Raw genomic sequence first — 57,031 nt, 5'->3', positions numbered from 1 at the left:
CGCGATGTCCGCCATCGTGGTGTCCGCCCAGCTCCGCTCGCGCAGCAGATCGCTCGCCGCGTCCAGCAGCGTGTCGCGCAGCAGCGCGCGGGCGGCTTCGGCGTAGGGCACGACTGTCCGTGCGGGTGACAGTGAGGTCATGTCCACATGGTTGTCACGCGCCCCTGCCCGCGTCAACGAGGTAGACACCGCAGCCGTCGCGCCCCGGCCCGTCACGCGATCGCCTCCGACGAGGTGCGCGCGGCGATCTCCTTGCGCAGCAAGCGAATCTGGGCCGCACGGTTCACTCCGACCGCCCCGACGAGCTTGCCATCGCGGCGGAACTCAGCGGCGAAGTTCATCCCATCGAGGTCACCGTCAAGGCGCACCTCGTCGCCGGCGTCCGGCCAGCCGGTGATGTGCACGGTCACGCCGTGCTGGTCCGACCAGCACCACGGCACGACGTCGAACGGCGTGCCCTGGCCGAGCATCGCGCGGGCGGTCGCGGCGCCGTGGTCCTGCGCGTGCATCCAGTGCTCGACGCGCTGCCGTCCGCCGAGCACGCGGTTCGGCAGGTTCGCCACATCGCCGGCCGCGTACACGTCGGGCGCGGAGGTGGCACCCTGCGAGTCGACCGTGATCCCGCCGACCGGGCCGCGGTCGATCTCGATGCCGGCGGTCTCGGCCAGCGCGGTGTTGGGCACCATGCCGACCGCCACCACGACCACGTCGGCGTGCGACTCCGCGCCGTCGGTGTCGATCGCGACCAGCTCGGAACCGTTGTGCGCCAACGACTTCAGGCCGGTCCCGGTGCGCAGGTCCACGCCGGCCGCGCGGTGCAACCCGGCGTACCGCACACCGATCACCGGCGGCAGCACACGGGCCAGCGGCGTGCGCTCCACCTCCAGCACGGTCACCGCGCAGTCCATCGCCCGCGCGCTCGCCGCCACCTCGGCACCCACCAGGCCAGCGCCGACGACGAGCACCCGGGTACCGGCGGTCAGCGCGTCACGCAGTGCCGGCACGTCACCGAGGGTGCGCAGGGTGAACACCCCGGGCACGCCGTCGGTGACCGGCAGGGTGCGCGGCCGGCCGCCGGTGGCCAGCAACAGCCGGTCGTAACCCAGCGTCTCGCCGCAGAGCAGCACGATCTCGTGCGCGTCGGCGGCGATGCCGGTCACCCGCGCGCCGGTGCGCAGTTCGACGCCCTTGGTCGCCCAGTGCTCGGCCGGCCGCAGGCGGGTGCGCTCGTCGGGCATCGAGCCACGCAACACGTCCTTGGACAGCGGCGGGCGGCGGTACGGCGCGTGCGGCTCCTCGCCGATCAGCAGCACCCGGCCGTCGAACCCGGCGTCGCGCAGGGTCAGCGCGGCGGTGGCACCGGCCACCCCCGTGCCGACGATCGCGATCGTGTCCACACTCATGCTCGCGTGACCTCGACCATCACGAAGTCGGCCTTCGCGGCGCCGCAGTCCGGGCAGGACCAGTCGTCCGGGATGTCCTCCCAGCGGGTGCCCGGCTCGATGCCCTCGTCGGGCCAGCCCTGCGCCTCGTCGTACTCGAATCCGCAGACCTCGCAGCGGTACACCTTCATCGGGACACCTCCATCGGTTCGAAATCGATCTTTTCGCGGACCCCGCAGTCGGGACAGCACCAGTCGTCGGGAACATCGGCCCACGCGGTGCCGGCGGGGAACCCCTCACGCGGGTCGCCCTCGCGCTCGTCGAACACGTACTCGCACACCGGACACCGGTAGCCGCTCATCACGCCACCGCCGCGTGCCGGCCGCGCTCACCGCTCGGCCCGTACTTGACGAGCAGCTTGTCCTTGTTGCGCGGGTTGAGGTTCGCCAGCGTCGCGTCGCCGTCGTAGTGCGCCAGCAGCCGCTTGTCCATCACCGCGCGCCACACCGGCGGGAAGTACGCCATCACGATCATCGACGCGTACCCGGCCGGCAGCTGCGGCGCCTGCTCGAAGTGCCGCAGCGCCTGGTAGCGGCGGGTCGGGTTGGCGTGGTGATCACTGTGCCGCTGCAGGTGGTACAGGAACACGTTGGTGCACACGTTGTTGGAGTTCCAGCTGTGCCTCGGCGCCGCGCGCTCGTACCGGCCGGACGCGGTCTTCTGGCGCAGCAACCCGTAGTGCTCCAGGTAGTTCACGACCTCCAGCAGCGCGAAGCCGAACACCGCCTGGATCGCCAGCAACGGCAACACCTGCCAGCCGAACACCGCGGCCAGCGCGCCGAACAGCACGATCGTCATCGCCCACGCGTTGAGCACGTCGTTGCGCAACGTCCACGGGCTCGTGCCGGACCGGGCGAGGCGCTGCTTCTCCAGGTGCCAGCCGGACTTGAGGCTGCCGATCACGCTGCGCGGCAGGAAGCCCCAGAACGTCTCGCCGAAGCGCGCGCTCGCCGGGTCCTCCGGCGTCGCGACCCGCACGTGGTGGCCGCGGTTGTGCTCGATGAAGAAGTGGCCGTACGCGGCCTGCGCCAGCGCGATCTTGGACAGCCAGCGCTCCAGGCTCTCCTTCTTGTGGCCGAGCTCGTGCGCGGTGTTGATGCCGATGCCGGCGACCACGCCCATGGTCACCGCGAGGCCGATCTTGTCCACGGTGGACATCGAGTGCGACGTCCACAGCCAGCAGGCGAACACCAGGCCGAGGTACTGGATCGGCAGGTACAGGTAGGTCACCCAGCGGTAGTAGCGGTCGTTCTCCAGCCATTCGATGAGATCGTCCGGCGGGTTCTCCTGATCGGTCCCGACGATCACGTCGATCAGCGGGATCAGAACGAAGATGATCATCGGTCCGGCCCACCAGAAGACCGGTGATCCGGTCAGCTCGACCAGTCCGAGCGCGATGAACGGGGCGCACGGCACGACCAGTCCGAGCAGCCACGCGTATCGCTTGCCGTCCCGCCAGGTGACCCCAGTGTCAGCGGCGGTGTCGGCCGCCCGTTCGTTCGCCGCCGCGGTCATGGCGACACCTCCTCGTGCTTGACATCACAACTTCGCGATGTTTCAGAGGTTTACACGACAGCAAGATCGTGTCAATCAATCGCACTCAGTTAGGCGAACACGTCCACGTGATGCGCGGCGGTTAAGGTAGCCTTACCAAACTGCCGAGCCGAGGTGACCCGTGGCCGACTCCGTGCGCCTGCACGCCGAAGACCTGACGCTGGCCTACGACCGCCGCGTCGTCGCGACCGACCTCGACGTCGCGGTCCCCGACGGCTCGCTGACCGTGATCATCGGCCCGAACGCCTGCGGCAAGTCGACCCTGCTGCGCGCACTGGCCAGGATGCTGCGTCCCAAGGAGGGCACGGTTTTCCTGGACGGCAAGCGCCTCGGCGAGTACCCGACCAAGGAGCTGGCCCGCACGCTGGGCCTGCTCCCCCAGTCGCCCACCGCGCCGGACGGCATCACGGTCGCCGACCTGGTCGCCCGCGGCCGCTACCCGCACCAGCGGCTGTGGCGGCAGTGGTCACGCGACGACGAGCGTGCCGTGCGCGAGGCCATGACCGCCACCGGTGTCGACGATCTGGCCGACCGCCGGGTCGAGGAGCTGTCCGGCGGACAACGCCAGCGGGTGTGGCTGGCGCTCGCGCTCGCCCAGGACACCGATCTGATGCTGCTCGACGAGCCGACCACCTACCTGGACATCGCGCACCAGATCGAGGTGCTCGACCTGTGCGCCGACCTGCGCGAGGCCGGCCGCACGCTGGTCGCCGTGCTGCACGACGTGAACCAGGCGTGCCGCTACGCCACACACCTGATCGCCATGCGGGACGGCCAGATCGTGGCGCACGGCGACCCGGCCGAGATCGTGAACGTGGACCTGGTCCGCGAGGTGTTCGGCATCGAGTGCGAGGTGATCAGCGACCCGCAGACCGGCGGGCCGATGGTCGTGCCGGCGGCTCGCCGCCGCGCGACGACACCGGCGTGACCCGATCGCGCTGGGTCGGACTCGCCGCCAGAATCGCGGTCCTCGCCGCGCTCGTGGTGCTCAGCGTCGCGGTCGGCGCGCGGGCCATCCCGGCCGGTGAGGTGTGGCGGCTGCCGTGGCACCCGGACGGCTCGGAGCTGTCCACGACCGTGCACGACGTCTGACTGCCGCGCACGCTGCTCGGGCTCGTCGCCGGGGTCGGACTGGGCCTGGCCGGCGTGCTGATGCAGGCACTCACCCGCAATCCGCTGGCCGACCCCGGCCTGTTCGGCGTGAACTCCGGCGCCACGCTCGCAGTGGTGTCCGCCGTGGTGTTCCTCGGTATGACCCGCCCGTCGGAGTACGTGATCTTCGCGCTGCTCGGGGCCGGCGTGACGGCCGCCGCGGTGTACGCGCTCGGCGTCGGCGGGCGCGCGTCGTCGCACACCAGGCTGGCACTGTCCGGGATCGCGGTCACCGCCACGCAACAGGCGATCATGTCGGTGGTGGCCGTGGTGGCACCGCTGGTGGCGGCGGGCGCGTTGATGGCAGCGACACTGGCCGGGGCGCTGAACACGCTCGCGCTCGGCGAGGACACCGGGCGTGCGCTCGGCGCACACCCCGGCCGAACACGTGCGCTGGGCATACTCGCCGTGCTGTTGCTGTGCGGCGCGGCGACAGCCGGGTCGGGCCGATCAGCTTCCTTGGACTCGCGGTGCCGCACATGGCCCGCGTGATCACCGGACCGGACCACCGGTGGGTGCTCGCGTACACGGCCGTGTGGTCGCCCGCGCTGCTGCTGCTCGCCGACATCCTCGGCCGGGTGATCGCGCCCGCCGAGGTGCCGGTCGCGGTGGTGATGGCCTTCCTCGGCGCGCCGGTGTTCATCGCGCTGATGCGCCGGGCCAAGGCGGTGGCGCAGTGACCGTGTTGCGCACTCCCGCCGACCTGATGTCCGTCCGCGTGCACCACCGTCCACTGTGGACATGCGTGACACTGCTGGCGGTCGCGCTGGTGCTCGCCGTCTGGTCGCTGAGCCTGGACAGCACGCTCACCCTCGGCGAGACACTGTCCACTGTGGTCGGTCAGGGCGGGCTGCTGGTCGGCCTGTGCCTGGGTGCCGCCGGCGCGCAGTTCCAGACGGTGACCCGCAATCCGCTCGGCAGCCCGGACCTCGTCGGCGTCACCAACGGCGCGGCGGCCGGCGGCGTGCTGATGATGCTCGCCGTTGGCGCACAAGGGTTTTCGGTCTCCGCGGGCGCGATCGTGTTCGGACTGCTCACCGCCGTGACGATGTACCTGCTGGCCTGGCGGCGCGGGGTGCACGGCGTGCGGCTGGTGCTGATCGGCGTCGCGGTGGCCGCGATGCTGGAGTCGATCACCGCGTACCTGTTGATCAGCGCGGACCTGTACGACGCGCAGGCGGCGCACGTGTGGCTGGTCGGCAGCCTGGCCGGGGTGACCTGGCCGCAGGTGTGGCTGCTGCTCGGCGTGGCCGCCGTGCTGCTGCCACTGGCCGCGCTGCTGATCCGCCCGCTGGACCAACTCGCGCTCGGCGACGAGACCGCGCGGCCTCGGGCTCGGCGTGCAACGCACCCGACTCGCGGTGCTGGCCACGTCGGTGGCGCTCACCGGCATCTCGGTCGCCGCGGTCGGGCCGATCGTGTTCGTCGCGCTGGCCGCCCCACAGTTGGCCACGCGGGTGGCCGGCAGCCAGGGCGCGGCCGTGGTGCCCGCCGCGCTGATGGGTGCGGTGCTGCTGATCGCGGCCGACATCGTGGCACGCCTGCTGCCACCGCCGAGCCAGCTCCCGGTCGGCGTGGTCACCGGCGGGCTTGGCGGGATCTACCTGGTCTGACTGCTCTGGCGGGGGCACCGCACCGGGCGTGCCTGAGCCCGCCTCCGGTCGATCACCCACGCCACGCCGGCGTACCCGACGAGCACGGCCAGCAGCACACCCGTGATCATCCGACGACCTCGATCTCGGGCAGACCGGCGGCGGACGGCAGCCGCACGTCGAGCATGCCGGTCTGGTACCCGCGGGCCACGGCGTGCGCACGGTCGCGGGCGCGCATCCGCTTGAGGATCTCCTTGACGTGGCTGCGCACGGTCTCCACGGAGATGAACAGCATGCCGCCGATCTCCGCGTTCTCGTAGCCCTCGGCGATCAGCGTGAGCACCTCGTGCTGCCGTCCGGACAGCGGGCCGGTGGAGCGTCCGCCGCCCTTCGTGCCGGACATCAGGTCGGGATCGACGAACTGGCGCTGCGCGTGGGCCATGCGCATGCCGGTGAGCAGCACGGCCGGCGCGGTGCCCGGCGCGAGGATGCCGTGCACGCCGGCGGACCGCAGCGCGCGCACGTACCAGTCGGCGCGGTGCCGGTCGTCGACCAGCACGACCAGCGTCAGCCACGGAAACGAGGTGGTGAGCTGCCTCGCGAGGGCGGCGTTCGGGTCGAGCGTGCTGTGCACGACCACGACGTCCGGGCGGAGTCTGCCGATCATCGGCACGGCGGCGCGGACGGTGGCGGCCGAGCCGAGCCAGCTCAGGTCTGCGGCCGCGTCGACCAGCGTGCGCATGCCGAACCTGGAGAGCGGGAGCGCGTCGAAGGCGAGCACCCGGAGCCGCTGCGTCGGTTGGCGGGTCTCGGATGTCGGGCGGGCGAGAACGGGTGCGGCCATGTCGGGGGGACCTTCCTTCGGCGGGGACGAAGTCAACACAGAAACTTCGGTCCCGCGTACGTATGACGCGGGGTAACAGTGACAGTCATCACGGAAGGGCACCCTTGCCTCCGCGATCGAACAGAACCGCACGTTCGGTTGTGTAGAATTGTGATGGGCTCCGTGGGCGAAAGGTGGGCGGCATGCTTGCCAGACAGCGCCAGGACGCGATCCTCGAGGAAGTCAGGCGCGCCGGCGCGGTGCGTGTGCACGAGCTGGCCACCCGGCTGCGGGTGTCCGATATGACCGTCCGGCGGGATCTCGACGCGCTGGCCAGGCGCGGCCTGGTGGACAAGGTGTACGGCGGCGCGACCTCGGTGACCGGGCCGAAGGTCGACGAGCCGGGCTTCGAGGCGAAGTCCGTGCGCGCGCTGGCGCAGAAGCTGGCGATCGCCCAGCGCGCGGCCGACCTGGTGCTGCCGGGCACCGCGATCGGGCTCGGCGCCGGCACCACCACCTGGACGCTGGCCCGCTGCCTGGACTCGGTGCCCGACCTGACCGTGGTGACCAACTCGGTGAAGGTGTCCGACGTGCTGCAGCGCGCCGGTCGCAGCGACCGCACGGTCATGCTCACCGGCGGGCTGCGCACGCCGTCGGACGCGCTGGTCGGGCCGGTCGCCGTGCGCACGCTGCGCGGGCTGCACCTGGACCAGGTGTTCCTCGGCGCGCACGGCGTGGAGATGGACGCCGGTTTCACCACACCGAACATGGAGGAGAGCGAGGTCAACCGCGCGCTGGTGGGCGCGGGCGGCAGCCTCGTCGTGCTCGCCGACCACTCCAAGTGGGGCACGGTCGGCATCTCCACGTTCGCCGAGCTGGACGAGGCCGAGGCGCTGGTCACCGATGACGGGTTGGACGAGGAGGCGAGCGAGTTGCTCAATGAGACCGTCGGCGAGTTGATCGTCGCGCGGGTGCCCGAGGAGGCCGCCGGGTGAGAAGGACCGTCCGCCGGCTCGCCGACCAGCGCGAGATCATCTACTTCGACGACTCGCCCGACCCGCCCGAGCGCACCGCGACCGACGAGCGGGATCTGCCCGAGCAGGCCGGCGGTTCGGAGATCCGCCGCGATCCGCTGACCGGCGAGTGGGTGGCACTGGCCGCGCACCGCCAGACCCGCACGTACAAGCCGCCGGCCGACCTGTGCCCACTGTGCCCGTCCACGCCGGGCCGGCCGACCGAGGTGCCCGAGTCGAGCTACGACGTCGTGGTGTTCGAGAACCGCTTCCCGTCGTTCTCCCAGGTGAACGGTCTCGGCCGGTGCGAGGTCGTGTGCTTCACCTCCGAGCACACCACCTCGTTCGGCGAGCTGCCGGCATCGCGGGTGTGCACGATCGTGGACGCCTGGGCGGACCGGACGGCGGCGCTGGCCGAACTGCCGGGCGTGGAGCAGGTGTTCCCGTTCGAGAACCGCGGCGAGGAGATCGGGGTGACGCTGGCGCACCCGCACGGCCAGATCTACGGCTACCCGTTCGTCACGCCGAAGACCGAGCGCATGCTGACCGTCGCCCGCGAGCACGGCCGGTCGCCGATGGGCGATGTTCTGGCCATGGAGCGGGCCGACGGCTCACGGGTGCTGGCGACCTCCGAGCACTGGACGGCGTTCGTGCCGGCCGCCGCGCGCTGGCCGGTCGAGGTGCACCTGGTGCCACACCGTCAGGTGCCCGATCTGCCCGCGCTCACCGACGCCGAGCGGGACGACTTCGCGCGGGTCTACCTGCGGGTTCTGCACATGCTGGACGGCCTGTACGACCGTCCGCTGCCCTACATCGCGGCGTGGCACCAGGCGCCGGTGCGCACCGGGCGCGATCTGTCCTGGCTGCACCTGGAGGTGTTCTCCGTGCTGCGCACCGCCGACAAGCTGAAGTACCTGGCCGGCTCCGAGTCCGGCATGGCCGTCTGGATCAACGACGTGCTCCCCGAGGACCTCGCCACCCGCCTGCGCGCCCTCGATCGCGGACTTTTGCTGGGTTAAGTGCGCACGCATACCGCGCGGTCTACGTCAAATCCGTTGTCCACAGGCTCCTGACCTGCGGAGTTGCCGTGCGTGGTCGCCCGACACCACCTGGAGGCGCGTACTTTAGCGGGCTAAAGTCCCCCATATGCAACTAGTTGCACTGCATCTAGTTGCGCATTACCGTGTCACAGCATGGCGCTGGAGCACGCGATCCTCGTGTCGCTGCGAGAACGGTCGGGGACCGGCTACGAGCTGGCCCGCCGGTTCGACAAGTCGATCGGGTTCTTCTGGAGCGCCAGCCACCAGCAGATCTACCGCACCCTCAAGCGGATGGTGGACCTCGGCTGGGTGACGGTCACCGAGGTGACACAGCACGGCCGCCCTGACAAGAAGGTGTACGAGGTCGGCGACGGCGGTCTGGATGAGCTACGCCGGTGGCTGACCCAGCCCGGCGAACCCGCCGCCGTGCGGATGGAACTCGGGCTCAAGCTGCGCGGCGCGTCGTTCGGCGACACCGACGCCGTGCTGGCCGAGATCGTCAGCCACCGGGACCAGCACGCCGAGCGGCTGGACGTCTACCGGGTGTTCGAGAAACGAGATTTCCCTGATCCCGCAACGCTTTCCGGGCAGCGACTGCACCAGTACCTGGTACTGCGCGGCGGCATCAGGGCCGAGCAGGCACTGCTCGATTGGTGCGACGAGGTAATCCACGCGATGAAACGAGACAGGCGATGACTGAGTACCCGAACCTGTTGCGCCCGTTGAATCTCGGGTTCACCACCCTGCGCAACCGGGTCCTGATGGGCTCGATGCACACCGGCCTGGAGGACCGCTCCGGCGACTTCGGCAAGCTCGCCGAGTACTTCGCCGAGCGGGCCCGCGGCGGCGTGGCGCTCATGGTCACCGGCGGTTTCTCGCCGAACCGCAGCGGCTGGTTCTACCCGTTCTCCTCGAAGATGAGCACGTCCCGCGAGGCACGCGAGCACCGGGTGATCACCGACGCCGTACACGACGCGGGCGGCAAGATCGCGCTGCAGTTGCTGCACGCTGGCCGGTATTCCTACCACCCGCTGAAGGTGGCCCCGTCCGCGATCAAGTCGCCGATCACGCCGTTCACGCCGAGGGCACTGTCCGACCGGGGTGTACGCGGCACGATCACCGACTTCGGGCGCGCGGCGGCACTGGCCCGCGAGGCCGGCTACGACGGCGTGGAGATCATGGGCTCGGAGGGCTATCTGATCAACCAGTTCCTCGCGCCGCGCACCAACAAGCGCAAGGACCGTTGGGGCGGCTCGTCGGAGAACCGGCGGCGCTTCGCGGTCGAAATCGTCCGCGCGGCACGGAAAGCCGCCGGCGAGGACTTCATCATCGTGTACCGGCTGTCCATGCTGGATCTGGTGCCGGACGGGCAGACCTGGGACGAGATCGTCGCACTGGCCAAGGAGATCGAGGCGGCCGGCGCGACGATCATCAACACCGGCATCGGCTGGCACGAGGCGCGCGTGCCCACGATCGTCACCTCGGTGCCGCGCGCCGCGTTCACCGGTGTCACGGCGAAGCTCCGCCCGCACGTGAGCCTCCCGCTGATCACCTCCAACCGGATCAACATGCCGCAGGTGGCCGAGGAGGTGCTGGAGCGCGGCGACGCCGACATGGTATCGATGGCGCGCCCGTTCCTGGCCGACTCGGAGTGGGTGATCAAGGCGGAGTCCGGACGCGCCGACGAGATCAACACCTGCATCGCGTGCAACCAGGCGTGCCTGGACCACACGTTCAAGATGAAGAAGGCCACCTGCATGGTGAACCCGCGCGCGGGCAACGAGACCACGCTGAACCTGTTGCCCAGCAAGCGATCCAAGCGCGTCGCGGTGGTCGGCGCGGGGCCGGCCGGGCTCGCCGCGGCGACCAGCCTGGCACAGCGCGGGCACGCCGTGGACCTGTTCGAGGCGGACGGCGACATCGGCGGCCAGTTCGACATCGCGCGGCGCATCCCCGGCAAGGAGGAGTTCTCCGAGACCGTGCGCTACTACCGGCGGCGGATCGAGACCACCGGCGTGAAGCTGCACCTCAACCGCCGGGTCACCGCGAGCGAGCTGGTCGAGCAGGCCTTCGACGAGGTGGTGATCGCGACCGGCGTGGTGCCCAGGGTGCCGTCGATCCCGGGCATCGACCACCCGACCGTACTGTCCTATGTGGACGTCGTGCGGCACGGCAAGCCGGTCGGCGAGCGGGTGGCGATCATCGGCGCCGGCGGGATCGGCGTGGACGTCTCCGAGTTCCTCACGCATGCCTCCTCCCCCAGCCTGGACGCCGACGCGTGGCGCGCGGAGTGGGGCGTGACCGATCCGGAGTCGGCACGCGGCGGGCTCGTCGAGCCGCGCCCGGAACCCTCGCCGAGGCAGGTGTTCCTGTTGCAGCGCAAGACATCCCGCATCGGCAAGGGGCTGGGCAAGACGACCGGCTGGGTGCACAGGGCGGCGTTGAAGGCCAAGGACGTCGAGCAGGTGGCCGGCGTCAACTACGAGAAGATCGACGACGCCGGGCTGCACATCTCCTTCGGCAGCAAGCGTGAGCGGCCTCGGGTGCTCGACGTGGACACGGTGGTCGTGTGCGCCGGGCAGGAGTCGCGGCGCGACCTGGTCGACGAGCTCACCGAGGCCGGCGTGGTCACGCACGTGATCGGCGGTGCGGACGTCGCCGCCGAACTGGACGCCAAGCGCGCGATCGACCAGGGCACGCGCCTGGCCGCGACGATCTGAGGAGCGCATCGTGAACACAGCGGAGAGGTTTCGCGCGGCGGTGGAGGCCGGCGACCTGGTCGCGGGTACCGATCTGTTCGCCGAGGACATCGGATTCTACAGCCCGGTGAAGTACAAGCCGTTCGAGGGCATCGAGGTGGTGCGCGCGCTTTTCCGTGTGCTGCAACGGACTTTCGTGGACTTCCGGTACGTCGGCGAGTACGCCGGGTCCGAAGTGGACGGTCACGTACTGCGCTTCCGGACCGTGGTGGACGGCAAACAGGTGGACGGGATCGACCTGATCCAGGCCGACGACAGCGGGCGGATCGCCACCTTCACCGTGATGATCCGGCCGCTGTCGTCACTGCTGGTGGTCAGCGAGGCGATCCAGCGCGGGCTGGTCGAGGACGGCGTGCTCAGAAGTTGATGTACCGCTCCAGCCGCAGCGGCTCGACCCGGTCGGCAAGGTGGACCTCCGCGGTCAGGTTGAACATGCCCCACCCGGCGGTCCGCAGCTCGAAGTTGGTCTCCCGGTCGACGACGGTGCGGTCCGGCTCGTAGAACGTCGGATGCAGGTGGTAGACGACCTTGTTGACGCGATCGAGGTCGTTCTCGTTGTCGGATTCCAGGAAGACCCGAATGCTGTAGTAGCGGTAGGCGCCCCGGTCCAGCGACTTCTCCCGGCGGGCCGTGTGCGCGAGATGGATCGAGGCCGCGAGTTCCACGGGCTCGTGCCGCGTCTGCGCCGCGATCGTGCTCGGCGGTGCGTCGAGCACGGGCTGAGCACCCGGTTCCGGCTCCTTGCCGGACGACTCGTGCGGTGACGACGCGCCGAGTCTGATTCCCGACGTGCCCGCCTCGAACGAGTCACCCCGCTCCACCCGGCTGTTGACGGCGTCGAAGAACCGGCGGACACGGCGGCGGAACGTCAACACCAGCAGCCCGACGAAGACCGGCCAGATCAACGTCTGGAAAAACGGTATCCAATCCTTCACAGCGCCCCCGGGGAGTGTTTCGTGTCAGTTGATCTGGATGTCCACGCAGGCGTAGAAGGCGTTCGCCGTGTCGTAGACGTTCCAGATCGCGAGTAGCCGCTGCCGGCCGGAGAACCCGCCGACATCGACGTTGTGCGTCAGCCCGTTCGGCGGCTGTTGCGCGTTTCCGTTGAAGTCGCCGACCTTCGTGCCACCGATCCAGTACTCGAAGTTCGACGTCCGGTGCGCGGCGGTGAACGTCCAGGTGAAGTCGACCGCCTTGCCGACCGAGGCGGCCTGCCACGGCTTGCTGTCGTCGCTCAGTTCGGCGAACTGGGCGTTGCCGCCGTGACAGTCACGCAGGCCCTTCGGGCCTTCGACACTCTGTGGTTCCCACTTGATCGGCCCGCATTCGACGGTGCCCTTGGCACATTGCGCCTGCCGGCTCGGTGGTGCGGAGACATAGCCGTGGGCACTGGCCACACCAGGTGTGACAGCCACGATGACGAGTGCCATACCCAACGTGGCGAAAATGGTGGAAATCCTGCGCCTCGCGTTTTTCATTTGTTCTCCCTCTCGGTTCGTACACACCGCAGAAAGGAGGCAGGGAATAGCCGGAGAGCACCAAATGGCGCAGCAGAGAAAAACGTCGTCCCGCCGTGCGGGACAGCGCCACCGTCTTCCCCGACTGGTGCCACCTACGTGGTCTAGACCATACTCGGAAGCGACATCGGGTCAAGGGTCGGTAACGAGCCGTCAGCGGATTGGCCTAGTCCATTCGTAGGGTCGGCCGCCCGGACGGAGCAGCCGCGAAACCAACTCGCCCGTGCTCGGCTCGTCCGGTACGGTCGCGGGGTTGTTTTCGCTGCTGAGAGTAGGTTTCGTCAATGGCATGCCGTATCAGTGAGCTCGTGCTCGGTTGCCGCGAGCCTGAGGTGCTTGCGCGGTTCTGGTGCGAGGTCCTGGACTTCGTCGTGCTCGACCGCGAGGACGACGGCACGCTGGAGATCGGGCCGCGCGAAGGGTTCGGCGGTCCGCAGCCGACGATCATCCTCAGTCGCCAGGACGAGCCGGAGAAGGGGAAATCCCGGCTGCACATCGACGTCAACGCCACCGACCGCGATCAGGACGCCGAGCTCGAACGCCTTCTCGAACTCGGCGCTCGCCCGGCCGACATCGGCCAGACCGGGGAAGAGCCGTGGCATGTTCTGATCGACCCGGAAGGCAACGAGTTCTGTCTGCTCAAGGCCCGTATCGCCGCACTCTGATGCCCTAGTCGACCCCCTCGGGAGTGGCACCCTCCACGGAGACGCCGTCCGCCACGATCCGCTCGATCTCGACCAACTCGTCGGCGGTCAGGTCCACCTCGGCCGCGCCGATGCTGTCTGAGATGTTTGCGCTCGCTGCGCGCGCCCACGATCGCCACGTGTACACCGGGCCGCGCCAGTGTCCAGGCGATGGACAGCCTGCTCACCGAGATCCCCTTGCCGGCCGCCAGCTCCGCGAGCCGGTCGACCACGGACACGTTGCGGCGCAAGGTTTCCCCGCGAAACGCCGACGAGTGCGCACGACCGGACCGGAGCGCAGGATCAGTCGTCGTCGTCATCCCCGTCGTCGTTGTCGTTGTCGTCGTCGCTGTTGTCGTCATCGTCGTCGTCATCGTCGTCGTCGTGATCGCCGTTCTTGTTGTCGTCCTTGTCATCGTCGTCGCTGTGCGACCGCTTCTTGGACTCCTCCCGCTCCTTGCGAGCCTGCTCGGCGCGGTACTTCTCGGCCGCCGCGTCGATGCTCGCCCGGACCAGGTCGTCCGTCGTGGTCATCAGCTCGTCGTAGGACTCCTGCTTCTTCGGCTGCGCGGGCGCCGGCGTCGGCCGTGCGGGAGCCGGCCGCTGCTGCTGGACCGGCTGCTGCACGGGCCGCTGCTGCTGCACGGGCCGCTGCTGCGGCGCGGGCTGCTGCCGCACGGGCTGCGGCTCCGGCTGAGCCTGCCTCGGCTGCTGCTGGGCCGGTGCCCGGTCACGCTGCTGCTGAGGCTGGGCGACCGGTCGCAGCAACTTCTCCGGCGTGCGGGCGATCCGGTCGACCGGCCCACCTTCACGCTCGCGGCCGTCGCGCTCCTCGTTCCCGCGCCGCCCCGTCTCGGCGGGCGGGCGGCCGGCGAACTGGTCCCTCGGCTGCTGTCCCTGCTGCGGGTGCGGGTGCCGGTCCTGCTCCCGGCCCTGCCCCTCCAGCACCGGTGGCAGCATCGGATGAGTCGGGAACACCGTCGGGGTGGGACTGCCCGACGGTGCGACTCGGGGTGCCTGAGGCTGGAACTCGCGGTCCTCGGGGTGGGACTCGCGGTCCGACGTGGAGCTGGTCGTCGGGCGCGTCGGCCCGATGATCCGCTTCGGCGTGGCCGTCACCACCGGAGCCGGGACGGGCACCTGGGCCACCGCCGGCGGTGCTGCCTGCAGTGGCTTGCCGAGCACCTGCTCGGCCACCGGACCGAAGAAGTCCGCACTCGTGCCCGCACCGATCACGGCGGGTGCCGCGGCCGCGGTGGCGACCACCGCCGCGGCCGCGGCGACCGATCCGCTCGGCGCGATGTGCGTCCGCTTGCGCCGCCGACCACCCGGCGGACGCGGCCCGACCGCCTCGTCCTCGGCCTGCGCGGGTGCGACCGGTGCCAGCTCCTCGATCAGCGCGGCGAGCCGGCGCTCCTGCTGCGGCCAACCCTGCTCCTCCGCCCACCGCCGCGCGGCGACGAGCTGCGCGTACTCCGCGTCCAGCCACTCGCGCGCCTCGGTGCGCCGGTGCAACGGCGGCAGCCCCTCGTCCAGCTTCGGACGCGCGTGCCTGGCCCGCTTACTCGCGTCCCGATTCATATGCGGCACAACGGCTTTCCCCGCCCGCACGTAGTAGTCGATCATGCGACCGGCGGCCGTCTTCCGCTTGCGCGCCGGGTCCTCCGCCTCGGCGACCGAGCGTGCGTAGCAGTCGATCGGCACGGGCAACTCGTAGTGCCCGCTCGTCGTGGTGACCGCGAGGTGCGCGCTCACCAACACCTCGAGCAGCCGCTCAACCTCCGCCAGCGGCAGGTCGGCGAGTGCTGCCGCGGCGTGCGGGCGCACCGCGCGCACCGGCGCCGAGCCGAGCGTGCGCAGCATCCGCCGGACGTCCTCGTCCAGTCGCAGGTAGGACGGCACCAACGCGTCGGTGACCGACACGTCGTCGGACAGCTCGTCCAGCCGGCCGACCGGGTCACGCAACCGCTCGGCGAAGTCGGCGACCGTCCACCTGGCACGGTGGCGCAGCCGGGCGCCGGCCACCCGCAGCGCGAGCGGCAGCCCGCCGCAGGCCCGCGCGACCTCGGTGAGCGCCCCGGTGTCCGCCGTACGCCTCGGGTCGCCGATCGCGCCGCGCAGCACGGCCAGCGCGTCCGACTCGGCGAGCGGGTCGAGCGTGATCGTGTGCATGTCCTCGACGCCGCCGAGCCGCTGCCGGCTGGTCACCAGCACCAGGCAGCCCTCCGACGCCGGCAGCAGCGTCCGGACCTGCGCGGCGTCCGCGACGTCGTCGAGCACCAGCACGGCACGCGCACCGGTCATCCGGGCGCGGAACCGCGCGGCGCGCGCGTCCACGTCACCCGGCGCGTTGTCCTCCCCCAGCGCGCCGAGCAGCGTGCCGAGCGCCTCCCAGGTGGCGCGCCCGGCGTCCGGGTGCCCGCGGTGGGTGCGCAGATCGACGTGCAGCGCGGCGTCCGGGTAGCTGTCGGCGAGCTGACGCGCCGCGTGCACCGCGAACGCCGACTTGCCCACTCCCGGCATGCCGTCGATCGCCACCACCAGCGGAACGCCGGCCTCGCCGCCGTGGGTCGCCGACAGCAGCCGCAGCCCGCGCAACTGGTCCGCGCGGCCGAGCAGATCGCCGATGCTGGACGGCAGGAAGTTCGCCCGCTTCGGTGCCGCTTTCTCCTGCGGCACAACGGGAGTAGGAGTGTCCTCAGTGGACGGTGACTCGTCGGCCAGGATGCGCTGGTGCACCCGGCGCAGGTCCGCGCCGGGCTCCATACCCAGCTCGTCCACGAGCAGCCGGCGGGCCTGCTGATACGCGCCGAGCGCCTCGGCACGCCGGTCGGCCCGGTGCAGCGCGTCCAGCAGCCGGCACCACAGCGGCTCGCGCAGCGGGCTCTCGGTGATCATCGCGCGCAGCCGGCCGATCGCCTCGCTGACCCGGCCGAGCGCGAGCAGCGAGTCCACCAGCGCCTGCAGGCCGTCCCAGCGCAGCTCGCCGAGCCGTGCGCCCTCTGCGGCGGCGAACCCGTTGTCCCCCAACGCTTCGAACGGCTCGCCGCGCCACAGTGCCAGTGTCTCGGGCAGCGTGTCGGCCGCCGCGGCCGGGTCACCACCGGCGAACGCGGCACGGCCGGCGGCGATCCCCTCGGCGAACACGGTCAGGTCCACTTCGTCCGGCTCGACCGCCAGCCGGTACCCACCCGGGCGGGAGTCCATGGCCGGTCCGCCGGCCTCGCCGTAGCCGGCCGCGGTGAGCAACTGGCGGATGTGCCACACGTGCGTCTTCAACGTGCGGCGCGCGTTCTCGCTGGCCCGGTCACCCCAGACCGCGTCTATCAACACGTCCGACTCGACCCAGGAGTTCGCCCTCGCGAGCAGCGCGGACAGCAGCGTGCGCACCCGGTCGCTGGTCACCGGGACCACGTCACCGTCACGGCCACCGATCTCCAGCGGACCGAGCACCCGAAACACGATCATCGTTCGCTCCTCACTCGAGTCTTCGCCATACGGGTGCGTACGTTCGTTCACGGCCCACCGCCCGGTTCCGGTCCCTGGTAGCCCTCACGCGACGAGTCGTCGATGCCGACCTCGTACTCGATATCCGGGCTGACCTTGTTGTCCGCGACGGTGGCGTTGGTGGATTTGATCGCGAGCCCGATCGCCTTCGTCGGCGCCGCCGCGAACTCGTTTCCGGTGATCGTCGCGTGTTGAATGTCCTCGAACATCAGCGTCTGCGCGGCTTTGCGCGTCTCGCAGAAGTTGTTCCTGATCGTGAAATGGTGAGAATGGCCTTCGCCGTTGCCCTCGCCCTCGTTCGGCCCTTCCGCCATCAGGCACATGTTGTCGATGCGCTCGCAGCGATTGCCCTCGATCAGGACGTCCTCGCTGGCCGGGGTGTTGGTGGCGTAGATCTGCATGCAGTCGGCGTGCCCGTGGTCATTGCTGGTCTCGCGCACGATGTTCTGCTGAATCCTGATGCCCTTGCCGAAGAAGCGGATTCCGTCGCCGTCTCCGTCGACCGGTTTGTCGATCGTGTTCTTGCGCAGCGTGATGTTGTTTCCCTCGGCGCGAATTCCGGGTGCTTTCGGCTCGGCGAGCGTGAAGTTCTCCACGATCACGTTGTCCGCGTCGATCGTGATTCCGTCGACATCCTTGCCGGTTCCGTCGTACACCTTCGGATTGTCCGGAGTACCGCCTTCGGTGATGTGCAACCGCTCGCGCTTGGGCCGCTCGTCAGGGGAGGCGATGGCCAGTGTCGGCACCGCGACCCCCGCGGTGAGCACGAGCAGCGCGCTGAGGACCTTCAGCCGTGTGACACGCATAGCCCCTGTGTTCCCGTCGTCGTCTGCCGAGGACGCGGGCACAGTAACCAGACCGCTACGGGACCGGTCCCGGATCAGCGGTGAGGTTCGCGGACTTTTGCGGGGTTAAGTACGCATGCACACTGCGAGTCGCATGTCAAGTACGCGATCCACAGGGCGCTGACCTGCATCATTGGTTTTTCCATCGCACGGAATCATGAAAAACCGGGGGACTTTAGCCCGCTAAAGTCCGCCGCGGCGGTCAGGTCGGGTCGAGTCGGGCGGCGAGCAGGGCGAGATCGCGCGGCACGATCGAGGTGGAGTCGACCAGCACGCTGATCAGGCGATCGTTGAGCGCGTTGCCCACCGGTTCGCCGTGTTCCTCCCGGGTGAGGCCCTCGACCCCGGCGGCGGACAGGCGCTCGCGGACCTTGGTGACCAGGCGCTCGACCTTGCGAGCGTCCCACTTGTCCTGCGGGTGGATCTCGGCGAGCAGGTCGGCGGTGCCCTGCCAGGTCAGCGGCTGCGGGTACTTCTCGTGCATCAGGTACCGCCGGCCGAGCAGGACCAGGACAAGGCGCTCGGTGTCGCTGAGCGTCCAGGTGCGCCCGGACACCGTGGTCACGTCCGGGCGGGCGGCCGGCTGACGGTCCCGCTCACCGCAGACGTACACCTCCAGCAGGTGTTCCCGGCGCGAGCCCTGCACGTAGACCGGCGTGTACCCCGGCTCCAGCGGCACCGGGTCCTCGTCCGGGGTGAGCCGGCGCGAGTCGCGCACCCGGATCGGGCGCTTTCCGTTGTTGGACAACCACCACAGGCCACGCCGGTAGGTGAGCTCGCCGTGCTGCCGGCTGACCCGCTCGTCGTCGACGCCGACCGGCACGTGCACGTCGTCGCGCTTGCGCCCGAACAGCACCGTGCGTCCCTCGCGAGCGCGCACGGTGTAGCCGCCGAGCAGGCTCAGCACGAAGATCGTGCCCTCCTCGCCACCTTCCTGGGGCGCACCGAACGCGAGGCTGTCGTGCCACGGCGGCAGCTCGGTCACGATGGCTCCTCGTGTCACAGTGGCGGCAACTTGGTGACGGCGTTGCGGGCCAGTTCGACGGCCGGGCCGCACAGCCGTTGGGGATCACCGCCGCCTTCGACCTCGATCATGATCAGCTCCACCGCCGGCGAGCCGCCCGAACCACGATAATGCCGGTACGGAAGGTTCACCACGCAGTCGCCGTCCTCGTTGACCTCGATGCGTCCCTCTCGCCCGCCGACGTCGATCGCGCGCCCGTCATCGGCGATCGACGGGTCACGGTCGAAGATCACCTTCACGGATATACCCGACGCCTGCTTCAGCCACCGGCACCGCCAGTCGCCGAACTCCGACAACGGCCTGCGGGTGTCCACGCCGGCGACCCGCGACAGCACCGGCGCGTCCACCAGGTCACACGCCTTGCGCTGGCCAAGCGAGCCGGATGGCAACGCCCGGGTCGGGATCGGGCCGCCGCGCAGCACGCCGACGATGTGCGCCACGGTCTGCTCGGCCACGGCGCACAGGTCGACCGGGTTGTCGCCGCCCACCTCGCGCACGGTGACGTTCACCCGATTGCTGTCGGTGAGCACGATGTCGATGACGCATTCCTTCGGTTCCGGCAGCGACCGAAGCAGCGTCAGGTCGCCGAGCCGCTCGGCGCGCGCCCGCTCCTGGCTGGGCAACTCGAACTCGACCTTGACGTCCACGTCCTCCTTCTCGTTGCCGTCGGCGAGCCGGATCAGGATGTCGCAGCGATCGAAGCCGCCGTAGTCGTCGTCCAACTCGGTGCGGCCGAACCGGTCCAACCGCAGCGACTCGACCAACGCGCACGCGTCGGCCGCGCGCGGATCCCGGATCGCGGCGCCGGTCATCTGCTGATTCACTTGCGGCGCAGCACTTTCCGCGTTCGGTGTGCTGCCTCCGCCGAGCGCCACGACGAGCGCCGTCGTGGCCACCAGCACCAGCACGACAGCCACCGCGACCACCGCGATGTGGCCGGGGCGGCGCCCACCGCGTACCCGTCCGACCGCCGGTGCGCGACCGTCGGCCACCTCGCGCAGCATCGCCGCCGCGCCGGCCGCGTCCGGACGCCGGCCCGGGTCGGGGTGCATCAGCGCGGCCAGCACGCCACCGAGTTCGCCGGCGCGGCTGGTCGGCGTGATCGCCGCGTCGCCGGCCCTGCGCAGCAGCAGCACCTGGCCGCCGGTGCCGTACGGCGAACCACCCTCGACGGCGGCGTACAGCGTCGCCCCCAGCGAGAACACGTCGGACGCGGCGCTCGCCCGGTCGCCGCGCGCCACCTCGGGCGCCATGTACCCGGGGTTGCCGACCACGTCGCCGGTCGCGGTCACCGTGACGTCGCCGGCCACCGAGCGGGAGATGCCGAAGTCGGTGAGCTTGGCCGTGCCGCCGGAGCCGACGAGCACGTTGCCGGGGCTGACGTCGCGGTGCACCACACCCTTGGCGTGCACGGCGCTCAGCGCGTCGGCCACCTGCGCGCCGATCGCGGCGGCCCGCTTCGGGGAGAGCCTGCGCTTGCCGGCCAGCCCCTTGGCCAGGCTCTCGGAGGCGAAGTGCTCCATCACCAACCAGAACTGGCCGCGGTGCTCCACGACCTCGTGGAAGCTGACGATGTTGTCGTGGTGCAGCGACGCGGCGATCCTGGCCTCTTCACCGAGCCGGCGCTGGCCGCGCTCGGTGTGCGTCTCGGTGTCGGCGGCGCGCGCCTGTTTGAGCGCGACGACTCGGTTGCTCTGCTCGTCGGTGGCGCGCCAGACGACGCCCATGCCACCCTCGCCAATCGGTTCGACCAGTCGATACCGACCCGCGATCAATTCCCCTGCGTCCACGAACACCCCGCGCTGTGACTTCGCAGCATCAAGCCAACACCCAGCGCGACGACCGTACTACCAACGGACTAGTACGCCTAGGGGCAGACGGTTAGGGTTGGCGTGATGAACGTGCTTGTTCTCGGTGGTTACGGCGCGGTCGGTGCGGAGATCGTCGCCGAACTGCGCGACAGCGGCGACACGGTGCTGGCCGCCGGGCGCGATCCGGCACGGGCCGATCGCGTGGTGGACGTGACCGACCTGGCCGGCTACCGGGACGCACTGTCCACTGTGGACGTCGTAGTGAACGCCTGCGGCGCGGAGGATCTGGCGCTCGCCGAGATCGCCGGCGAGCAGGGCGCCGCGTTCGTGGACATCACCGCGACATCGAGCTATGTCGAGGAGTTGGAGCGGCTCGAGCCGCGCGCACCGGTGCTGCTGAGCGTGGGCCTGGCACCCGGGCTGACCAACCTGCTCGCGGCCGAGGTGCACGCCAGCGCACCCGGCCCGGTCGACATCGTGATCCTGCTCGGCGCGGGCGAGGCACACGGCGATGCCGCCGTCCGGTGGGCCTACGGTCTGCTCGGCAAGCCGCTGACCGACCCGGAAGGCGGCCGGATTCGCAACTACACCAAGGGAAAGCGGTTCGAGCTGCCCGGCTTCGGGCGGCGCACGGTGTATCGCGCGGACTACTCCGACCAGCACGCGCTGACCCGCGATCTGGGCGTGCCGGTGCGCTCCTACTTCGGCACCGACAGCCGGCTCGCCACCGCCGGGCTCGCCGCGCTCACCTGGCTGCCCGCACTCGGCGGGATCGCCAGCAAGGTGCACCCGCCGGGGAGCGACCGGTGGCTGATCCTGGCGCGCGGGCAAGACGGCACGACCCGGCACGCGCACGGCCGCGGCCAGTCGCACGGCACCGCGGTGATCACGGCCGCCGCGGTGCGCGCCGTGCGGGATCTCGAGCCGGGCACGCACCACCTGCACCGCGTGCTCTCCCTGGCCGACCTGCCGGCCGGCCGGGGTGTGGACCTCAGCGATTGATCATGCTCGGATGCGCTTGGCGAGGCGCCCGCTGACCAGACGCGCCGCCTGCTGAACGGGTGTGGCCAGGACCCGTGACCTCCCATTCTCCGCCGCGTTCAACCTGGGGTCACACGCCGCTCGGTTCCACAGTGGACCGAACCGCGCGCGGCAGGCAGAGCGCCACCGCGACCCCGATCCCGGCGAACACGACACACGCGATCAGGCCCGCGTTGAACCCGTCCACCAGGTCGGCCCGGGACACCACGACCGTGGTCACCACCGCCGCGCCGAGCGCGCCGCCGATCTGAAACGCCGCGGTGTTCGTGCCGGAGGCGACACCCGCCTCCCGCTCACCGACGCCGGCCAGCGCCGCCACCGACGCGGCCACCGTGCCACCGCCGAGCGCGATGCCGAACACCAGCAGCCCGGCGAACAGGTGCGTGAAGTAGCCGCCGTCGACCGACAGGCCGTACAGCGCCAGACAGCCGACGCCGGCCAGTGCGATCGCCGCCGCGGCGACCGGCCGGAACCCGATCCGGGTGACCAGCGCCTGCGCGCCGAACGAGCCGACCAGCGTCATCAGGGTCATCACCACCGTGCCGAGGCCGAACTCCAGCGGCGTGTAGCCGAGCACGGTCTGCGCGTACCGCGACACCACGGTCGACATGCCCCACGCCGCCATACCGAACAGCAGCATCACGAGATTGCCGCAGACCAGCGAGCGCGAGCGGAACACGCGCAGCGGCACCAGCGGCGCGGCCGACCGCGACTCGGTCAGCCAGAAGATCACGCCGAGCACCACCGCCCCGAGCAGCAGACCGATCGTGCGCACGCTGAGCCAGCCGGCCACCGGCGCCTCCACCACGGCGTAGGTGAGCAACACCAGCGCACCGGTCAGAGTCACCGCGCCAACGGGATCGAAGCGCCGCACCGTCTCCCGCACGCCACTCTCCGGCAGCAGCCGCACGCCGAGCGCCAGCAGCACGGCGGCCACCGGCACGTTCAGCAGGAAGATCGACTCCCAGCCGAGCACCTTGGTGAACACACCGCCGATCACCAGCGCGGCGGTGGCGCCCAGCCCGCCGGAGCCGCCCCACGCGGCGAGCGCCTTGTTCCGCTCCGCGCCCTCGTCGAACGTGGTCATCACGATGGCCAGCGCGGTCGGTGCCATCATCGCCGCGGACACCCCGTGCGCCACCCGTGCGAGGACCAGGATCTCCGGTGTCCAGGCCAGCCCGCACAGCAGCGACGCGATGCCGAAAAGCGTTGTGCCCCACAGGAAAACGCGTCTGCGGCCGAGTAGGTCACCGGCCCGTCCACCGAGCAGCAGCAGCCCGCCGAAGCTGAGCAGGTAGGCGCTCATGACCCACTGCGCGCCGCTGGCCGTGAAGCCGAGTCCGTGCTCGATCGTGGGCAGCGCGACGATCACGATCTGCGCGTCCAGGATCACCATGAAGTTCACGACGCACAGCAGCGCGAGTGCGCGCCAGCGGCGTGGGTCGTTCTCGCTCATTGGTTGGCCCTCCGTTTCGGTCTCACCGTTGAGACCTCACGAAGGCCGCCGAGTCATCGCTCGCCCGGGAATTCCTTTGGTAGGTCGAACCGCGGGAACAACTCGGTGTCGATGAACGCGGTGATCGAGGCGATCTCGGTGCCGCGCACCGTGAGCACGTCGATCACCTGCCCGACGAACGCCTGCCGCTCCTCGTCCCACATGTAGCAGCCGACCGCGAGCTGCCCGTTCGCGGACGTCGGAATGTGCCGCCAGCCCTCGGTGAGCGGGCCGCGCAGCAGGAACGCCGTGATCGCCTCGTGCCCGCGGTACCACTGCGGCAGCGGCGGCATCGACCAGGTGGCGTCCTCGGCCAGCATCGACACGATCGCGTCGATGTCGTGCCGCTCCAGCGCACGGGTGTAGTCGGCCACGATCGCGCGCAGCTTCTCGTCGTCCAGCGCGCGCAGGGTGGCCTGCTGACTGCGGTCGGGCACCCGCTCGGCGACGGCCTTGCGCGCGTGTTGCAGGGCGCTGTTCACCGCGGCGGTGGTGGCGCCGAGCGCGTCGGCGACCTCCTTGGCGGAGAACCCGAGCACCTCGCGCAGGATCAGCGCGGCGCGCTGGTTGGCCGGCAGGTGTTGCAGCGCGGCGACGAACGCCAGCTCAACGCCCTCGCGCTGCTCGTAACTCGCGTCCGGGAGGAGCTGGTCCGGGTACGGCTCCAGCCACACCGACTCGGTGACCGGGCCGGCGTCCTCGGGCGGCGCGGCGAAGTCGGTCGGCAGCGCGCGCTTCGACCGGCTGGACACCGCGGTGAGGCAGGCGTTGGTGGCGATCCGGTAGAGCCAGGCGCGAAACGAGCTGCGGCCCTCGAACTTGGTGAGGCTGCGCCAGGCACGCAGCAGCACCTCCTGCAGCACGTCGTCGGCGTCGTGCACCGACCCGGTCATGCGGTAGCAGTGCACGTGCAGCTCACGCTGGTGCGGCTCGAGCAGATCGCGGAACGCGTGCTCGTCCCCGCCACGCGCCGCGTCGAGCAACACGGTCTGGTCCTCCATGCCCCCATCACACCGCACCCCACCGACACTCCGCACCCGCGCGCCCCGCGCCCCGCACCCGCGAAGCTCGACCGCCTCCCCGGCAGTTCCCAGTAATGGGTACCTTCCAGCGCATAGTGCCGTGCCATCGTCACCGGGGCTGAGTTGCGTCCCGTTCCCCCAAGGTGCGACTGCTCGGCACCGCGAGTCCCGCGCTGTGCACCGGTGAGTCCCGCGCCCTGCACCCGCGAGTCGCACCTTCCGCACGGCGAGTCGCACCTTCACGCGGAGGTTTCGGCGTGGTTTCGAGTTCTCAGCCGAGCAGCTTGTCGGCGGTGATCGGCAGTTCGCGGACCCGGATGCCGGTGGCGTGGGCCACCGCGTTGACGATCGCCGGCGCGGCGCCGATGGTGCACAGTTCGCCGAGCCCTTTCACGCCCTGCGGTACGTGCGGGTCGTCCACCTCGACGAACTGCGCGTCGATCGCCGGCACGTCGGCGTTCACCGGAACGTGGTAGCCCCAGAAGCTGGCGTTGGCGATCCGCGCGTGCTGCGTGTCCATCTCGCTGACCTCGGTGAGCGCCTGGCCGATGCCGAACGTCACGCCGCCGATCACCTGGCTGCGTGTCGTCCTGGGGTTGATGATCTTGCCGGCTTCGATCACCTTCACGTAGCGCGTCACCCGAACGGTGCCCAGCGACGGGTCCACCCGCACCTCGGCGAAGTCCACGCCGAACGCGTACCGACCGTGCGTGCCCTCGCCGATGCCGGGCGGGTTGTGCTGCCCGATCGCGTCGACGGCGGGCAACCCGTTGCGGCGCAACAGCTCCGCGTACGTCTCGCCGCGCGCCGGATCGTCCCGCAGCCGCATCCGTCCATTGTGGACGATGACCTGCTCGGGCGCGGCGCCGTACAGCGGCGATTGTTCGTCGGCCACCGCGACGTTGATCACCTTGTCCCGCAAGGCGTTCCCGGCGTTGGTCACCGTGCCGGAGACGGTCTGCGCGGTGAACGAGCCGATCGACGGCGGGGCCGGCGGCAGATCAGTGTCGGCGATCTCGGCGGTCACCCGGTCCACGGTGACACCGACGGCGTCGGCGGCGACCTGGCCGATGATCGTGTACGTACCGGTGCCGATGTCCTGTGTGCCCATCTGCACCAGCACGGTGCCGTCGGCGTGCAGCACCGCCCGCGCGCTGGCCGGTCTGCTCTCGGCGAGCCGGAACGCGGTCGACATTCCCCAGCCGATCAGCAGCCCGCCCTGCCGCATGGACCTCGGCTTCGGGTCGCGTCGGGACCAGCCGAACCGGCGCGCGCCCAGGTCGTAACACTCCAGCAAACCGTTGCTGGACCACGGTTTCCCGGTCCACGGCTCGCGATCGGCGTAGTTGCGGCGGCGCAGCTCCAGCGGGTCCAGCCCGGTCCGCTCGGCCAACTCGTCCATGGCCGACTCGATCGCCACCAGCCCCTGGCCCTCGTGCGGCGAGCGCATCGGTGTGGGCGACTGGGTGTTCACCTTCACGAAGCGCGGAATCGCCCGGATGGCGGGACTTCGGTACGGGATCGGCGTGATCGAGGTGATCGACGGCGGCGGGGTGTCGTACCACGCCGAGGTCTCGGTGATCGTGTCGTAGTCGATCGCGGTGAGCCGGCCGTCGCGGCGCGCACCCAGCCGCACCCGCTGCTGGCTGCGCGCCCGGTGCCCACTCGCGGCGACCATCTGCGCGCGGCTCACCACCAGCCGCACCGGCCGCCCGGTCACCCTGGCCGCCATCGTCGCGGTGATCGTCGGCCACCACAGGCTCGCCTTGCCGCCGAATCCGCCGCCGAGGAACTCCGAGGTCACGCGCACCTGCTCGGGGCGCAGCCCGAACGCGATCGCGATGCCGGCGCGCAGCACCCCGACCGACTGGGTGGACGCGCGCACGGTCAGCTCGTCGCCCGACCAGTGCGCGGTCATGGCGATCAGCTCCATCGGATGCTGGTGCTGCATCTGCAGGTGACACGTGGTCTCCACGACCACGTCGGCCTGCGCGAACCCGCTGTCCACGTCGCCGACAACCACCGGCCGCGCGTACCGCGACTCGAACGCCTCGCCCAGCCGCTGGTACATCGTGGCGACAGCCGGCTCCAGCGCGTAAGACACCCGCACCAGCGACGCCGCGTACCTGGCCTGCTCGAGCGTGTGCGCCACGACCACGGCGACCGGCTGCTCGGCGTAGTACACCCGGTCGTCCTGCAGGATCGGGATCGTGTCACCAGCCGGTCCGGACACCTCCCGGCCCGGCACCGGGTGCGTGCGTGGCGCGTTGTGGTGCGTGACGATCGCCAGTACCCCGCCGGCGTCGTGCGCCGCCGACGTGTCCATCGCCGTGATCCGCCCACTGGCGACACTCGCGCCGACGGACACCGCGTGCACCAGGCCGTCCTCGGCGATGTCGGCGGTGTAGCGCGCCTGTCCGGTCACCTTCCGCCGCCCCTCCACCCGTACGACCGGCTGCCCGACGCTCATCGACCCTCCACTTCGGACAGTGCACGCACGACGGCCCTGCGCACCAGTTCCACCTTGAACTCGTTGTGCGGCAACGGCTTCGCACCGGTAGTAGCGGCTTCACCGGCGGCGGCGCGCGCGTCGTCGTCGAACCGGCGGCCGCGCAGCGCGTCCTCGGCGGCCCTCGCACGCCAGGGCCGCGGAGCCACCCCGCCGAGCGCGATCCGCACGTCGTGCGTCACCCCCGCACGCACGTCCAGCGCCACCGCGACCGACACCAGCGCGAACGCGAACGACGCCCGGTCGCGCAGCTTCAGGTAGTGCGACCGCGCCGCGAACGGCGTTGGCGGCACGTCGATCGCGACGATCAGCTCGCCGTGGTCGAGCACGGTCTCCCGGTTCGGCTCGTCGCCGGGCAACCGGTACAGCTCCTCGACCGGGATCACTCGCTCGCCCGCCGGCCCGTGCGTGTGCACCACGGCGTCCAGTGCGGTGAGCGCGACCGCGATGTCCGACGGGTGCACGGCAACGCAGTGCTCGCTGCCGCCGAAGATCGCATTGTTGCGATTCACGCCGCGCAACGCCGCGCATCCGGTGCCCGGCTCGCGCCTGTTGCACGGAAAGCGCACGTCCCGGAAGTAGTGGCACCTGGTGCGCTGCAACAGGTTCCCACCCGGCGTCGCAACGTTGCGAACCTGGGGCGACGCGGCGGACAGGCCGGCTTCGGCGAGCACCGGAAGCCGCCGGCGCACCTCGGGATGCTCGTGCACCCGCTTGGCGAGCGCGCCGATCCGCACGCCACGGCCGTGCACCCGCACCTCGGTCAGCGGCAGGTCGCCGATGTCCACGAGACGGTCCGGCGATTCCTGACCCTCGCGGACCAGGTTCACCATCTCGGTGCCGCCGGCCAGGTACCGCGCTCCCGGTTCGGCCGACACCGCCGCGACGGCATCCCACACGGTGTGCGCCCTGGTGTACGCGAACGGCTTCACCGGGCCACGTCCTCGATCGCCGCGACGATGTTCGGATACGCCGCGCACCGGCAGATGTTGCCGCTCATCCACTCGCGGATCTCCTCGGCCGAGCGGGTGTGCCCCTCGGCGATCAGCGCGGTGGCGCTCACGATCTGGCCGGGCGTGCAGTAGCCGCACTGGAACGCGTCACGGTCGAGGAAGGCCTCCTGCACCGGGCTCAGCCGGTCACCGCGGGCCAGCCCCTCGATCGTGGTGATCTCCTTGTCCCGCACCATGATCGCGAGCGTCAGACAGGCGTTCACCCGTTCGCCGTCCACCAGCACCGTGCACGCGCCGCACGCACCCTGGTCACAGCCCTTCTTCGTGCCGGTCAGATCGAGCCGCTCGCGCAGCGCGTCCAGCAGCGTCACCCTCGGCTCGACGCGCAACGCCCGGTCGCGGCCGTTGACCCGGAGCGTGATGTCCACTCCCCCGGCGCCCAGCACCTCCGGCCCGGCCGGATCGCCGTGTCCGCTACCGACCCCCACGGTCGTGCCGACGGCGGTGGCCGCGCCGAGCAGCGCGCCCGAGCCGAGCACCCGCCTGCGGCTCAGCCGGTTTTCGTTGTCCCGCACCGGTTCCTGACCGGAGTCATACACCACGTCCCTCACCATGGGAGGAGGTTGGCAGCACGACGACGCGGCGAACTAGGGCGAAAACGACATGGACGAATCGCGATCTCAACCCGTCAAGCGCCTCTGGCGCCCGCATGAGCTCTCCGGCATCGAGGTCCTGCACGCGGCCAATGTGCGGTACTCACGCGACGATCAAGTCGTGTACCGGGGCTACGTGGTCAAGATCGCGGTCGCCGGTGCGCCGGCCGCGATGCGCTACCGCGGCCAGGTCGTGGAGCCGGCCGCGGTCGGCACGGTGACCGTGATCGAGCCGGACGAACTGCTCCAGTCCTGGGGAACGCAGACCACGGCGAGCTACCAGGTGCTGTTCGTGGACGCCGACACGATGTCCACCGAGAACGGCAGTCGGCCGCGCTTTCCCTTGGCGCACAGGGACGATCGTGCGCTGTGGCAGCGCCTGCGTACCTTCCACGGTGGCCTGGCGGCGGGCGAGGACGCGCTCACCGCGCAGTGCTCGCTCACCGGGATCCTGGCCGACATGGTGCACCGGCACGCCACCGGGCCCGCCACCGGGCAGGAGCCGCCACCGCCTGGGCTGCGCGCCGCACGGGACCTGCTGCACGACCGGCTGGACGCGAACCTGACCCTGGACGAGCTGTCCGACGCGGCCGGATGCGGCAAGCGGCATCTGCTGCGCGCGTTCACCGACACCTACGGCGCGCCGCCGCACGCGTACCGCAACATGGTGCGGCTGGCCGCGGCCAAACGGATGCTGGCCGGCGGGCGCACCGCCGCCGATGCCGCGGCCGAGGTCGGGTTCTACGACCAGAGCCAGCTCAACCGGCACTTCCGCCGGGTGTGGGGCATCAGCGCCGGCACCTACGCGCGATCCTTGCGCTGATCACCCCCGCTGAGCAGCGCCTCGACCGCGTCCGCCGCCTCCGTCGCGCCGCCGCACGCGTCGATCTCCCGCCGTATCCACTCGAGACGCTCACGCACCTCGGTGTCGGCGATCAGTACAGAGATGTCCTCGCGCATCCGCTCCGGAGTCACCTCGGCGCGGGTGCCGGACAGCACCCGACCGAGGCCCAGTTGCTCCGCCCGCATGGCGTTCACCCGCTGCTCGACGGTGTCCGGCGCGGCCAGCACCGGCACCCCGTTCGCGAAAGCCTCCATCAAGCCGCCCATGCCGGCGTGCGTGACGAACGCCGACGCGCCGCGCAGCGCGTCGGCCTGGTCGAGCCACCGGTGCGCGCGCACGTTGGCCGGAAGATCACCCAGCGCGGCGGTATCGAGCCGCCCGGCCAGGGTCACGGTCATCCGCCACGGCATGCCCGTCGCCGCGCGGACACACGTGCGGAGGAACTCCTCGGCGTGATCACTCGGCGTGGTGCCCAGCGACACGAGCACCTCGGGCACGCCGCCGCGCACGACTCGCGGGGGCGACGGCGGCAGGCACGGCCCGACGAACCGGAACGTGTCGTCGAAGACCTGCAAATCGAGTTGGAACGCCGCCGGCAGGTAGGCCAGGTTCAGTTCCGGCCCGCTCCCGCTGAGGTACACCTCGAACAGGTTGCCCACCCCGAGCGGGCGCAGCTCGTCCCAGATCTCCTTGTACAGCAAGCTGAACTCGGGCGCGATAGCGTCGATCCCGGCGACGTCGGCCGGCTCAGGCAAGCCAGGATTGGCGAACACGGTGTGGTTGCACCCGAGCGGGACGCCGTACCTGGTGCGCAGCAGCCGGGCGGTGCCGATCGAGAGCGAGTCGTGCATCACCAGATCGGGCGGGTCGGTGTCGAAGTACCGCACGGCGGCCGGCGCCGGTGCCCAGGTCTCCCGCATCATGCTCAGCGCGATCGCATGGTTGTCGATCTCGCGCTGGGTGAGCGTCACATCGGGAATCGCCGAGTGGTAGCGCACGACCCGCGCGCCGAGATCGGCGATCACATCCGCGTAGTGATCGGTGACGACGTAGGTGATCCGGTGCCCGCGCCGCAACAGCTCGGACACCAGGCCGAAGGTCGGCTTGAGGTGTCCGAAACCGGGATAGCCGACGAGGGCGACGTGTCCGCCGCTCAACTCGCCGAGCCAGTCGCCCTTTCGCCGGCGGTGATGCCGGGTGGATCGGAGGCGGGGTGGCCGAGGAACCGGCCGGCACCCCAGGCGCGGCCGCCCGGTGCCGCGATCTCGTCGACCACGCGCCCGTCGACCAGATACTCGGTCGGCTCGATCAACCCGAGCTCGATCGCCTCCTGCCAGGCGCGGTGCGGGCCGATTCCCCACGGGTACCACGGAATGAGGTCGTCCACGACGACGAGCCCACCGTGCCGCGCGATGCGGCGCGCGTTGCGGATGTCCGCCGCGGCGATCTCATAGGTGTGCCCGCCGTCCACGAAGACGAGGTCGCAAGGTGCTCCGGCGTAGCCGGCTACGGTTTCCGTGGAGTCGCCGACCACCAGCTCGTGTCGGCCCGGGTAGCGCGTGTCGATGAACTCTTTCGCGAGTTGGACAGACCGGCGAGCGTCCAGCTCGAACGAGACGACTCGCGTGTCTGGAGAGCCTTCCAGAAAAGCCAGGCTGGAGAAACCCACATTGAAACCGATTTCCGCGATGACCTTCGCACCGGATCTTCGAGCGAACTCCCGGAGGTAGGTCGCCTGCTCGACACTGCTGCCACCTTCGAAGACCTGGCCTCCGTTGTCCCGAACATGGTGGTAGATACTCCACATAAGGCTCTCAATGTCAACAACGGTCTCACCGAGATCGGAGCTCATGACGTCTCTCCAGTCGTCTCCGTCCCACCCCGCCGGGACTACAGGAAGGCTTGGCGCACAAGGAAAATCGTCGCCACCGTACAAGCGGGCCGACGAGCGCGGGAGAAGCTTGACGACTTGTGTGCGAATACTGACAACTACCGCCTCAGCCGGACTCAGAGGTCGACAAGAAACGGCGTTGTGAGCGTTCGGACCAGCGCGATCAGTCCGGTGCCTTCTCGCCGGCCGCGGTGAGCGCCAGTTTCTGCAACGCGGTGTCGAACTCGCCCTTCTCATGTGCGCTGACCAGCGCGGCGGCCAGATCGCGCAGCTTCGTGTTGCTGTTCTGCGAGGCACGTTTCAGCGTCGCGAACGCGTCGTCGGTGCTGTACTCGAAATGGCGCATCAGCATGCCCTGCGCGCGGCCGACCAGCGACCTCGTGCGCAGCGCTGTCCGCAGTTGCACCACCATCTGGCTGCTGTCGTGGTACAGCGTCGCGTTGTCGAACACCACCCCGGCGTGCAGGGTCAGCAGCAGCACCACGTCGTAGGCGGTGTCGGCGAACTGGTCGGGCTTGTGTGAGAACAGGGTGAGCACCGCGCTGTCCTCGCCCTTGATGGACAGCGGAAGCGCGACACAGGTCCGGAATCCGGCATTGCCGACCTGGGCGGCGAACGCGGGCCAGCGCTGATCGGTCGCGACGTCGTCGAGCCGGCGCGGCTCACCGAACGTGACCGCCTCCACGACCGGCCCGGGCGCGATCGGGTCGAAGTCCAGACCCGCGGCGCCGGCGACGGTCTCGACCGCGCCGTCCGACCGCACGGTGAGGATCGCGTGGTCGCACCCCGGAACGGTGTCCGCGATGCGGCTGACGAACCGGTCCAGTGTGGTTCCGAAGTCGTCGTCCTCGACCAGCCTGGTGATCTCGGCGAGTTCGTGCGCGACGGTCAGCATGGTGCGCACCCTCTCACGAATCGAGGGTTTCGCAGCGGCCGCGATGGGGTATCTTGGCGTCAGCACGGTTATGCAGTCAGCTGTGCCCCCGTAGTCCCGCCCCTGGGCGGATCGTATTGCGCGGAGGCCAATTGACTGAGATGTGCGACATCATTTCTCCCCGGTTCGCCGTCCGTTCCGTTCGCATACCCGCCGGAACGGTGTTGGTCACCACACACGGGTATATCGACAGGTCGAACGACGCGGAATGGCGCGCGGCCGTCGTGCGCGCGGCGCACCACCCCGCGACCACGATGCTGGTGTGCGACCTGACCGACGTCGACTTCGTGTCCTGCGGCGTGCTCATGACCTTGCGCAACACCCGTGACCTGCTGATCAGCCGCGGCATACCGCTTCGGCTGCTGGCGCGGGATCCCACCGTACTGCGCGCGCTGACCGTGTCCGGTCTCAACGGCCTGCTGGCCGACCCGCCAGTGGAAGAGAAGGGAAGTGCACATGTCCGAGGAACAGAAGGACAAGATCACCGGAAAGGCGAAGGAGTTCGCCGGAAAAGCGACGGATGACGAGGATCTCGAGCGAGAGGGCAAGGCGCAGCACGGCATCGCGAAAGTGAAGGACGCCGTTAAGGGCGCGGCTCAGTCGGTATCCGACGCGGTGAAGAAGAAGGATCGTTGATCAGGCCGATCGGTCTTGGTTCACGAATTTCAGCGCGGCGCGGACCGCGTTCAGCGCCTGCTCGCCCGTGGTGGTGTGCGGGGACAGCCGGACGTGGTCGGCGCGCGTTGTCCAGGTAGGTGGCGATCTCTGGGTGGTGCACGGGTTTGATTGTGCACTTTCTGTCGTTTGGCTGCCGCGACGGTCGCCGGCTGTGGGTGGCACATTGCCCGGGTTTTCCGGCGACCGCCTTGCCAACGAGAAGAGGGTACGCCTTTTGCTTTGTGGGTCACCTTAATGGGTGACGTTTTCGCGTGAAGGTGCCGGTAAATATTGGGTATGGAAGAAATCATGCTCCTTGAAATGTTGGGTTTTGTGGAGCGGAAGATTGCGGGGCTTCAAGTGCAGCGGGTGCGAATGCTGGATATGTTCGCGAAGCGGCGGCACGCGGGGAACCAGCTTGCGATTGCTCAAGGGATGGCGGCGCGGGTGCCGAGGACTCTGGCGGCGTTGGAGCGCGGTGAGCTGGATTGGTCCAAGGCGCGGGCGATGTACGAGGTCACCAAACCTCTGAGCGCCGAGCACGCCGGGGCAGGTCGAGCAACGAGTGCTGGCCAATCCACCGGACTACTACGAGCCTTTTCGGCGCAGGGTCAGGGATGTGGTGAAGCTGGTCGACCCCGAGGGTGCGGAGCGTCGCCGTCAGGAGCGGCGTAAGGATCGGCATGTTCGGTTCACCCTGGGGGACGACGGGGAGGCGTTTCTCTGCCTCCAAGGACCGGTCGAGCAGCTCTACCCGGCCTACGTCCGGATCGATCAGCAAGCCCGCCGCGCCAAGCAGCAGGGTGATGCCCGGGCGTTGGATCAGTTGCGGTTCGACATCGCCATGGACGACTTGTGTGGGGAGGATCAGTGGCACATCAAGACGATTGTGTGGGTGACCGTGCCGCACACGACGTTGTTGGGTGTGGATGACAAGCCGGGTCAACTGTTCGGCGTCGATTCGCTACCCGCGCAGGTGTGCCGCGAGTTGGCGGCTGATCCGAAATCCACCTGGCGGCGGCTACTCACTGATCCGGTGTCGGGAATGGTGACCGATGTGGGCAGGAAACGATATCCGCCGGCTGCGATGGCGGAGAACGTGCGGATGCGACATCCGCGATGTACCCATCCTGGGTGCAACCGCCCGTCGACACGCTGCCACCTCGATCACACCGCTCGGCACGCCGACTTCGGGCGTACGTGTGTGTGCAATCTGAACCCGCGCTGCGAGCGGCACAACCTGTGCAAGGAGAAGCCCGGCTGGGTTGTCGAGCAGCCCGAGCCGGACCTGGTGATCACCACCAGCCCACTCGGCGACACCGTCACCGTCCGGGCCGAACCGATCGCCGAACCCGAACCGGCGCCCTTCTGAACCGTGTACCTCAGGCGTGCACGGGAAAGCCGAGGTCGATGCCGCTCTGCCTCGGCCAGCGCGCCGTCACGGCCTTCGCGCGGGTGTAGAACCGCACGCCCTCCGCGCCGTGCACGTGCGTGTCACCGAACAGCGAGTCCTTCCAACCGCCGAAGGAGTAGTAGGCCATCGGCACCGGGATCGGCACATTGATACCGATCATGCCGACGCGCACACGACGCTGGTACTCACGGGCGGCGAGGCCATCGCCGGTGTAGACGGCGGTCCCGTTGCCGTAGGGATTCGCGTTCACCAGTTCCACGGCGGCGTCGAAGGTGGGCACTCGGACCACGCACAGCACCGGGCCGAAGATCTCCTCCTTGTACACCGCCATCTCGGGGGTCACATTGTCGAAAAGTGTTGGGGCTAGCCAGAATCCCTGGCCCTCGACACTGTGGGCGCGGCCGTCCACGACGAGGTCGGCGCCTTCGGTGATGCCACTGTCCACAAAGGACGCGACGCGGTCCCGGTGGGTGCCGGTGACGAGTGGGCCCATCTGCGACGTGGGATCGGTGCCGGGGCCGACCACGAGTTCACGGGTACGCGCCGCGATCGCGGGCACCAACTGGTCAGCCATGTCACCGACGGCCACCACAACCGACACGGCCATGCATCGCTCGCCGGCACTGCCGTAGCCGGCGGATACGGCTGCGTCGGCCGCTGTGTCCACATCCGCGTCGGGGAGGACGACCATGTGGTTCTTCGCCCCGCCGAGCGCCTGCACTCGTTTGCCGTTCGCGGTCCCACGGGAGTACACGTGACGCGCGATGGGAGTGGATCCCACGAACGAGATTCCCGCGACGTCAGGGTGATCGAGGAGCGCGTTCACGGCGACGGCGTCACCCTGCAGGACGTTGAGCACGCCGTCGGGCAAGCCCGCCTCGGAGAACAACTCCGCGAGCCGCACCGCTGCCGACGGATCACGCTCGGATGGCTTGAGCACGAACGCGTTCCCGCAGGCGACGGCGATCGGGAACATCCACATCGGCACCATCACGGGAAAGTTGAACGGCGTGATCCCCGCGACGACACCGACCGGCTCGCGTGTCGAGTACGCGTCCACCCCGCGTGACACCTGCTCGGAGTGCTCGCCCTTCAACAGATGCGGGATCCCACACGCGAACTCGACCACCTCGAGCCCACGCTGGACCTCACCGGCCGCGTCGGACAGCACCTTGCCGTGCTCATCCGTGATGATCGCCGCCAGCTCGTCGCGATGGTCGTGCACCAACTGGCGGAACGCGAACAGCACCTTCGCGCGCGCCGACAGCGACGAGTCACCCCATTCGCGGGCCGCCTTCGTCGCACTTGCCACCGCGAGGTCCACATCGGACTGTTCGGCCAACACCACCTGCCTGGCCACCTCGCCGGTCGCCGGCTGGAACACCTCGCCGGTACGCACCGACGCCCCGGTCGTGCGCGCGCCGTCGATCCAGTGCGGAACTGTCACGTGAGCTTCCTCCTCGTTCTCGGACCCGCCGTGGTCGTGCGAACCACGAGCGAGGGATGCAGTAGGTGCCGGGCCGCGTCGGTGCGCTCGCCGCGCACCCGCTGGAGCAGCGCCTCGCCTGCCAGCCGGCCCATCTCGTGCCTCGGCTGATCCACCGTGGTGAGGGAGACGTGCCGCAGGCCGGCCAGCGAGGTGTTGTCGTAGCCGATCACCGAGATGTCGTCCGGCACGCGCAGCCCGGCCTCCTCCAACGCGGAGATCGCGCCGACCGCGTTGAAGTCGTTCGCCGCGACCAGCGCGGTCGGCAACTCGTCCAGCCCGCGTTCGAGCAACTGGCTGACCACCTTCGCACCGGCCACATCGGTGTACTCACTGGCGACCACGTCCGGGTTCAGGCCGTGCGCGCGCATGCCGTCGACGTACCCGCGCCGGCGCAGTGCCGACTGCGAGCCAGCACCACCGTCCAGGTGCGTGATCCTGTTGTGCCCCAACGAAACCAGGTGATCGACCGCGATCCGGGAACCCGCCTCGCCGTCGTCGTTGACCATGTCCACCTCTGCCAGCCGGCAGGATCGGGCGACCAGCACGACGGGCACCTGGCCGGCCGCCGACGCGATCGTGGAGGTCGGCACCACCGGCCCGAGCAACGCAAGGCCGGCCGGCCGGAAGGACAACAGACTGGTCACCGCGCGCCGTTCCCGCGCGGCGCTGCGCCCGCCGGTGTTGATGATCAGATCGAACCCCTCGGCCGCGGCCACCGCCTCCAGGCCGTCCACGACCTCGGCGAAGAACGCGTTGTGCAGGTCCGACACCATCACGCCGAGCACCGTGGACGTGCGGCTCGCCAATGATCGGGCCATCGCGTGCGGCGAGTAGCCCAACTCCTCGGCCGCGGCGAGCACGGCATCGCGGCGCTGTGCGCTCACCTTCGGCGAGCCGCGCATCACCAGCGAGACCAGCGCACGGGAGACACCGGCGCGCCGCGCCACGTCCTCCATCGTCGGCCGTGCCACCGGACCTCCTCGAAACCCGCCCTTGACATCACTGTGACGCAAGCTACAGCATTAGAGCGCTCCAACCAATAGAGCGCTCTAACGATAAACCACTCCCCACCAGGACTTGGAGACCCTCCCCATGCGCATCGGAGTTGCTGGGGTCGGGCGCATCGGCACGATGCACGCCGGCAATCTCGCCTCACTGGACGCCGTCGACGAGGTGCTGCTGTTCGACCCGGTCGCCGGACGTGCCGGTCAGGCCGCCGGCGGGCTCGGCCCGCGAACCTCCGCCGTCGACGACCTCGACGCACTACTCGCGAACAGCGACGGCGTGGTGATCGCGACGCCCACCGACACCCACCCGGAGATGCTGCGCCGCTGTGTCGCCGCGCGAACGCCTGCGCTGTGCGAGAAACCGCTCGCCGAGGACATCGCCGCCGTCGGCACGATCGTGGAGGAGATCGAGGCGTCCGGGGTGGACGTCGTGGTCGGCTTCCAGCGACGGTTCGACCCGGCCATCGTCGAGCTGCACCGCCGCCTGCGCGCCGGTGAAGTGGGCAGGGTGTACCAGGTCCGGTCGGTGTGCAACGACCACCAGCCGCCGCCGAAGGAGTTCATCGCCTCCTCCGGAGGCCTGTTCCGCGACTGCCTCATCCACGACCTGGACGCGGTGCCGTGGCTGGTCGGCCAGCCCGTCGTGGAGGTGTTCGCGTCCGGATCGGTGCTCGTGGACGACGTGTTCGCCGAGGTCGGCGACGTGGACAACGCGATCGCCGTACTGCGCTTCGCCGGCGGCGCGCACGCGATGCTGTCCGCCGCCCGGCACGACCCGGTCGGCTACGACTGCCGCATCGAGGTGTTCGGCAGCGGCGACACCCTGACCGTCGGGCTGGACCCGCGCACCCCGCTCACCTCATTGGAACCCGACGGCCCGCGCGTCGGCCCGGACCCGTACCCCGGCTTCCCCGAACGCTTCCACCGCGCGTACGTCAACGAGCTGGTCACGTTCCTCGACGTGATCGCGGGCCGGGTGGAGAACCCTTCTCCCGCAAGGGAAAGCCTGATCAGCCTGCGGCTCGCCGAGGCATGTGAACAGTCGCGCAGAACCGGCGCGCCGGTCCGTACGGCGTTCGAGGAGGTGCCGGCGTGAGCACGTTCCGCGTGGCCGGCGCGCCGATCTCCTGGGGTGTGTGCGAGGTGCCCGGCTGGGGCATCATGCTGGAGCCGGAGCGGGTGCTCGGCGAGATGGCCGAACTCGGTCTGACCGCCACCGAGCTCGGCCCACCCGGATACCTGCCGACTGAGCCGGCGCACCTGCGCGTCCTGCTTGAGCGGCATGGTCTCGGTCTTGTCGGCGGCTTCCTTCCCCTTGTGCTGCACCAGAATCCGGCCGCTGCCGTCGAGCAGGCACGTACCCAGGCAGCCCTGCTCACGGCCGCCGGCGCCGAAGTGCTGGTGCTGGCCGCCGCCACCGGGCTCGGTGGATACGACGAACGGCCGGCGCTCACCGACGACGAGTGGCAGACATTGGTGCGCACCGCTGTCCAGGTGCGTGACATCGCCCGAGAACACGGTCTACGCGCCGTGCTGCATCCGCACGTCGGTACGCACGTGGAACGCGAACCCGAGGTGGAGCGGTTCGTGCACGACTCGGACCTGCCGCTGTGTCTGGACACCGGACACCTGCTGATCGGCGGCACCGATCCGGTGACACTCGCCAAGCGGTATCCCGAACGTATCGGCCATGTGCACCTCAAGGACGTGCGCACCGATCTCGCCGATCGGGTGCGGGCCGGCGAACTCGGCTACACCGAGGCCGTCCACAGTGGACTGTATCCACCCCTGGGCGACGGCGACGTGGACGTCGAAGCGATGGTGCGGTTCGTGCACGACGCCGGCTACGACGGCTGGTATGTCCTCGAACAGGACACCGCGCTCGACGAGAACAGCCCGCCGGACACCCCGAAGCTGGACACCGCGCGCAGCCTGGAGTACCTCAGGAAGATCACCGGTCGCCTCTAGAAGCGAGGAGAGACAACGATGTCCGATCCCTGCGAACCCCGACGACGCAAACGCCGACTCGCCGCGTTAGCGATCGCCGCGCCGCTGGCACTCGCCGCGTGCACCGGCCCGAGCGCGCAGCAGCCCGGCGACACGGGTCCGATCGCCACCAAGAAGACCGATGGCCCGATGCGGATCGCCGTGGTGGCGCACGGCACGCCCGGCGACGCGTTCTGGAACGTGGTGAAGAACGGCGCCGAGGCGGCGGGCAAGGATCTCGACGTGCGCGTCGAGTACAACTCCGACGGGGACGCCGGCAACCAGGCCAAGCTGATCGACAACGCGGTCGCGCAGCAGGTGGACGGGCTCGTGGTGTCGATGTCCAACCCGGACGCGCTGCGCACCGCCGTCACCGGCGCCGTCCGCGCGGGCATCCCGGTGATCACGATCAACTCCGGTGAGAAGCGCAGCGCGGAGTTCGGCGCGATGACCCACGTCGGGCAGAGCGAGGAAGTGGCCGGCGAGGCCGCCGGCGCGCGGCTCAAGCAGGCCGGCCGCACCAGGCTGCTGTGCGTGATCCACGAGGCCGGCAACATCGGGCTGAGTCAGCGCTGCGACGGCGCCAAGCGCATGTTCGGCGACGTGCGCAACCTGCAGGTGGACATCAACAACCCGACCGACGTGCAGTCCCGGCTGCGCGGCGCGCTGCAGACCGATAGCTCGATCGACGCGGTGCTCACCCTCAACCCGCAGGCGGCGGCACTCGCGGTGACCGCGAGCAAGGGCGCCGGCTCGCGGGCGCAGGTCTCCACGTTCGACCTCAACGCCGACGTGGTGGCCGCGATCAAGGCCGGCGAGATCCAGTTCGCGGTCGACCAGCAGCAGTACGAGCAGGGCTACCTGCCGGTCGTGTTCCTGAAGCTGTACCGGGACAACGCGAACACGGTCGGCGGCGGGCGGCCGGTGTTCACCGGACCGGGGTTCGTCGACAAGTCCACTGTGGACACCGTCGGCGGCTACGCACAGCGCGGGACCAGGTGATCGGGATGAGTGTCGCTACCAAGGAAACGCTCGTCGACGAGCGGATCAGTCGACCGAGCCTGGCGAACCGGCTCATCGTCCGGCCGGAGATCGGCGCGCTGCTCGGCGCGATCGTGGTGTTCGTGTTCTTCTCGGTGGTCAGCGATCAGTTCCTGACCGCGAGCGGAGTGGCGACCTGGCTGGACGACGCGTCCACGCTCGGGATCATGGCGGTCGCCGTCGCGCTGCTGATGATCGGTGGCGAGTTCGACCTGTCCGCCGGCGTGATGACCGCGTCCACCGCGCTGGTGACCGCGATCTTCGCCACCCAGCTCGGCTGGAACGTGTGGCTGGCATTGCTGGTGTCACTGGTGTTCGCGCTCGCGGTGGGCGCGTTCAACGGGTGGCTGGTGACCCGCACCGGGTTGCCCAGCTTCATCGTCACACTCGGTACTTTCCTTGCGCTGCAAGGGTTGAACCTCGGTGTGACGCGGTTGATCACCGGCTCGGTGCAGGTGTCCGGGATGCGCGCGACGGACGGCTACGAGTCGGCCGGCTTCGTGTTCGCGTCCACAATGGACATCGGCGGCACGCCGTTCCAGATCTCCGTGGTGTGGTGGATCGGGTTCGCCGCATTGGCCGGGTGGCTGCTGGTGCGCACCCGACTGGGTAACTGGATCTTCGCGGTGGGCGGCTCGGCGGCCAGCGCCCGTGCGGTCGGTGTGCCGGTCAACCGCACGAAGATCCTGCTGTTCATGACGACCGCGGCGGCCGGCTGGCTGGTCGGGTCGATCAACATTTTGCGGTTCGCCAGCGCGCAGGCCAACCAGGGCGTCGGGCTCGAACTGCACTTCATCATCGCCGCGGTGGTGGGCGGGTGCCTGCTCACCGGCGGCTTCGGTTCGGCGATCGGCGCGGCGATCGGCGCGCTGATCTTCGGCATGGCACGGCAGGGAATCGTGTTCGCGAACTGGGACAGCGACTGGTTCATGTTGTTCCTCGGCGCGATGCTGCTCGGCGCCGTGCTCGTCAACAACACGTTCCGGCGGCGCGCGGAAAGGGTACGGCGATGACCACCACTGAACCGCTGATCGAGGTCGAGGACGTCGGCAAGACCTATGGCAGCGTGATCGCGCTGCGCGACGTGTCCACCGTGGTCAATCCCGGCGAGGTCACCTGCGTGCTGGGCGACAACGGCGCGGGCAAGTCCACGCTGATCAAGATTTTGGCCGGGGTGCACCAGCACGACTCGGGCACCTTCTCCTTCGAGGGACGGCCGGCGCGGTTCGCGTCCCCGCGCGAGGCACTGGACGCCGGGATCGCCACGGTGTACCAGGATCTGGCCGTCGTGCCGCTGATGTCGGTGTGGCGCAACTTCTTCCTGGGTTCGGAGCCGCGGATCACCTGGGGCCCGTTCGCGATGTTGGACCGCCGGCGCGGCCGAACCGTCGCGCGCGAGGCGCTCGCCGAGATGGGTATCGACCTGCGTGACGTGGAGCAGCCGGTCGGCACGCTGTCCGGCGGCGAGCGGCAGTGCGTGGCGATCGCGCGGGCGGTGCACTTCGGTGCGAAGGTGCTCATTCTGGACGAGCCGACCGCCGCGCTCGGCGTGAAGCAGGCCGGGGTGGTGCTGCGCTACGTGGCGCAGGCGCGCGACCGCGGCCTCGGCGTCGTGCTGATCACCCACAACCCGCACCACGCCTACCCGGTGGGCAACCGGTTCCTGTTGCTCAAGCGCGGGCGCAGCCTGGGCAGCTACGAGAAGTCGAAGATCACGCTGGCCGAGCTGACCCAGCAGATGGCCGGCGGCGCGGAGCTGGAGGCGTTGGAGCACGAGCTGCGGGCAGCCCAAACATGACGCGAGACGTGACACTGGAGGTACTGACCGTCGGCCGGGTCGGGGTGGATCTGTACCCGGAGCAGAGCGGCGTGCCACTGGCCGAGGTGCGCACGTTCGCCAAGTCGCTCGGCGGCACCGCGACCAACGTCGCGGTGGCCGCCGCCCGGCTCGGCCGGCGATCCGCCGTGCTCACCAAGGTCGGTCCGGACGGATTCGGCCCGTACGTGCGCCAGGCCCTCGCCGAGTTCGGGGTGTCACCCAAATTCGTTGGTACCGCGAATGACCTGCTCACCCCGGTGGTGTTCTGCGCGCTCGACCCGCCGGCCGATCCGCCGCTGCTGTTCTACCGGCTGCCGATCGCGCCGGACCTGACACTGGCCGAATCCGATGTTCCCTGGTCGACCGTGGAGAGCGTGCCGCTGCTCTGGGTGACCGGCACGGGCGTGTGCACCGAGCCGGCCCGCTCCACTCAGCGGAAGATGCTCGAGACTCGGGGGCGGCGGGCGCACACCGTGCTCGACCTGGACTACCGCCCGATGTTCTGGCCGGACGTGGACACCGCGCGCGCCGAGATCGGCTGGATGCTCGACCACGTCACGGTCGCCGTGGGCAACCGGGCCGAGGCGGAGGTAGCAGTCGGTACCGCCGATCCGGCCGAAGCCGCGCGCCGAATGCTGGACCGAGGTATCTCGCTGGCAGTGATCAAGCAGGGCGCGGACGGCGTTCTCGTTGCCACACCAGAGAGTTCCTGGACCGTGCCGCCTCGCCCGGTCGAGGTGGTGTGCGGGCTGGGCGCCGGCGACGCGTTCGGCGGGGCACTGGCGCACGGGCTGCTGGCCGGCTGGGACCCGGTGCGCATCGCCGAGCACGCCAACGCCGCCGGAGCGCTGGTCGCCGCCCGCCTGGCCTGCGCGGACGCGATGCCGACCGTCGACGAGATCGAGGAGTTGCTGGGTTGATCACCGACACACAGTGGACCGAGCTGCTGGCCACCCGCGCGACCGATCCGCACGCGGTCGCACGCGCGTACGCGGGACGGCAACGGCGCGCGAACCTGTTGTCCGGCAAGGGAACCCTGTTCCTGATCGCCGCCGACCACCCAGCACGGGGAGCACTCGCGGTGGGTGGCGACCCATTGGCCATGGCCGACCGGCGGTCGCTGCTGGAGCGGCTGCTGGTGGCGCTGGAGAACCCGGCGGTGGACGGGCTGCTCGGCACGCCGGACGTGGTGGAGGAGCTGCTGCTGCTCGGCGCGCTGCACGACAAGGTGGTCATCGGATCGATGAACCGCGGCGGGCTGGCCGGCGCCGACTGGGAGATCGACGACCGATTCACCGGATACGCCGCCGATTCGATCAGCCGCTTCGGCCTGGACGGCGGCAAGATGCTGCTGCGGCTGGTGGACACCGACGCCGGCACCGCGCCCACGCTGGAGTCCTGTGCACACGCCGTGACCGCACTCGCCGACGCCGGACTGATGGCCATGGTCGAACCGCTCCCCTATCACCGGGACGGCGATTCCCTTGTGTTGCAAGAGGATTCGGCGTCACTGGCCCGTGCGGTGACCGTCGCCTCCGGGCTCGGCGCGACCTCGGCGCACACCTGGCTGAAGCTGCCCGCCGCCGCGCCCGAGGTACTGGCCGCGACCACGCTGCCGGTAGTCGTGCTGGGAGGTGCCGCCCCGGCGGCCGATCTCGCCTCATGGAGCCGGGCGCTGACCCACCCCACCGTGCGCGGCCTGGTCGTCGGCCGCACGCTGCTGTACCCGCCGGACGGAGACGTCGGCGCCGCCGTCTCAGCCGCCGCGAAGGTGTTGGAGGACGCATTGTGAACTTGCACCGTCCACTTGGGACACTCATCGACGGAGTGGATCCAGTACTGCTGACCCCGCAGAACGCCGGCTGGACCTACACCGGCCTGCGCGTGCTGCGCCTTGCCCCCGGCGAGCGTCGCGTGATCGACACCGGCGAGTTCGAGGCATTCGTTCTGCCACTGTCCGGCGCCTGCGAAGTGGCCGCAGACGATCAGCTATTCACCCTGACCGGCCGCGACTCCGTGTTCTCGCGGGTGACCGATTTCGCCTACGTACCACGAGATGCCACAGTCGAACTGTCCACTGTGGACGGCATTGACGTGGCGCTACCGATGGCCCGGTGCACCCGCCGGCTCACCCCTCGCTACGGCCCGGCCGAGGGCGTGCCCGTGGAGGTGCGCGGCGCGGGCAACGCCACCCGGCAGGTCACCAGCTTCGGCGTGCCCGGCGTGTGGGAGCACGCGGACAAGCTGAACGCCTGCGAGCTGATCACCCCGGACGGCAACTGGTCGTCCTATCCGCCGCACAAGCACGACGAGGCGTCCGAGTGCGAGGTCGTCAACGAGGAGATCTACTACTTCCGGATCGCCGGCCGGGACGGCTTCGGGTTCCACCGCACGTACACCGCCGACGGCGAGATCGACGTGGACGTCGCCGTCCGGGACGGTGATGTTTTCCTTGTGCCACGCGGATATCACGGCCCCTGCGTGGCCGCGCCCGGTTACCCGATGTACTACCTGAACGTGCTGGCCGGGCCCGCGAAGGAGCGCTCGATGGCGTTCTGCGACGACCCGTCACACACCTGGGTGCGCGACACCTGGGCGACCCAGGAGCCCGACCCACGCTGCCCGGTCACCACCGCGGAGGGAGTGCGATGAGGCTGACCACCGCGCAGGCACTCGTGCGCTGGCTGATCGCCCAGCGCACCGAGTTGATCGACGGCACGGTCGCACCACTGTTCCCCGCCGTGTGGGGAATCTTCGGGCACGGCAACGTACTCGGGCTGGGCACCGCGCTGGAGGAGCACCGCGAGCAGATCCCCGTGTGGCGCGGGCACACCGAGCAGGGCATGGCGCTCGCCGCGGTCGGATACGCCAAGGCGACGCAGCGCCGGCAGGTCGGCGTGGTCACGTCCTCGATCGGGCCGGGCGCGCTGAACATGGTGACCGCGGCCGGAGTCGCGCACGCCAACCGACTGCCACTGCTCCTGCTGCCCGGTGACACATTCGCCACCCGCGCACCCGATCCAGTACTGCAACAGGTCGAGCACTTCGGCGACCCGACGACAACGGTGAACGACGCCTTCCGGGCCGTCAGCCGCTACTTCGACCGAATCACCCGGCCGGAGCAACTGATCGCCACCCTGCCGCAGGTGGCCCGCGTGCTGACCGATCCCTCTGACTGCGGACCCGTCGTACTCGCGCTGCCGCAAGACGTTCAGGCAGAGGTATTCGATTTCCCGGAAGCACTCTTCGAGCCGGTGACACACCACGTCCCGCGTCCGCGCCCCGACCGCCGCGCGCTGGCCGATGCCGCCGACGTACTTCGGAGCGCACGCCGCCCCCTGCTGATCCTCGGCGGCGGCGTCCGCTACTCCGCCGCCGCCGCGATCGCGTTGGAGTTCGCCGAAAAGCACGACATCCCGGTCACCGAGACCACCGCCGGCCGCACGCTCGTGCCACACGATCACCCGCTGCACGCCGGGCCACTCGGCGTCACCGGCTCGGCGTCGGCCAACACCCTGGCCGCCGAAGCGGACGTGGTCCTCGCCGTCGGCACCCGCCTGCAGGACTTCACCACCGCCTCGTGGACCGTGTTCTCCCCCGACGTCCGACTGATCACCGTCAACACCGCGCGCTTCGACGCCGTCAAGCACGGCGCCCTCGCCGTCGTGGGTGACGCGTTTGAGTGTCTTCAAGACCTACAAACCCTGGCCGACTGGTGCGCCCCCGAGACCTGGGCGACACGGGCGGCGCAGGAGCGGGCGCGGTGGGACACGCACATCGATCAACTCCGCGCGCCCGGTGGCACCCCGACCTACGCCCAAGTCGTCGGCGTGATCAACGACGCCAGCGGCCCAGACGACTACGTGATGACCGCGTCCGGCGGCATGCCCGGCGAGCTGATCGGCGGCTGGCGGAGCACCGGACCGTCCACAATGGACGTCGAATACGGCTTCTCCTGCATGGGCTACGAACTCGCCGGCGCGTGGGGCGCCGCGATGGCCCGCAAGGACGGCGTGGTCACCACACTGCTCGGCGACGGCTCCTACCTGATGCTCAACTCCGAGCTGTTCTCCGCCGCGTTCGCCGGCCACGGATTCGTCGCCGTGGTGTGCGACAACGACGGCTACGCGGTCATCGATCGCCTGCAGCGCAACCAGGGCGGCGCCGGCTTCAACAACATGTACGCCGACTGCCGCAGCACGCGCGACGCCCCACCCCGAGTCGACTTCGCCGCGCACGCCGCCGCCCTCGGCTGCGCGGTGTTCGACGTCGACGGCCTCACCGACCTGCCCACCGCCTACGCCGAGGCGCGCGACCAAGCCCGCGCCGGCCAGGTCGCCGTCGTCGTGATCCGCACCCACCCGTCGTCCTGGACCGAGGCCGGCGCGTGGTGGGAAGTCGGTGTGCCCCAGGCATCCCACCGCCCGGAGATCACCACCGCCCGAGCCGAACTGGACACCGCGAAGGCCGGTCAGCTCCGCTACCTCGGCTGACCAGCGAATGTACCGCCGCAAGTCACGATGATCGCCGAGTACGGGTGGTGATCGGCGTGACGACGTGTGACGAGGCGGCGGTGGGTTCCCGCGATGACGCGATGCCGTTGGAGGCGACGACCTATGTCGGCCGTCGCGCCGAGATCGCCGAGGTGCGGCGGCTTCTCGGGGCCACGTCGACGGTGACGCTGACCGGGCCTGGCGGGGTCGGCAAGTCGCGGCTGGCCAGGCGCGCGGTGTGCGCCGTGCGCGGCATGTTCCCCGACGGCGTGGTCGTGGTGAAGCTCGCCGAGCTGCGCGAACCCGCCCTGCTGGTGAGCACGGTCGCCGCGCGGCTCGGTCTCGGCGACCGGGCGGCGATCCCGATGGACGTGATCGTCGACCACCTGCATCAGCGGCGAATGCTGCTCCTGCTGGACAACTGCGAGCACCTGGTGGACGCCTGCGCCGGGCTCGTCGACACGTTGGTCAGCGCCTGCCCCGGCCTCGTCGTGCTGGCCACCAGCCGCCAGTCGCTGGGTGTCACCGGCGAGCGGATCATGCCGGTGCCGCCGCTGGAGGTGCCTCAGCCGGGCGGCGCGCCCGCCGACCTGGAGCGCTACGACGCGGTGCGGCTGCTGCTGGACCGCGCCACCGCCGTGGTGCCGTCGTTCGCGATCACCGAGCAGAACGCGGCCGACGTGATCACCTTGTGTCGCAAGCTGGAAGGCCTGCCGCTGGCGATCGAACTGGCCGCGGTGCGCATGCGGGTGCTGTCGGTGCGCCAGCTCATCGACCGGCTCGACAAGCGGTTCGCCGTGCTCACCGGCGGCAACCGCGGCGGGCCGAGCCGGCACGAGACGATGCGCTCGCTGGTCGACTGGAGCCACGAGCTGTGCACCGAGCCGGAGCGGCTGCTGTGGGCGCGCGCGTCGGTGTTCTCCGGCGGGTTCGACCTGGACGCGGCCGAGCGGGTGTGCTCGGGCGACGGGCTGGACAGCCGGCACGTGCTGGACGTGATCGACGCGCTGATCGACAAGTCCATCCTGGTGCGCGAGGAGTACCAAGGGCTGGCGCGCTACCGGATGCTGGAGACGATCCGGCTCTACGGCGAGGAGCGGCTGCGCGCGGCCGACGACGAGCAGCGCATGCGGCGGCGGCACCGGGACTGGTGCGTCGAGCTCACCGGCCGGTTCGAGGCGGAGTGGATCGGCCCGGACCAGGCGCGCTGGGTGGACATGCTGATCCGCGAACACCCGAACCTGCGGCGCGCGCTGGACTTCTGCGCCAGCGACCCGGACGAGGCGGCCGTCGGGTTGAGCAAGGTGCTCACCTTCAAGGAGTACTGGATCATCCGCGGGCTGACCGAGGGCCGGATCTGGCTCGACCGGCTGCTGGACGTCGCCGCGGATGACGCGCCGGGCCGGGCGCACGCGCTGTGGAGCAACGCGTTCCTGGCGCTCGTGCAGGGCGACATCGACGCCTACGAGACGCACCTCTCCGACGCCGAGCGGGTCGCCGAGCGGACCGGCGACGAGAAGGCCGTCGCGTACGTGCACCACGTGCGCGCCTACCACGCGCTGATCGGCAACGACATGCCGAACGCGGTGGAGCTGTTCGGCAAGTCCGTCGCGATGTTCCGCGCGCAGGGCGACGAGGCCGGCGAGCTGTGGTCCACCTACAACTACGGGCTGGCGATCAGCCTGTCCGGCGAGCTGGATCGCGGGCGGCGGGTGCTGCGCGACTGCATCGAGCGGCTGACCTCACGCGGCGAGGTGTTCTGGCGGTCGTGGGCGCTGTGGTCGCTGGCCGCGGCGGAGTATCTGCGCGGCGACGTGGACGAGGCGGCCAAGGCCGGCTTCGAGGTACTGCGGCTGCAGCGGCGGGTGCACGACCGGGTGATCCTGGCGTTCGCGGTCACGGTGCTCGCCGGGTGCGCGGCGCACAACGAGCAGCCGCGCCGGGCCGCACGGCTGCTCGGCGTCGCGGCGACCGCGTGGCGCTCGTTCGGCGCCTCGCCGCGCAACTACGCCGCGTTCGTGGAGCCGGTGGTGTCCGACACCGAACTGGTCGCCGGACGGCTGGGCTTCGATCAGGCCGCCAACGAGTTCGCCCTCGGCGCCGCGATGCCGGCCGAGGAGGCGATGGCCTACGTGCTCGCCGACGGGGAACCCGCCGAGGAGACCGCGCCGAAGAACGCACAGGGCACGCTCACCCGCCGGGAGAACCAGATCGCCGAGTTGGTCGCCGAGGGTCTGACCAACAAGCAGATCGCGGAGAAGCTCGGCATCGCGCGGCGCACGGCCGAGTCGCACGTGGACCACATCCTCACCAAGCTGTCGTTCACCAACCGGGCGCAGATCGCCGCATGGGTGGCTTCGCGCAGGAACTAGTGGTCTTTTCCGGAAAGACCACTGGGGAAGACCACTCGAAGACCCGCTGAAGACCGGCCGCCCGCAAGCTCGTCGGCATGAACTGGACGACATCGCCCATCGCTCGAGCCGCCGGGTGGATCCTCGGCGGCGCGCTCGCGATGGTCGTGCTCATCACGCTGATCGGACAGGGCCAGGAGCCGCCGCCGCGCACCGGAACCAGGGTGCCGGTCGCCGTGCCACCCACTCGCACACCGGTGCCGCGACCCCCGGTGGTCGTCGCGCCGCTGCCGCCCCCGGTGGCCCCGCCTGTGGTCACACCGCCAGTCGTCCAACCCGTGCGGCAGACCGTCAACCGGAAGCCGGCGCCGCGTCCGATGGCGCCGCCGCCACTCGAGAAGATGATCAAGCGGCAGATCGCCGACGCGCTGCGCACCGCTCGGATGGCCACACCGAAATTCGCCCGCCACACGTTGTGGTTCGGCTGAACAAGACAGGGAGACTCGATGTTGTTCGCGTTGCTCGGCCCGCTGCGGATTCGCTCCGGCGGGGTCGACGTCGAGATCGGCGCCGACAAGCCGCGCGCCGTGTTGACGGTGCTGCTGTCGGCCGCGAACACCTGGGTTCCGACCGAGGCGATCATCGACGCGGTGTGGAGCCGCGAGCGGCCGCCGTCGGTGCGGGAGAACCTCAAGACGTACGTGTGGATGTTGCGCGGCAAGCTGCCCGGCCGGATCGAGGGCCGGCCCGGCGCGTACCGGATTCTGGTGGCGGACCGCGAGCTGGACACCTGGCAGTTCGAGCAGTCCTACTTCGCCGCGCGACAGTTGCTCGCCAGCGCCCAGCACGCCGCCGCGAGCGGGAGGCTGGCCGACGCGCTGCGGATGTGGCGCGGCGAGCCGTTCACGCCGATCGACACCGAGCCGGCGCGGGCCGAGGCGGACCGGCTGATCGAGTTGCGGTGGCAGGTCCGGGAGGCGCTGGCCGATTCGCTGCTGGCGGCCGGTCGTGCCGCCGAGGCGATCAAGGAGCTGCGGGTGATGCTCGCCGAGGACTCGCTGCGCGAGCTGATCTGGTACCGGTTGCTGGTCGCGCTGGATCTCGACGGCCAGCGGTCCGAGGCGCTCGCCTCCTACCACCGCGCCCGGCGGGCACTGCGGATCGAGCTCGGCGTGGAGCCCGGGCCGGAGCTGCGCGGCGTGTACGAACGGCTGCTCACCTCCGGCGGACGGGTGCCCGCGCTGACCGGCTGATGGGTTCTACCGAGCGGGTCAGCGCCGCCAGTCGTACCACTGCGTGCCGGCGGCGATCCCCGCGTCGATGAACGACTGCGGGTTGACCGTCCTCCGGACCGGCTGCTGGGTCGTGACCGGCGCCGGCTTCTGGGCCACCGGTTTGGTGGCCGTGCGCAGCTGGGAGTTGATCTGCTGCGTGACCGGTGACTTCGCCTCCTGCGCGGGCGGGGCCGCGGGTGGTGCGGCCGGCGGCGGTGCCACCACGGGCGGAGCGACCGGAACCGGTTCGGGCTCGGCCGCGACCGGGGCGTCGATCGCCGGGCCGGCCGGTGCGGAGTCCTGGCCGGAGGGTGCCTGTTCGCCGGAGGACTCGGTCCCGCCGCGCGCGTCCGCGTCGAACCAGTTGGTCGGCCCGGACGAGGCGGTGCCGGCCGCGGCGGCGGCGAGCACGGCGGCGGCCGCGGCCACCGATCCGGTCGCGCCGTACCGGCCGGGCAGCACGAACCGGCCGCGCTCGATCGGTGCGGCCTCCTGGATCGCGCACAGCGGCGCGAGGACGGCGATCAGCTCGGCAAGTCGCTTGGCGTGCGTGCGCTGGCCGTGCTCGGCGGCGTAGTGCTGCGCGGCGACGACGTTCGGGTGTTCGGCGGCCAGCCACGTCCGTGCCTGCTTGCGGGTGTGCACGTCGGGCAGGGTCAGCGCGGTCCGGCCGCGGTCGCGGACGCGGTGCGTGCTCTCCCGGTCGAGCCGGTCGGCCACGGCGGTCGTGGCGTGCAGGTAGAAGTCGAGTACGCGGTCGATCGCGGCCTTGCGCCGGCGGCCCGACTCGTCCCGGCGTGCGGCGACACCGGCGTACGAGCGCACCAGTTCGGGCATCCGGTAGCGGCCGGATCCGGAGACCAGGTGCACCTCGGCGAGGCGTTCCAGCAGCCGTTCGGCGTCCTGCTCGCGGACGCCGGCGAGTGCGGCGGCGGCCAGCGTGTCGACCTCGGGTACCGGGCAGACGCCGAGCAGCCGGAACATCCGCTGTGCCGGGTCGTCCAGCCGGAGGTAGGACGCCTCGATCCGGGCGGCCACCTCGATGTCGTCGGTGCGCAGTTCGTCCAGCGGGTTGGCGGCCAGCCGGTCGGCGAACTGTTCCAGCGTCCACTGCCGGTGGCGGCGCAGCCGGTTGCCCGCGACCCGGACGGCCAGCGGGAGGTGGCCGCACTTGGCGGCGATTCCGGCGAGTGCCGCGGTGTCGCGTGCCCGCTCGTCGTCGAGCACGCGGGACAGCAGCGCGACGGAGTCGGACTCGGGCATCGGCGAGAGCGTGATCGTGTGCGCGCCGTCCAGCCCGGAGAGCCGGTGCCGGCTGGTGACCAGCACCAGGCAGGAGCCGCTGGCCGGGAGCAGGGCGCGCACCTGGTCGACGTCGGTCACGTCGTCCAGGAGGACGATCGCCCTGCGGCCGGCCATGCGTGCGCGCCACTGTGCGGTGCGCGCGTCCTGGCCGTCGGCGATCGAGGGAGTGCCGAGTGCGTCGAGGAGGGTGCGCAGTGCGTCGGTGACGCCGGATCCGCGTCCGGTGCGGTGGCCGCGCAGGTCGACGTGCAGTTGCGCGTCGGGGAACTCGCCGGCGAGCAGGTGGGCGGCGTGCAGCGCGAAGCTGGTCTTGCCGACGCCGACGGTGCCGTCCACGACGACGACGAGCGGCACGGTGCCCTCGCCGGTGTGGGTCGCCGCGCGTAGTCGCAGGTCGCGGAGTTCGTCGCCGCGCCCGGTGAAGTCGGAGACCTCGGGTGGCAGGAAGTTGGCCGACCGCTGCGTGGTCGCCTCAGCGGTGGGCTCTTCGTCCTCGGTGAGCAGGATCCGCTCGTGTAGCCGGCGCATGTCCGGGCCTGGTTCCATGCCCAGCTCGTCGACCAGGACGCGGCGGGCGTGCGCGAACGCGTTGAGTGCCTCGGCTCGGCGGTCGGCCCGGTGCAGGGCTTCCATCAGGCGGCACCAGAGCGGTTCGCGCAAGGGGTCTTCGGAGAGGCAGGCGCGCAGGATGCCGATGGCCTCGCTGGTGCGGTCCAGTGCGAGGAGTGCTTCGGTCAGCCCGTCGCGGGCGTCCCAGCGCAGTTCGGTGAGACGGGCGGCTTCGGGTGCGGCGAAGTCGACGGCGGTGCCGCCCAGCGAGGCGAAGGGTTCGCCGCGCCAGAGGTCCAGCGCGCGGGTGAAGGTTTCGACGGCGGCGGCGTGATCACCACGGGCCTGTTCGGTGCGGGCGGAGGCGATCGCGTCGGTGAACACGCGCGAGTCCAGCTCACCACGGCCGATCACAAGCCGGTAGGCACCGGGCCGGCCCTCCACGGCGGCCTCGGTGCCGGTATGGGTGAGCACCTGGCGGAGTTGCCAGATCTTGTGCTTCACCCCGCGCCGTGCCGAGGCGGGTGGAGCTTCGCCCCACAGCGCGTCGATCAAAGTGTCCAGCTCGACCCAGCTGCCGGCCCGTGCCAGGAGCACGGACAGCAGTGAGCGGAGCTGGTCGCCGCTGATGCCGACCGGCGCACCGCTTCGGTCGCGCAGTTCCAGCGGACCCAACACGCGATAGATCATCGTCGCTCCACGAGGTCGCCCGCAGTGTTCTTGAACGCAGGGCACCCTCCCTGCGTCGGATCTCTCATAGTGCCAGTTGGAGCAAGCGGGAACCAATCCCGCCGCGCATCGATCACTCGGCCGATACCACGCAAAGTCAGAACGGCGGGTCGTCCGGCGGCATGTCGTAGGTTCGGCCGAGTGGACTAGTCATGAGGTAGTGGCCGGGTTTGGGTTGTTCGACGGTCCATCCGTTGTCGTGTTTGGCGTGGTGGTGTTGCGGGCAGAACATCCCGAGGTTGTCGTCGCGCGTCTGGCCGCCGTTGTCGTAGGCGATCGTATGGTCGATCTCGCAGACGCTCGCGGGTCGGTGGCAGCCGTGAAACCGGCAGGTCTTGTCCCGCACCCGGACGTGTTCGGCCAACGCCGCTGACGGATACCGTTTGCGGCCGACGTTGAGCACGGTGTGGTCGATCGGGTCGGTGAGCACCCGCTGCCACGTCGAGTGCTGATCAGCCAACTCCCGGCAAGCCTGTGCGGTGAGCGGCCCGTACCCGTTGAGTTCGCCGGGCTGGTCAGAGATTCCGGCGAGCACGGTGGCCGGCACCGTCACGTAGACCACCACCTTGCGGCGGCAGTTGTCCTTACCCAGCAACAAATCCAACGCCACATCCGCCCGAATCTGGGCCAACGTGCGGTCATCGCCGGCGCGTTTGATCTGCCGCGCACACCGGTCAATCAACTGGAACGCCGCCATCGTCCGATCAGCGGACCCGAGGATCAACAGCTCCCCCATGCCATCGTCAAGCGGCTCGTGATGCACCGCCCGTTCCCGCAGCCGCACCTGACGGCGACGTTCCGCACCCTCCGGATCAACCTTCACCACCTGACGGCGCGCACGGTCCACCAACTGCTTATGGGTCCTCGACTCACAATCCCGCAACACAGCGGTCTCCACAGCGCGGGTCTGCTCGTCATCCAACGCGGACACGATGTGGAGAATCTTCTCCCCGGTGTACCCGTCGAGCTGACCCTTCTCGATCGCGGTCACGGTGTCGGGCAACCGCGCCACCAGGTTCCGCGCGGTCTCGATCCGGTAGTCGGCTTGCGGTTGATCCATCGTCAACGCGGCGGCCAGCTCCACGCTGGCCATGCCTGGCCTGCCGTCATCCCGAGCCGGATAAGCCCGCCCAAACTCATCAAGTAAACGGATCATGCGCCCGTCGATCTCCCGCCGCATCCGCTGCAACGCGACGATCTCGTCAAGCACATCCCCAACCGTTTCGAACATATGTTCGAGTCTATCGGATCGCGAACCCGAAAAGCGTCACCCGACCAGGTGAAACCCCGGGGCCGATCACCGTTCCGGAGGCGGCGCGGTACGGGCAAAAGGCAGGCGGAGCCTGCCCGTAGCGCCAGCCGTTAGGGCCGATCGAGGCTCACAAGTCCAGGGCGAGCGAAGCGAGTCGCGAAGCGACGCCGAAGGCGCCCTTGACTTGTGAGAATCGGCCCGCACAATACCGCGCCGCCGATCACCCCAAGCCCCAACGCCGATCACCAAGTGCCACCCCAGAAACGTGTTCAGCCCAAAGCGTTACACCGGAGAGACTAAGACCGACCAGAAGAACGTGTCCGCAGACGAAGACGCACCACGCGTGTACCCGCGACGCCCCGTCCTAGGCTGGCTAGCCCTCGGCGGCGGCGCACTCCTCTTCGGCACCAGCAGCGACGCCGCGCCCGATGCCGCCCGCATAGCCGGCCTCGCCGCCATCATCCCGCCCGGCGGCCACCTCGCCGTCCGCGCCCAAGACGGCCTCCTCGTCAGCCTCTCCCTCACCAACCTCGAAGTCCGCACCAGCCGCCCACCCAAACTCGCCCTCCGCAACCCAGCCTCAGACGGCCTGGTGACGATCACCTTCCCCGCTCAAAGCCTCTTCGAACGCGCCGTCTTCGACAACGGGAGCGGACCACCCACCCCCGAGCGCCCCATCGAAACCCGCCTGTCCGCACCGAGCCGCATCGTCGTCCGCATCCCCGCCGGCAGCGCCCCCATCGACTACGACCTGCCCACGCTGCTCGATCTCGCCAAGTACCCGCTCGCCGTCAGCCCGTTCGCCAACCAGCGCCCGCCCGGCTCCCCCGAGCCGACCACCGAGCCGCCCCAGAACGTGACCGCGATCGAAGCACCCTGGCGCCTCATCCTCTCCCCCGAAGGCACCGCCGTCTTCACCGCCGCCCGCACCCCGGTCACCCGCAACGGCCGCACCGAACTGTGGCACGCGAGGGCCACCACAAGCGGCCAGACGCCCGGCCAACTGCCGATACGCGCGATCTGGACACCGGACATCACCAACCCGCTCGACCCGAACGACTGGGCCGCCAAGGCGGAGTCGGCCTCGCTCACCCCGGACCACCGCAAGCAGATCGTGCGCAAGTCGACCACGGAGAACCCGGCACAGGCGTCGCTGCTGCTGGTCTCGCCGATGGGCACCTCACTGGACCTGGAAGCGGTCTGGACGTCCAACGGGCTGATCGGCTGGCGGCACCTGTCCTGGCTCGGCCGCGACAACTACGTCAAGACCGAGGAGGCCGGATACCTGTTCCCGTTCGGCTTCCCGGCGACACTGCTCTCGATCACCGAGCGGGTGTTCAAGGACGGCCTTGCGTTTCAGCGCAAGCGGTTCTTCATCGTGGTGCGCGTGCCGACCGTGGACTACCCGGCCGGCCTGCAGACCTTCGCCGGCCGCGCGCAGCCGTTCACCGGCGCGGCCACGTCCACGATCGTGTCACCGCCGTTGGCCGAGCTCCCGCAGAATGACCGCTTCGTCAGCGTGCTCGGCGCGAACGGCGCGCCGACCGAGCTGCGGTACCAACTGGCGCTGACCACGAAGGACGGCCGGACGGTGAGCGCCGACCTGCCGATGATCTGGGTCGACGACACCACCGGCGAGAACCCCGGCAACCTCGGGACGACGATGGCCGCCTACGCCGCCGCCGAGGAACCGCTGCGGACGCTGAACCTCGGCGGGCAGAAGGTCGGCTTCGTCGAGCCGAAACCGCCGGAACCCGGTGTGCCACAAGAAGATCGGGCACTCCCCACGACCGCGATGCTGATCTCCGCGCGCCTGGCCACCAAGGAGGACGGCGACCGGCTGGCCGCGTTCCCCGACCTCGTGCACGCCGACGTGCACGTGGAGGAACTGGACGCGTTCAGCGGCCCGGCCAAGGTCATCACGCGGCTGTCCTACGAGCCGGAGATCTACCTGGACAAGGGATTCGGTGGCAGCGCGAACCCCGGCGACGTCTGGGCGAAGGTGGCCACGGTCGCGCCGCCAGGGTTCGCCGCGCAGGCCGTCGACCCGCTCCAGTTCGCCCTGTCGCAGGCGGCCGGCGGCGGCATGGCGGCGCCCAAGTTCGCGGTGGACGCGCTGTCCCGGGTGCACGGCACGGTCACCGACCTGACGAACATCGCGCAGAACAAGTTCAACCCGGAGGAGTACTTCGACCTCCAGGACACCGCGATCAAGCTGCTCGGCGCGATCCCGCTGCGCGAAGTGATCGAGATCGACGACGCGCCGAGCCTCCCGAGCGACCAGAACATCCCCAAGATCACCACCAACCGGATCGGCGACGACACGGTGGAGACCGTCGTCACCTGGAAGCCGAAGCTCAAGGCGGTCCCGGTCGGCACCGGCAAGCTGTGCACGTTCGAGCCGGCGACCACCGACCCGGACCGGCGGCTGCACCTCGAGGTCAAGATCACCGCGTCCGCCGACGGCAGCACCACGTCGGTGGTGCGCGGTGAGCTGAACAACGCGGCGCTGGTCTTCGTCGAGATGATCAGGCAGCCGATCGACCGGCTGCGGTTCGAGAGCCGCGACGGCGGCAAGCCGTCGATAGACCTGAAACTGGGCACTCCGGAGTTCAAGGGCGATCTGCGGTTCCTCAGCAGGCTCAAGGACCTGCTGCCGGCACTGCCCGGCGGCGTGAAGATCGACACCACGCCGACCGGGGTGAAGGCGGGGCTGACGCTCGCCGTGCCGTCAGTGCCGATCGGTGTGGTGCTAGTGCAGAACCTGGCCGTCGGCGTGCTGTTCGACCTGCCGTTCAACGGCGATCCGGCCAGGCTGTTCTTCTCCTTCGGCACCCGCGAGGCGCCGTTCCGGTGCACCGTGATGGCGCTCGGCGGCGGCGGGTTCCTGACCATCGGGCTGAGCGTGAACGGCGGCCCGCCGGCGATCGAGGGCTCGCTGGAGTTCGGCGCGGCCGTGGCGATCGACCTCGGCGTGGCCAGCGGCTCGGTGTCGATCATGGCCGGGATCTACATCGCGTTCGGCCCGAAGACCAATGACAAGAACGAGTTCGTCGGCAACACGATCGTGATCACCGGGTTCATCCGGGCGGTCGGCGAGCTGAGCGTGCTCGGCCTGATCCACATCTCGCTCGAGTTCTACCTCGGGCTCACGTTCAAGAAGGAAGGCACCGAGGAGGGCCGGGTCGAGGGCGAGGCCACGCTCAAGGTGCGGGTCGAGGTGTTCCTGTTCAGCACGTCGGTCTCGGTGACCCTGCGCAAGGAGATCGGCTCCGGCGTCGACCCCAGCTTCGGCGACCAGATCTCCGCCTCGGACTGGTCCTCCTACTGCGCCGCGTTCGCCTGAGGGGACGGAACATGCCGCACTTCATCGAGACGTTCCTGGTCACCGCGCTGCCCGAGGGCGCGACCGGCACCCGGCTGCGGCTGGCCGTGCTGGTCAGCCCGCGCCTGACCGCGGAGGCCGCCACCGAGGGTGAGCCGCTGCCCGCCTCGGCACCGCTGAGCGACTGGCCGGACGCGCGCGCCTGGCCCACCATCCGTCCACAGTGGATGGTCAAG

53 protein-coding genes and 3 pseudogenes (2 of these 56 only partly in view) are annotated in these 57,031 nt (G+C 70.1%); 29 read left to right on the top strand and 27 right to left on the bottom strand.

Annotated features, from left to right (window positions below; translation table 11 throughout):
- The 5 genes from EV193_RS21265 to EV193_RS21245 form a co-directional block, all read right to left on the bottom strand.
- Window positions 1-141, bottom strand: the 5' end (the start) of a protein-coding gene (locus tag EV193_RS21265) for a TetR/AcrR family transcriptional regulator (protein WP_130345955.1). 477 nt of this gene lie to the left of the window's left edge; only the first 141 of its 618 coding nucleotides appear in the window; its start codon is at window positions 139-141; its stop codon lies off the left edge, out of view.
- A 71-nt stretch (window positions 142-212) separates the two neighbouring features.
- Complete coding sequence (locus EV193_RS21260) at window positions 213-1,403, bottom strand: NAD(P)/FAD-dependent oxidoreductase (RefSeq protein WP_130345954.1); 1,191 nt, start codon at window positions 1,401-1,403, stop codon at window positions 213-215.
- Window positions 1,400-1,573, bottom strand: a complete 174-nt coding sequence (locus tag EV193_RS21255) for a rubredoxin (RefSeq protein ID WP_130345953.1) — start codon at window positions 1,571-1,573, stop codon at window positions 1,400-1,402. Before EV193_RS21255 ends, EV193_RS21260 begins: the two co-directional genes overlap by 4 nt.
- The gene (locus EV193_RS21250; RefSeq protein ID WP_130345952.1) at window positions 1,570-1,743 is read right to left on the bottom strand and encodes a rubredoxin; all 174 of its coding nucleotides are present in this window, start codon (window positions 1,741-1,743) and stop codon (window positions 1,570-1,572) included. The genes EV193_RS21255 and EV193_RS21250 overlap by 4 nt, the downstream gene beginning before the upstream one ends.
- Window positions 1,743-2,957 carry an alkane 1-monooxygenase gene (locus EV193_RS21245; RefSeq protein WP_130345951.1) on the bottom strand — a complete coding sequence of 405 codons (1,215 nt, stop codon included), beginning with the start codon at window positions 2,955-2,957 and terminating at the stop codon, window positions 1,743-1,745. The genes EV193_RS21250 and EV193_RS21245 overlap by 1 nt, the downstream gene beginning before the upstream one ends.
- A gap of 160 nt (window positions 2,958-3,117) precedes the next feature.
- Between EV193_RS21245 and EV193_RS21240 the strand changes: the two genes are divergently transcribed.
- The 4 genes and pseudogenes from EV193_RS21240 to EV193_RS34200 all read left to right on the top strand — a co-directional run.
- The gene (locus EV193_RS21240) at window positions 3,118-3,924 is read left to right on the top strand and encodes an ABC transporter ATP-binding protein (RefSeq protein ID WP_207222732.1); all 807 of its coding nucleotides are present in this window, start codon (window positions 3,118-3,120) and stop codon (window positions 3,922-3,924) included.
- Window positions 3,921-4,088: a hypothetical protein gene (locus EV193_RS34590; RefSeq protein WP_341273184.1), complete on the top strand. Its 168-nt coding sequence runs from the start codon at window positions 3,921-3,923 to the stop codon at window positions 4,086-4,088. Before EV193_RS21240 ends, EV193_RS34590 begins: the two co-directional genes overlap by 4 nt.
- A gap of 60 nt (window positions 4,089-4,148) precedes the next feature.
- Window positions 4,149-4,828, top strand: a pseudogene (locus EV193_RS34585) (FecCD family ABC transporter permease).
- A gap of 26 nt (window positions 4,829-4,854) precedes the next feature.
- Window positions 4,855-5,463: pseudogene (locus EV193_RS34200) on the top strand (iron chelate uptake ABC transporter family permease subunit); the annotation flags it as partial.
- A 404-nt stretch (window positions 5,464-5,867) separates the two neighbouring features.
- Here EV193_RS34200 and EV193_RS21225 read toward each other — a convergent pair.
- A complete protein-coding gene (locus EV193_RS21225; protein ID WP_130345949.1) occupies window positions 5,868-6,584 on the bottom strand; it encodes a response regulator transcription factor in 717 nt (238 codons plus the stop codon).
- 182 nt (window positions 6,585-6,766) lie between these two features.
- Between EV193_RS21225 and EV193_RS21220 the strand changes: the two genes are divergently transcribed.
- The 5 genes from EV193_RS21220 to EV193_RS21200 all read left to right on the top strand — a co-directional run bounded on the left by EV193_RS21220 (window position 6,767) and on the right by EV193_RS21200 (window position 11,742).
- Window positions 6,767-7,558: a DeoR/GlpR family DNA-binding transcription regulator gene (locus EV193_RS21220; RefSeq protein WP_130345948.1), complete on the top strand. Its 792-nt coding sequence runs from the start codon at window positions 6,767-6,769 to the stop codon at window positions 7,556-7,558.
- Window positions 7,555-8,595 (top strand): galactose-1-phosphate uridylyltransferase, encoded by a 1,041-nt coding sequence (gene galT, locus EV193_RS21215; RefSeq protein ID WP_130345947.1) that lies wholly within the window; start codon window positions 7,555-7,557, stop codon window positions 8,593-8,595. The genes EV193_RS21220 and galT overlap by 4 nt, the downstream gene beginning before the upstream one ends.
- 174 nt (window positions 8,596-8,769) lie before the next feature.
- Window positions 8,770-9,312, top strand: a complete 543-nt coding sequence (locus tag EV193_RS21210; RefSeq protein ID WP_130345946.1) for a PadR family transcriptional regulator — start codon at window positions 8,770-8,772, stop codon at window positions 9,310-9,312.
- On the top strand, window positions 9,309-11,336 hold the full coding sequence (locus EV193_RS21205; protein WP_130345945.1) for an NADPH-dependent 2,4-dienoyl-CoA reductase: 2,028 nt from the start codon (window positions 9,309-9,311) through the stop codon (window positions 11,334-11,336). Before EV193_RS21210 ends, EV193_RS21205 begins: the two co-directional genes overlap by 4 nt.
- 10 nt (window positions 11,337-11,346) lie before the next feature.
- Window positions 11,347-11,742: a nuclear transport factor 2 family protein gene (locus tag EV193_RS21200; protein WP_130345944.1), complete on the top strand. Its 396-nt coding sequence runs from the start codon at window positions 11,347-11,349 to the stop codon at window positions 11,740-11,742.
- On the opposite strand, the gene EV193_RS21195 is transcribed toward EV193_RS21200, so the two are convergent.
- Window positions 11,732-12,280 (bottom strand): pYEATS domain-containing protein, encoded by a 549-nt coding sequence (locus tag EV193_RS21195; protein ID WP_165401444.1) that lies wholly within the window; start codon window positions 12,278-12,280, stop codon window positions 11,732-11,734. The genes EV193_RS21200 and EV193_RS21195 overlap by 11 nt on opposite strands.
- Window positions 12,281-12,334: 54 nt before the next feature.
- Window positions 12,335-12,853: a lytic polysaccharide monooxygenase auxiliary activity family 9 protein gene (locus tag EV193_RS21190; protein ID WP_130345942.1), complete on the bottom strand. Its 519-nt coding sequence runs from the start codon at window positions 12,851-12,853 to the stop codon at window positions 12,335-12,337.
- 323 nt (window positions 12,854-13,176) lie between these two features.
- On the opposite strand from EV193_RS21190, the gene EV193_RS21185 reads away from it, so the two are divergent.
- Window positions 13,177-13,557, top strand: a complete 381-nt coding sequence (locus EV193_RS21185) for a VOC family protein (RefSeq protein WP_130345941.1) — start codon at window positions 13,177-13,179, stop codon at window positions 13,555-13,557.
- 4 nt (window positions 13,558-13,561) lie between these two features.
- Here the strand turns inward: EV193_RS21185 and EV193_RS34195 are convergent, their stop codons facing one another.
- The 6 genes and pseudogenes from EV193_RS34195 to EV193_RS21160 form a co-directional block, all read right to left on the bottom strand.
- Window positions 13,562-13,723 carry a hypothetical protein gene (locus EV193_RS34195; protein WP_242613568.1) on the bottom strand — a complete coding sequence of 54 codons (162 nt, stop codon included), beginning with the start codon at window positions 13,721-13,723 and terminating at the stop codon, window positions 13,562-13,564.
- 10 nt (window positions 13,724-13,733) lie between these two features.
- Window positions 13,734-13,895: pseudogene (locus EV193_RS34190) on the bottom strand (aldo/keto reductase); the annotation flags it as partial.
- Window positions 13,879-17,043, bottom strand: a complete 3,165-nt coding sequence (locus EV193_RS21175; protein WP_130345940.1) for an AfsR/SARP family transcriptional regulator — start codon at window positions 17,041-17,043, stop codon at window positions 13,879-13,881. The pseudogene EV193_RS34190 and the gene EV193_RS21175, both read right to left, overlap by 17 nt.
- Before the next feature lie 47 nt (window positions 17,044-17,090).
- Window positions 17,091-17,888: a right-handed parallel beta-helix repeat-containing protein gene (locus EV193_RS21170; RefSeq protein ID WP_130345939.1), complete on the bottom strand. Its 798-nt coding sequence runs from the start codon at window positions 17,886-17,888 to the stop codon at window positions 17,091-17,093.
- 241 nt (window positions 17,889-18,129) lie between these two features.
- Window positions 18,130-18,912: an FHA domain-containing protein gene (locus EV193_RS21165; protein ID WP_242613547.1), complete on the bottom strand. Its 783-nt coding sequence runs from the start codon at window positions 18,910-18,912 to the stop codon at window positions 18,130-18,132.
- A gap of 14 nt (window positions 18,913-18,926) precedes the next feature.
- Window positions 18,927-20,741 (bottom strand): serine/threonine-protein kinase, encoded by a 1,815-nt coding sequence (locus EV193_RS21160; protein ID WP_278044205.1) that lies wholly within the window; start codon window positions 20,739-20,741, stop codon window positions 18,927-18,929.
- Window positions 20,742-20,846: 105 nt separating this feature from the next.
- Between EV193_RS21160 and EV193_RS21155 the strand changes: the two genes are divergently transcribed.
- Window positions 20,847-21,764 (top strand): saccharopine dehydrogenase family protein, encoded by a 918-nt coding sequence (locus EV193_RS21155; protein WP_130345937.1) that lies wholly within the window; start codon window positions 20,847-20,849, stop codon window positions 21,762-21,764.
- A gap of 109 nt (window positions 21,765-21,873) precedes the next feature.
- Here EV193_RS21155 and EV193_RS21150 read toward each other — a convergent pair whose 3' ends face one another.
- The 5 genes from EV193_RS21150 to EV193_RS21130 all read right to left on the bottom strand — a co-directional run bounded on the left by EV193_RS21150 (window position 21,874) and on the right by EV193_RS21130 (window position 28,396).
- Window positions 21,874-23,259, bottom strand: coding sequence for an MFS transporter (locus EV193_RS21150; RefSeq protein WP_130345936.1), 1,386 nt, complete (start codon window positions 23,257-23,259; stop codon window positions 21,874-21,876).
- A gap of 53 nt (window positions 23,260-23,312) precedes the next feature.
- Complete coding sequence (locus EV193_RS21145; protein ID WP_130345935.1) at window positions 23,313-24,299, bottom strand: sigma-70 family RNA polymerase sigma factor; 987 nt, start codon at window positions 24,297-24,299, stop codon at window positions 23,313-23,315.
- 292 nt (window positions 24,300-24,591) lie between these two features.
- The gene (locus tag EV193_RS21140) at window positions 24,592-26,790 is read right to left on the bottom strand and encodes a xanthine dehydrogenase family protein molybdopterin-binding subunit (RefSeq protein ID WP_130345934.1); all 2,199 of its coding nucleotides are present in this window, start codon (window positions 26,788-26,790) and stop codon (window positions 24,592-24,594) included.
- On the bottom strand, window positions 26,787-27,761 hold the full coding sequence (locus EV193_RS21135) for an FAD binding domain-containing protein (RefSeq protein ID WP_130345933.1): 975 nt from the start codon (window positions 27,759-27,761) through the stop codon (window positions 26,787-26,789). The genes EV193_RS21140 and EV193_RS21135 overlap by 4 nt, the downstream gene beginning before the upstream one ends.
- Window positions 27,758-28,396: a 2Fe-2S iron-sulfur cluster-binding protein gene (locus EV193_RS21130; RefSeq protein ID WP_130345932.1), complete on the bottom strand. Its 639-nt coding sequence runs from the start codon at window positions 28,394-28,396 to the stop codon at window positions 27,758-27,760. The genes EV193_RS21135 and EV193_RS21130 overlap by 4 nt, the downstream gene beginning before the upstream one ends.
- 49 nt (window positions 28,397-28,445) lie before the next feature.
- Between EV193_RS21130 and EV193_RS21125 the strand changes: the two genes are divergently transcribed.
- Entirely contained in the window at window positions 28,446-29,258 is an 813-nt protein-coding gene (locus EV193_RS21125; protein WP_130345931.1) for a helix-turn-helix domain-containing protein, read from the top strand.
- Here the strand turns inward: EV193_RS21125 and EV193_RS21120 are convergent.
- The 3 genes from EV193_RS21120 to EV193_RS21110 all read right to left on the bottom strand — a co-directional run bounded on the left by EV193_RS21120 (window position 29,237) and on the right by EV193_RS21110 (window position 32,065).
- Window positions 29,237-30,436 (bottom strand): macrolide family glycosyltransferase, encoded by a 1,200-nt coding sequence (locus EV193_RS21120; protein ID WP_165401443.1) that lies wholly within the window; start codon window positions 30,434-30,436, stop codon window positions 29,237-29,239. The genes EV193_RS21125 and EV193_RS21120 overlap by 22 nt on opposite strands.
- On the bottom strand, window positions 30,433-31,086 hold the full coding sequence (locus tag EV193_RS21115) for an O-methyltransferase (protein WP_130345929.1): 654 nt from the start codon (window positions 31,084-31,086) through the stop codon (window positions 30,433-30,435). The genes EV193_RS21120 and EV193_RS21115 overlap by 4 nt, the downstream gene beginning before the upstream one ends.
- 247 nt (window positions 31,087-31,333) lie before the next feature.
- Window positions 31,334-32,065, bottom strand: a complete 732-nt coding sequence (locus tag EV193_RS21110; RefSeq protein ID WP_165401442.1) for a GAF and ANTAR domain-containing protein — start codon at window positions 32,063-32,065, stop codon at window positions 31,334-31,336.
- A 140-nt stretch (window positions 32,066-32,205) separates the two neighbouring features.
- On the opposite strand from EV193_RS21110, the gene EV193_RS34790 reads away from it, so the two are divergent.
- From EV193_RS34790 to EV193_RS21095, 3 genes are all read left to right on the top strand, one after another.
- Window positions 32,206-32,628 (top strand): STAS domain-containing protein, encoded by a 423-nt coding sequence (locus EV193_RS34790; protein WP_423202203.1) that lies wholly within the window; start codon window positions 32,206-32,208, stop codon window positions 32,626-32,628.
- Window positions 32,561-32,740 (top strand): CsbD family protein, encoded by a 180-nt coding sequence (locus EV193_RS21100; protein WP_130345926.1) that lies wholly within the window; start codon window positions 32,561-32,563, stop codon window positions 32,738-32,740. Before EV193_RS34790 ends, EV193_RS21100 begins: the two co-directional genes overlap by 68 nt.
- Window positions 32,741-33,326: 586 nt before the next feature.
- Window positions 33,327-34,133, top strand: a complete 807-nt coding sequence (locus tag EV193_RS21095) for a hypothetical protein (RefSeq protein ID WP_130345925.1) — start codon at window positions 33,327-33,329, stop codon at window positions 34,131-34,133.
- Between the two features lie 10 nt (window positions 34,134-34,143).
- On the opposite strand, the gene EV193_RS21090 is transcribed toward EV193_RS21095, so the two are convergent.
- Window positions 34,144-35,622 (bottom strand): CoA-acylating methylmalonate-semialdehyde dehydrogenase, encoded by a 1,479-nt coding sequence (locus EV193_RS21090; RefSeq protein WP_130345924.1) that lies wholly within the window; start codon window positions 35,620-35,622, stop codon window positions 34,144-34,146.
- On the bottom strand, window positions 35,619-36,635 hold the full coding sequence (locus tag EV193_RS21085; protein ID WP_130345923.1) for a LacI family DNA-binding transcriptional regulator: 1,017 nt from the start codon (window positions 36,633-36,635) through the stop codon (window positions 35,619-35,621). The genes EV193_RS21090 and EV193_RS21085 overlap by 4 nt, the downstream gene beginning before the upstream one ends.
- A gap of 121 nt (window positions 36,636-36,756) precedes the next feature.
- Between EV193_RS21085 and EV193_RS21080 the strand changes: the two genes are divergently transcribed.
- The 12 genes from EV193_RS21080 (at window position 36,757) to EV193_RS21025 (ending at window position 49,614) form a co-directional block, all read left to right on the top strand.
- Window positions 36,757-37,767 (top strand): Gfo/Idh/MocA family protein, encoded by a 1,011-nt coding sequence (locus EV193_RS21080; protein WP_130345922.1) that lies wholly within the window; start codon window positions 36,757-36,759, stop codon window positions 37,765-37,767.
- The gene (locus EV193_RS21075; RefSeq protein WP_479723868.1) at window positions 37,764-38,639 is read left to right on the top strand and encodes a TIM barrel protein; all 876 of its coding nucleotides are present in this window, start codon (window positions 37,764-37,766) and stop codon (window positions 38,637-38,639) included. The genes EV193_RS21080 and EV193_RS21075 overlap by 4 nt, the downstream gene beginning before the upstream one ends.
- Before the next feature lie 18 nt (window positions 38,640-38,657).
- Complete coding sequence (locus EV193_RS21070) at window positions 38,658-39,659, top strand: sugar ABC transporter substrate-binding protein (protein WP_130345921.1); 1,002 nt, start codon at window positions 38,658-38,660, stop codon at window positions 39,657-39,659.
- Window positions 39,660-39,664: 5 nt separating this feature from the next.
- Entirely contained in the window at window positions 39,665-40,711 is a 1,047-nt protein-coding gene (locus EV193_RS21065) for an ABC transporter permease (protein ID WP_130345920.1), read from the top strand.
- Window positions 40,708-41,496 carry an ATP-binding cassette domain-containing protein gene (locus EV193_RS21060; protein WP_130345919.1) on the top strand — a complete coding sequence of 263 codons (789 nt, stop codon included), beginning with the start codon at window positions 40,708-40,710 and terminating at the stop codon, window positions 41,494-41,496. Before EV193_RS21065 ends, EV193_RS21060 begins: the two co-directional genes overlap by 4 nt.
- Window positions 41,493-42,437 (top strand): 5-dehydro-2-deoxygluconokinase, encoded by a 945-nt coding sequence (gene iolC, locus EV193_RS21055; RefSeq protein ID WP_165401441.1) that lies wholly within the window; start codon window positions 41,493-41,495, stop codon window positions 42,435-42,437. The genes EV193_RS21060 and iolC overlap by 4 nt, the downstream gene beginning before the upstream one ends.
- The gene (locus tag EV193_RS21050; protein WP_130345918.1) at window positions 42,434-43,309 is read left to right on the top strand and encodes a Cgl0159 family (beta/alpha)8-fold protein; all 876 of its coding nucleotides are present in this window, start codon (window positions 42,434-42,436) and stop codon (window positions 43,307-43,309) included. Before iolC ends, EV193_RS21050 begins: the two co-directional genes overlap by 4 nt.
- Entirely contained in the window at window positions 43,303-44,169 is an 867-nt protein-coding gene (gene iolB, locus EV193_RS21045; protein WP_130346095.1) for a 5-deoxy-glucuronate isomerase, read from the top strand. Before EV193_RS21050 ends, iolB begins: the two co-directional genes overlap by 7 nt.
- Window positions 44,166-46,010 carry a 3D-(3,5/4)-trihydroxycyclohexane-1,2-dione acylhydrolase (decyclizing) gene (iolD, locus tag EV193_RS21040; RefSeq protein ID WP_130345917.1) on the top strand — a complete coding sequence of 615 codons (1,845 nt, stop codon included), beginning with the start codon at window positions 44,166-44,168 and terminating at the stop codon, window positions 46,008-46,010. The genes iolB and iolD overlap by 4 nt, the downstream gene beginning before the upstream one ends.
- Window positions 46,011-46,066: 56 nt before the next feature.
- Window positions 46,067-48,382: an ATP-binding protein gene (locus EV193_RS21035; protein WP_242613546.1), complete on the top strand. Its 2,316-nt coding sequence runs from the start codon at window positions 46,067-46,069 to the stop codon at window positions 48,380-48,382.
- Window positions 48,383-48,459: 77 nt separating this feature from the next.
- Window positions 48,460-48,849: a hypothetical protein gene (locus EV193_RS33440; protein WP_165401435.1), complete on the top strand. Its 390-nt coding sequence runs from the start codon at window positions 48,460-48,462 to the stop codon at window positions 48,847-48,849.
- A gap of 18 nt (window positions 48,850-48,867) precedes the next feature.
- Window positions 48,868-49,614: an AfsR/SARP family transcriptional regulator gene (locus EV193_RS21025; protein ID WP_130345915.1), complete on the top strand. Its 747-nt coding sequence runs from the start codon at window positions 48,868-48,870 to the stop codon at window positions 49,612-49,614.
- 18 nt (window positions 49,615-49,632) lie between these two features.
- Here EV193_RS21025 and EV193_RS21020 read toward each other — a convergent pair whose 3' ends face one another.
- The 3 genes from EV193_RS21020 to EV193_RS34475 form a co-directional block, all read right to left on the bottom strand.
- Window positions 49,633-52,179 carry an AfsR/SARP family transcriptional regulator gene (locus EV193_RS21020; RefSeq protein WP_130345914.1) on the bottom strand — a complete coding sequence of 849 codons (2,547 nt, stop codon included), beginning with the start codon at window positions 52,177-52,179 and terminating at the stop codon, window positions 49,633-49,635.
- Window positions 52,180-52,315: 136 nt separating this feature from the next.
- Window positions 52,316-53,449 carry an HNH endonuclease signature motif containing protein gene (locus EV193_RS21015; RefSeq protein WP_130345913.1) on the bottom strand — a complete coding sequence of 378 codons (1,134 nt, stop codon included), beginning with the start codon at window positions 53,447-53,449 and terminating at the stop codon, window positions 52,316-52,318.
- Between the two features lie 394 nt (window positions 53,450-53,843).
- Window positions 53,844-53,966 (bottom strand): hypothetical protein, encoded by a 123-nt coding sequence (locus tag EV193_RS34475; RefSeq protein ID WP_278044204.1) that lies wholly within the window; start codon window positions 53,964-53,966, stop codon window positions 53,844-53,846.
- 96 nt (window positions 53,967-54,062) lie between these two features.
- Between EV193_RS34475 and EV193_RS21010 the strand changes: the two genes are divergently transcribed.
- Both EV193_RS21010 and EV193_RS21005 read left to right on the top strand, forming a co-directional pair.
- On the top strand, window positions 54,063-56,816 hold the full coding sequence (locus tag EV193_RS21010; RefSeq protein WP_207222731.1) for a hypothetical protein: 2,754 nt from the start codon (window positions 54,063-54,065) through the stop codon (window positions 56,814-56,816).
- An 11-nt stretch (window positions 56,817-56,827) separates the two neighbouring features.
- Window positions 56,828-57,031, top strand: partial view of an IPT/TIG domain-containing protein gene (locus EV193_RS21005; protein ID WP_130345911.1) — the 5' end (the start) only. Its footprint extends 1,500 nt past the window's final position; 204 of the gene's 1,704 nt are visible here — the first part of the coding sequence; it begins with the start codon at window positions 56,828-56,830; its stop codon lies beyond the right edge, outside the window.

It is taken from the genome of Herbihabitans rhizosphaerae (assembly GCF_004216555.1).
Taxonomy (GTDB): Bacteria; Actinomycetota; Actinomycetes; order Mycobacteriales; family Pseudonocardiaceae; genus Herbihabitans; species Herbihabitans rhizosphaerae.
This window is presented reverse-complemented; position numbering and strand designations above follow the sequence as displayed.

Bases quoted from the DNA above. Each gene is read 5' to 3' on its own strand.
- EV193_RS21260 (WP_130345954.1), bottom strand. From the start codon at position 1,403: ATGAGTGTGGACACGATCGCGATCGTCGGCACGGGGGTGGCCGGTGCC.
- EV193_RS21255 (WP_130345953.1), bottom strand. From the start codon at position 1,573: ATGAAGGTGTACCGCTGCGAGGTCTGCGGATTCGAGTACGACGAGGCG.
- EV193_RS21250 (WP_130345952.1), bottom strand. From the start codon at position 1,743: ATGAGCGGCTACCGGTGTCCGGTGTGCGAGTACGTGTTCGACGAGCGC.
- EV193_RS21245 (WP_130345951.1), bottom strand. From the start codon at position 2,957: ATGACCGCGGCGGCGAACGAACGGGCGGCCGACACCGCCGCTGACACT.
- EV193_RS21225 (WP_130345949.1), bottom strand. From the start codon at position 6,584: ATGGCCGCACCCGTTCTCGCCCGCCCGACATCCGAGACCCGCCAACCG.
- EV193_RS21220 (WP_130345948.1), top strand. From the start codon at position 6,767: ATGCTTGCCAGACAGCGCCAGGACGCGATCCTCGAGGAAGTCAGGCGC.
- EV193_RS21210 (WP_130345946.1), top strand. From the start codon at position 8,770: ATGGCGCTGGAGCACGCGATCCTCGTGTCGCTGCGAGAACGGTCGGGG.
- EV193_RS21205 (WP_130345945.1), top strand. From the start codon at position 9,309: ATGACTGAGTACCCGAACCTGTTGCGCCCGTTGAATCTCGGGTTCACC.
- EV193_RS21190 (WP_130345942.1), bottom strand. From the start codon at position 12,853: ATGAAAAACGCGAGGCGCAGGATTTCCACCATTTTCGCCACGTTGGGT.
- EV193_RS21185 (WP_130345941.1), top strand. From the start codon at position 13,177: ATGGCATGCCGTATCAGTGAGCTCGTGCTCGGTTGCCGCGAGCCTGAG.
- EV193_RS21175 (WP_130345940.1), bottom strand. From the start codon at position 17,043: ATGATCGTGTTTCGGGTGCTCGGTCCGCTGGAGATCGGTGGCCGTGAC.
- EV193_RS21170 (WP_130345939.1), bottom strand. From the start codon at position 17,888: ATGCGTGTCACACGGCTGAAGGTCCTCAGCGCGCTGCTCGTGCTCACC.
- EV193_RS21155 (WP_130345937.1), top strand. From the start codon at position 20,847: ATGAACGTGCTTGTTCTCGGTGGTTACGGCGCGGTCGGTGCGGAGATC.
- EV193_RS21150 (WP_130345936.1), bottom strand. From the start codon at position 23,259: ATGAGCGAGAACGACCCACGCCGCTGGCGCGCACTCGCGCTGCTGTGC.
- EV193_RS21145 (WP_130345935.1), bottom strand. From the start codon at position 24,299: ATGGAGGACCAGACCGTGTTGCTCGACGCGGCGCGTGGCGGGGACGAG.
- EV193_RS21140 (WP_130345934.1), bottom strand. From the start codon at position 26,790: ATGAGCGTCGGGCAGCCGGTCGTACGGGTGGAGGGGCGGCGGAAGGTG.
- EV193_RS21130 (WP_130345932.1), bottom strand. From the start codon at position 28,396: ATGGTGAGGGACGTGGTGTATGACTCCGGTCAGGAACCGGTGCGGGAC.
- EV193_RS21125 (WP_130345931.1), top strand. From the start codon at position 28,446: ATGGACGAATCGCGATCTCAACCCGTCAAGCGCCTCTGGCGCCCGCAT.
- EV193_RS21115 (WP_130345929.1), bottom strand. From the start codon at position 31,086: ATGTGGAGTATCTACCACCATGTTCGGGACAACGGAGGCCAGGTCTTC.
- EV193_RS21110 (WP_165401442.1), bottom strand. From the start codon at position 32,065: ATGCTGACCGTCGCGCACGAACTCGCCGAGATCACCAGGCTGGTCGAG.
- EV193_RS34790 (WP_423202203.1), top strand. From the start codon at position 32,206: ATGTGCGACATCATTTCTCCCCGGTTCGCCGTCCGTTCCGTTCGCATA.
- EV193_RS21100 (WP_130345926.1), top strand. From the start codon at position 32,561: ATGTCCGAGGAACAGAAGGACAAGATCACCGGAAAGGCGAAGGAGTTC.
- EV193_RS21080 (WP_130345922.1), top strand. From the start codon at position 36,757: ATGCGCATCGGAGTTGCTGGGGTCGGGCGCATCGGCACGATGCACGCC.
- EV193_RS21070 (WP_130345921.1), top strand. From the start codon at position 38,658: ATGTCCGATCCCTGCGAACCCCGACGACGCAAACGCCGACTCGCCGCG.
- EV193_RS21065 (WP_130345920.1), top strand. From the start codon at position 39,665: ATGAGTGTCGCTACCAAGGAAACGCTCGTCGACGAGCGGATCAGTCGA.
- EV193_RS21060 (WP_130345919.1), top strand. From the start codon at position 40,708: ATGACCACCACTGAACCGCTGATCGAGGTCGAGGACGTCGGCAAGACC.
- iolC (WP_165401441.1), top strand. From the start codon at position 41,493: ATGACGCGAGACGTGACACTGGAGGTACTGACCGTCGGCCGGGTCGGG.
- iolD (WP_130345917.1), top strand. From the start codon at position 44,166: ATGAGGCTGACCACCGCGCAGGCACTCGTGCGCTGGCTGATCGCCCAG.
- EV193_RS33440 (WP_165401435.1), top strand. From the start codon at position 48,460: ATGAACTGGACGACATCGCCCATCGCTCGAGCCGCCGGGTGGATCCTC.
- EV193_RS21025 (WP_130345915.1), top strand. From the start codon at position 48,868: ATGTTGTTCGCGTTGCTCGGCCCGCTGCGGATTCGCTCCGGCGGGGTC.
- EV193_RS21020 (WP_130345914.1), bottom strand. From the start codon at position 52,179: ATGATCTATCGCGTGTTGGGTCCGCTGGAACTGCGCGACCGAAGCGGT.
- EV193_RS21015 (WP_130345913.1), bottom strand. From the start codon at position 53,449: ATGTTCGAAACGGTTGGGGATGTGCTTGACGAGATCGTCGCGTTGCAG.